This window comes from Mucilaginibacter sp. (assembly GCF_025362475.1).
Classification (GTDB): Bacteria; Bacteroidota; Bacteroidia; order Sphingobacteriales; family Sphingobacteriaceae; genus Mucilaginibacter.
Genome location: NZ_JANYGH010000008.1, coordinates 1 through 57,671 on the forward strand (window position 1 = coordinate 1; position 57,671 = coordinate 57,671).

The following is a 57,671-nucleotide window of genomic DNA, read 5'->3' on the forward strand; positions in this document are numbered from 1 at the left end:
ACGGGTATAACGGGTTATGAATTTCATTATGCCCTTTATGAGAAAGGAAGCTTTTACAAACGGCACCTGGATAATTTTAAGCAAAACGGAACAAGGACCTACTCCATGATCATGTACCTGAATAACGAGGTGGATGGTGGCGATCTCCGTATTTACCAGGGAACGGAATGGCAGGATATATCGCCCAATGCCGGTAAAAGCGTGTTCTTTAAAAGTAACGAACTGGAGCATGAAGTTTTAGTAACCCACTTGCCAAGAATGAGTATTACCGGGTGGTTAAAGGTTGCCCGATAATACTCACCCAAAAATAAGTTTACAATTTTTTATCCTGATAAGATCGGATCACAATCGGCCCTAACAAGCCCGACGGCATTAAACAGGAGTATTCCGTACACGGTCCGGCAGACTTGCCGCATTAAAAAGAAACGTGCACGTTGGTAATCTGCACGACGGTCACCAAAAATAAGCTTCCAAACAAACACCTGCACTTCGTCGATGATGGTCCGATCCTTTGCTAAATAAACATCAGTGCGCTAAACCCAGGCCAAATTGTAGACAACCATAAAGCCTAAAAACAAAAAGAGCCTTCAAGTTTGAACTTAAAGGCTCTAAAAGCTGCTCCTGAGCCTGGACTCGAACCAGGGACCCTCTGATTAACAGTCAGATGCTCTAACCAGCTGAGCTACTCAGGAATAATTTTCCGGTTTGGAGTGTGCAAAAGTATGATTTCTGATGTAATTTCCCAATATTTTTTTTAAAAAAATATAAATGGTTAAAGATGAGATTGTTTAAATTATTAATTGGGTTAATAGTTATTGTAAATAATTGGCGATATTGAAAAGTATAGTCTCAATAAATTGTCGTCTTATTATCATGTGTGGGTTAAAAATGGCATATTTGCAAAAAAAATATAAATATTTAAATGAGTTTATTAGTTATTGGTACTGTGGCATTTGACGCTATTGAAACTCCCTTTGGGAAGACAGAAAAAATCGTGGGAGGGTCTGCAACCTTCGCAAGTTTGGGCGCATCTTACTTTTTTGATGATATAAATATCGTTGCTGTGGTGGGTGATGACTTTCCGCAAAGCGAGATTGAAGACCTGAATAATCACAATATTGATACAGAAGGACTGCAAATTAAAGAAGGAGAAAAGTCTTTTTTCTGGAGCGGCAAGTATCACAATGATATGAACACCAGGGATACGCTGGTTACCGAACTTAATGTTTTGGCCGATTTTGACCCAATCATCCCCAATACATACCAGGATTGCGAATTCCTGATGTTGGGTAATCTTTCTCCCCAGGTACAGCAAAGCGTTATCAACAGGCTAACCAAGCGCCCAAAACTTATTGTAATGGATACGATGAACTTTTGGATGGACATTGCCCTTGATGAACTTTTAAAGACCATCAGCATGGTTGATGTTTTAACAATTAATGATGCCGAGGCCCGTCAGCTTTCTGGCGAGTACTCATTGGTTAAAGCTGCCCGCAAAATATTAACCATGGGCCCCAAATATCTGATCATCAAAAAAGGCGAACACGGAGCTCTGCTTTTTCATGAAGATAAAATATTCAGCGCACCTGCCTTACCACTGGCCGAAGTATTTGACCCTACAGGCGCTGGCGATACTTTTGCCGGGGGATTTATAGGCTATATGGCCAAAGTTGGCACAGTGAGCTTTAATAACATCAAAAACGGAATCATCTTTGGGTCTGCACTGGCTTCGTTTTGTGTTGAAAAGTTTGGATCTGAAAGATTGAGGAATTTAACACAGGAAGAAATAGTCGCCCGCATACAGGAATTTATAAGCCTGGCAAAATTTGAGATATAAGAAACTCAACTAAATCCTCTGGTAGAGGAGGTTGTTTACTTATTTTAAATTTAGCACAATTGAAACTTACGAAGTTTTAAAACTTCGTAAGTTTTTCTTTTTAAAACACCTGCTTAGTGAGCCGGAGAGCTTAGTCTGCCTACTTTTTCAAATTTTTCAAACACAGTTTCTGTATGCGGAGCATCCACAAGCTCGGGTGTCAGATCCTGGCCGGCCCAGTGCTCGTAATGTTTCCCGTTTCTCCAAAGGCGGCTTTCAGTCACATCATATATAATACCCTTATAGGCCACCCAGATCTGCGGCTTATCCTGCCCGTTACGAAGGGCCAGCTGTGACTTTGTATATTCAGGCAGATTTGCCATTTATTTTTCTTTTAGCTCTAAAATATTCAAAAAAACCAATATTCATCAGCAACAGGGCCATTAAATAAAAATGATCTTCTACGGGGATCGTCCCTACCCTTCTGCCCAAATTCTGGTTGTTATTATAAAGCACTATGGGTATTGCAGTTAAAAACCCATTCACTATGTAAAACGGAATAAGCGCAACCAAATAGGTTATATAAAATTGGTTAAGCCAGTTTACCTTCATGCCAAATTGCAGCACCGCCATCAATAATACTAAAAGGCCAAAAGTAACGGCAGTATAAATCCTGTTGTAATAAAACACCAGCGCCAATATGCTGATCAATACAATCAACCCGCTAATGATGGCGCTAAGCTGTAACCTCATCCTCCACTTCACATAATAGTTTAAGCAAGCATGTATAAACAGGCACGCAAAGGGCACGGTTAAAAAAAACAACATCTCCTCCAATGGCAAGCCCCAAAAAGCTATGCCAATAATGTAATGCGGGTTGAAGGACCATACGCCTTTCATGGTGAACAATACATCCCAAAACAAAAAGAAAATTCCTGTTACCAACATTCCGGGCCACATGAACTTCCAGCTTTTATAAAAATGCACCTTTTTATCAAACGATAAAACAACTGGAAAAAACACCGTGAGGATATTTATAAGCAGGTAAGTGTATTTCACTTTAATTCAACTAAATATTTATTCAGCTCATCATTTTGGGCGGGTGTGCAGCGTTTGGAATGGATCAAAAATTTAATAATGGCTACAGTAAGCTCCTTATCGGCAGTGCCATAATTTTTTTTATCTAACTGAGCTATAATATCTTCTCTATCAGCAACCAAATCTTTATTAAAACCTAAAAAACCGGGCACATTGTGCTCAATAGAGAAACGCAAAAACCTGATCTCGATATTATGCGGATCGGCATTTACGGCTGTTTGAAAAACTTTTTCCGAATTATTTAAAAACTTGACCTTCATGTATGGATTCCAGGCGTGTTTAGCTTTACAGGATAGTAAAGCCCCCATATATCCACTGATTAACCCTGTCCGGTTTTTTACGGAGGCAAGGCTCTTGTATAAGGAATCGGTGGTTTTACTGTTATCAATAGCTAATACCAATTGCTTGCGTATACTTTTTAGGTTGATGTCATCGGCCTCTACATTCTGTACTATCAGCAATAAAAAAAACGAGGCTACTATAAATACGCGATGAATCATCAAATTACATTTAGTTTTTGTTGTAATACAGCTTTAACGTACAAACCTATTTTGCAGGTATCAGAAACACGGATTCTTTTTTGCATTATAACGTTTGCCGGTGTATTCTTTATTTTTTTAAACAGTTGCAGATAGTAAGTATAGGCAATATAAACCCCTAACCGTGCACCAACTGGCAGCCGTTTTATGCCTGCAAAAGCGGCATCAAAATCACTTTGAATATTGGCCTGTATATTCAATTTAACCTGCTCTGTAAAATTATTAAAATCAACACCAGGAAAATAAGTTCTGCCACGTTCTTCAAAATCCGACCTTATATCCCGCAAAAAATTCACTTTTTGAAAAGCTGCCCCAAGGCTGCGGGCCTGCGGCAAAAGTGCATGGTAAAGATCATCATCGTTATTGGCAAAAACACGCAGGCACATCAACCCTATTGCTTCTGCCGATCCATAAATGTAGGCATTATATTCGTCCCCATCATACACTTTTTGATCAAGGTCCATTTCCATTGACCGTAAAAAGGCGTCAATGAGCTGATGATCTATACCATACCTGTTAACCACCTGCTGAAAAGAATGAATAACCGGGTTAAGACTTATACCCTCTTCAATAGCCTTAAAGGTTTCTCTTCTGAAATTGCAAATCAGCCTTACTTTATCATATTCATGAAACGTATCCACAATTTCATCGGCAAACCTTACAAAGCCATAAATAGCATAAATAGGATACCTGTAATCCGCATCAAATGCCTTTATCCCCAAACTAAAGGAGGTACTATATTTTTGAGTGATCAGCTTACTGCACTCAAAACAGGTTTCATCATACAGATTCATCTACTTTAATTCAATATTGTTCCAAAAATACATTTTTATAACCATATTGTTTTTTATTTCACCCATAAAACAATTTGCATAACTTGGGCCTAATATAAATATATGGTCAGCAACAAACATATTATTGTTATAGGAGCCGGTTTTGCAGGCTTATCAGCCGCTTGTGTTTTAGCCAAAGAGGGGCTTAAAGTGACTGTACTTGAAAAGAACGACCAACCGGGTGGCAGGGCCAGAGTTTGGGAACAGGATGGTTTTAAGTTTGATATGGGCCCAAGCTGGTATTGGATGCCGGATGTGTTTGAAAACTTTTTCGCCCTGTTTGGTAAAAAAACTGCTGATTATTATAAACTGGAACGACTGGATCCTGGTTACCGTATTTATTTTGGAAAGGCCGATACGATGGATGTGCCGGCAGGAATGCCAGAGTTGGAGGCCCTCTTTGAGGAAACAGAACCGGGCAGCAGCTTAAAATTAAGGGAATTTTTAAAACAGGCCGAATACAAATACAAAGTTGGCATGGGCGAATACGTATTTCGTCCGTCGCATTCCATAACAGAGTTTATAGATCTCAACCTGATCAAAAAAAGTTTCAGTCTGCAATTATTGGGCAGCATGAGTAAGCATGTGCGCAAGTATTTCAAAAATCCCAAACTGATAAAACTACTGGAATTCCCCGTGTTATTTCTTGGCGCTACACCTCAAAAAACACCTGCCATGTATAGCATGATGAACTATGCCGATCTTACCCTCGGAACCTGGTACCCACATGGAGGCATGAACCAGATTGTGAAAGCCATGGTAAGCCTGGCCCAGGAACTTGGCGTGGAGATAAAGCTAAATACGGAAGTTACCAGGATCAATATAGAAAACAAAACAGTAAGTAGCATCGATACCAACCAGGGAGTTTACCATGCTGATTTTGTAATTGCCGGGGCCGATTATGAGCATATTGATCAACACTTATTAGATAAGCAACATCAAAATTATACAGCCAGGTACTGGGACAGCCGTAGTATGTCGCCATCGAGCCTGTTGTTTTATATAGGCACCAACAAAAAGATAGCGGGAATAAAACACCATAATTTATTTTTTGATGAGGACTTTGAGCTTCATGCCAAAGAAATTTATACTACGCCCACCTGGCCAACAAACCCTTTATTTTATGTTTGCTGCGCCTCAAAAACAGATAGCACCGTAGCGCCGCCGGGCGGCGAAAACCTTTTCTTCCTGATGCCTGTTGCCCCGGGCTTGCATGATGATGAAAGTATCCGTGAAAAATACTTAGACTTAATGCTTGATCGCTTTAAACAGATCACAGGCCAGGATATCCGCGATTCGATAGTTGTTAAGCGGAGTTATGCCCTAAACGATTTTAAAGCCGATTACCACTCATTTAAAGGCAATGCCTACGGACTTGCCAACACCTTATCGCAAACAGCATTCTTTAAACCTGCCATGCGGGCAAAGCATATCAAAAACATGCTGTATACCGGGCAGTTAACCGTACCGGGGCCCGGTGTTCCGCCGGCTATCATTTCAGGGCAGGTGGTGGCTATGGAGGCGATAAAGAGCCTTACCTAAATAGCCGGACTTTCACAAAACGAGAAAACCCGCCTGATCAGCGGGTTTTCCTATATATATAAATATTATATTGAGTTTATGATATTAGTTCTCTGCGTAAACAGGTTTGGCAATACCGTTATCATAAGCTTTTAAGTTTTTCTTTAATAGCTTACGTGCCACGTGTATCCGGGTTTTTACCGTGCCGATAGGAATCTCTAAATGATCGGCTATCTCATGGTATTTATGACCTTCAAAATACATGGTAAATGGTATATAATAATCTCCAGGCAGTCTGTCTAAAGCTCTTTTAATATCATCCATCACAAATTTGGCTTCCCCCTGGTTTTTTGTTGAACTGAATACCAGGTTTGGCGATGAAATCTCGTCACTCTTGGTAACAAATGTGCTCATTTTAACAAAACGGCGGTAGTTATTAATAAATGTATTTTTCATGATGGTGTATAACCATCCTTTTAAATTTGTTCCTTCTTTAAACTTATTATAATAAGTTATGGCCTTCAACATTGTATCCTGAACAAGGTCGTTAGCATCGTCTGCGTCATGCGTGAAATGTAAGGCGTATGACCTTAATGATGTTGCCTGACGTAGTACTAGGGTGTTAAACTCAATCTTTGTCATTTTGTTAAAGTTTTGTGTTAACAGTTAGGCAAGCATGATGCCATTTACCAACCCATTAAAAACAAATCCTTCCAATAAATACAAAAACAGCGTGTTTACCTAATCGTGTACACATTACACTGCAATTACAATTAAAATACTAATATACAGCCGATTAAAACCACCAAAAAGCAAATAAAAACAGTCTGTAAAGGCCACAATTGTACCGTAAATATTATTTACAATTGATGAAAACAAAATGAAAAATTTAGTTGAAATTTAATTTTTTAACTAATAATATTGACCTCGCGTTGTAGCATAACGCCAAATTTAGTGTACACACTGTCTATGATTTGCGACGAAAAGCTGTACACTTCCTGTCCTGTGGCCCCCCCATGGTTCACTAATACCAGGGCTTGATTTTTCCAGGTTCCTGTGTGGCCAACTGTTTTTCCCTTCCATCCGCACTGCTCAATAAGCCATCCGGCAGCTAATTTTACCTGTTCATCGGCGGCTGGATAATTTACAACATCGGGGTACTTAGTGTGTACTGCTTCAAATTCCTGCTTGCTTATCACCGGATTTTTAAAGAAACTACCGGCATTGCCTATGGTTGAAGGATCGGGCAGTTTGGATACCCTGATATGTGATACTACCTGCGAAATATCTCTTATTGTAGGCGATGTAATGCCCCGGTTTGCCAGCTCCTGCCCTATTGCGCCATATTGCGTGTTGATGTTTGGGATAAGCGACAAATGAAACTTTACCGATACAATAATGTACTGGCCCTTTAGCTCGCTTTTAAATACACTTTCCCGGTAACCAAATTTGCAATCGGCCTTGCTAAACGTTTTAAAAGTACTGGTTGCAATTTCAAAAGCTTTGCAGCTCACAAAAGCATCTTTAAGCTCAACCCCATAAGCGCCAATATTTTGAATGGGAGATGCCCCCACCGAGCCAGGGATGAGGCTCAGGTTTTCAATCCCGGCATATTCACGGGCTACGCAAAAGTTTACCAGGTCGTTCCATACCTCGCCGCCGCCAACTTCAACAAATACATCGTTATGGCTTATGCGATGCTCAATACCGCGGATGTTCATACGGATAACCAGGCCATCAAAATTGGTAACCAATAGCAAATTGCTGCCTCCACCTATTACTAACCTTTCAGTTTGCAGCCATAACGGATCGGCAAACAATTCAACAAGGTCATCTTCATGGGCTATCTCTACAAAATACCGGGCATGGGCATCAATACCAAAAGTGTTAAAGTTTTTAAGTGATACGTTTTCCTGTATTTGCAGCATAGTATTTTGATTTCGGAATTACGGCGAATTTCGGAATTTTTATTTTGCGATGCCTCCTATCCTTACCAAAAAGAAATGATTAAGTGCAGTTAACCTTTTTGATTCGATGATGAACGGTAAGGTTATATTTTCATTAGGATAATTATCAAATGATTGAATCAATTGAAATGGCGTGTTATTTTTTTGCAGATCGGCCTTTTGCCCCTCATTAATTAATATTAGCGCGTTGCTATGCTTAAGGGCATCTGCCATATCCATAAAAGTAACTGGCTGATGGGTATAAAACTCAAAAGCATTTGGCACATTGAACGCTGATATGATTTCTTCTTTTGGATGATATTGATTGATAAACGCTGCCGCCTGTACATCCCCTTTTAAATCAACGAGTGTTGGGTACACTAAAGTTACCATGTAACTGTTAACAAAAAGGCTAACGCAGCAAGTAAATAAAAACAAAGCCCTCATCTTTGTTTCGCTATAATTATAGATATACCAGGTAATTAATGCCAAAGCAATGCCCAGCATTAAAAATACCGGCCAGCGCCCGGGTGCAAAAATGAAGTTCAACACCACAACCGCCATAATCAACAGCACACTTATGGTATACTGCGAGATACTAAAAAAAAGATTTTTATTACTGCCGATAACCTCCTTTATAAATACCGCCGTTATAATAGCAAAGAAGGGAAACAGGATATTGGTATAAAAAGGAAGCTGAAATTTGGAGATTGAAAAAACCAGTAACATGATCAGCGCGCCGCTAATGGTAATATACTCCGGCAGTACTATCTTTTTAATTATTTTATGGATAACGCGAAACAGAGCAAAATAAAACAACAATGCCCAGGGAGCAAAAGCCCAAAGCAGGGTATGCACAAAAAAGAAGACGTTACCATGCGTGTTCCTGATAAAGCTGTTATTATTGAAGCGCCCAAATTGGCTATCCCACAAAAACCAATGAATACCCGATATACCCGACTTGCCAAAAACTATCTTTTCGGGATGCGTATCGAATTGAATATATAGGGTATAAATTTCCGGAAGTACAAAGACCGCTACCAAAACAAAGGATAGTAGCCATTTCCATTGAAAAAGCCCCTTAATATCTTTCCGGAACAGGTAGTCACCTACAATTCCACTCCCGATAGGGATTAGCAGGTAGATCCCTTTCGTCATTACCGCACAGGCTGTAAACAGAGTGGCCAGTAAAATATCTGCCCATGTAAACCGGTCTTTTACTTTACAAAAATGATAAACAGCGCCCATTAACAAACCCATAATATAAGGTTCGGCGCGTACATCCGTATTTGACATCACCACGTGCTGAGCGGTAAGTAATATCAGTACAGCAATCAGCGCCGTTTCAACATCATAAAACTTTTTGGCGAGCTTGTAAGTATAGATAGCCGACAGGAAGAAAAACAGCAAAGCAGGCAATTTATAAGCTATGGTATTGATGCCCAAAATTTTGAAACTAATAGCTGTCATCCAAAACGGAAAATGCGGTTTATCCAACCAATCCTTACCATGATACATCAGATCGGTAAAGTTGAAGCTTTGAGCCATGTTACGTGCCAGTACACTGTACAAAGCAGGATCGTCTGTAAAATATTTTACACCAATGCCAGCCAGGTTTACCAATATGGCTATAACGAGTACTAATAAATATGGCTTTTTTTGCGCGTAAAGTATGGAGAAGGCAAATCTATTCACAAGAATATTTAGGGTTATGTAGCAGATTTCATCAAAAGCGTGGCAGATGTAAAGTGTCTGATTATTTCAAATGGCGCATTCCTTTCGTTTTGCAAAAATAAGCTACCGATGTTTCCTTAACTTAACGGTATTGATATATAATGGTGAAATAGTACAGCTGTTACCTATTCCAGGGCAGGTATTTTACTGTATTAGCTGCTTGTAAAGTTGGCGCTCCTGCATTCAGTTTTTCGCCATTCATAACCCGTTCATAAAGCTGCAGGTACTTTTGCGCCATTTTTTGCACGGTAAAATTTTCCATAGCATAATCATGGCATAGCTGGTTGCTAAAATCCGCAACAGATTTAAGGCCTTCTGCAAGTACCGAACTGCTATTACTGAGTATACCTACTTCGGGTGCAACCAACTCGGGCAATGACCCATAAGGCGTCCCAAACACCGGGCATCCATAATATAAGCTTTCAATAATAGCTAAGCCAAATGGCTCGTGCCAAAGCACCGGGAACAACAGCGCCTTTGAACTGTTGAGCACTACTGCCTTTTTATCATTATCAACCATCCCTTTAAACCTCACATTTAAGTTGAATGTAAACCGGAAGCCCATTGTTAAATTTAAACGAGTACCGCCCAATACAATCAGTTTATTACCGCTTTGGGTAGCTACATCAATTGCACCTTTAACGTTTTTAACCTTCCAGGCCGCCTTTGCCAAAAAATGGGTATGAATGCGCTTTTTTGACAGATCGGGTTTAGGGTAATCATCAGGGTCAAGGCCGTGATGGACAAAGGCTGTGCCCCCATACCGGGCCGCATGATTGGCCGAAACAAATACCGAATTTTGATCTAACAGATCTCCGTATGCAGGATTGTTATGTACATTAACCAGGTAGGGCTTTTTAGTAAAGTTATTTACCTGGAAATGAAAATGTACCACGTCAATATCATCAGGCACCTGCTTACTTATATCAACGGTGGGATTATAAACCAAAATTTTAGCAAAAGGACAGGAAGAACCAGCCGCTACGAGGTAAGTAATTTGATGCCCTAAACGCTGAAGCGCTGCACCCAGCCACCAGATCATTCTTTCAGTTCCGCCGTATTTTGCTGCGGGTATTTGGGTATTGTTTACTATTAAAATCTTCATTCAAAAATGTAATCGCCCGAATTTCGCAATTTAAATTGGATTGCTATAAAGGAATACCCGTGTGGCCCCCGCAATCATTCCTCTAAATTGCCTATTTTAGAATTTTCATGTCAACAATATAATTTATCAACTTTTTTAATTATTTTAGGAACTTGATTAACTTATTAACGATTTAACTAAAAGAAATGACATCAATTAGCAATCCTGTAATATCTGTACAAAAAAAATCAGCGATAAACCCTATCATTATCATAGGCGCCTTATTTTTCATCTTCGGCTTTGTAACCTGGTTAAATTCGGTATTGATACCTTATTTAAAAATTGCATGTCAGTTAAATAACTTTGAATCGTACCTGGTAACCAGCGCGTTTTATATAGCTTACCTGTTAATGGCCAAACCATCCGCCTGGGTGCTTAAACTATTTGGGTTTAAAAATGGAATGGCAGTTGGGCTAATAGTTATCGCACTTGGCGCTCTTATATTTATTCCCGCAGCACTCACCAGGGTTTATTCTGTTTTCTTAATCGGCTTATTTGTACAGGGCACAGGGTTGGCTATTTTACAGTCGGCATCAAATCCGTATATCACCATTATTGGGCCACCAGAAGGCGCCGCCAAACGCATGAGTATCATGGGTATCTTTAATAAATGCGCAGGCGTGCTGGCCCCTATAGCCCTGGGTGCATTGGTATTAAACAATATAGATGGCTTTAGCGCCAACCTGATAAAGCTTACCCCCGCAGAAAAAATAATACAGCTTAACGAGTTAGCAGCAAGGGTAATTCTTCCCTATATCATTATAGTTGTTGTCCTTTCGGTTTTAGCAGTGCTGATCTATTTTTCGGGCTTACCCGAAATTGATACCGAGCACGAGGACGAAGCTGTTGCAGCAGCCAACTCTGGCAAAAGCAGCATTTTCCAGTTCCCGCATTTAATATTAGGTGTAATCGCCTTGTTTTTTTATGTAGGTGCCGAAGTAATTGCCGGCGATTCAATCATCGGCTATGGTACGGCAAATCATATCCCGTTATCAGTTGCTAAGTATTTCGCCTCGGGTACGCTGATATGTATGGTTATTGGTTATTGTGCGGGCATCCTGTTTATTCCCCGTTACATCAGCCAGCAAAAAGCATTGGTTTATTCGGCTATATTAGGTGCTGTGTTAACCATTTTAGCATTAGTTACTCCTAAATATATCTCGATAGGATGTATAGCGCTCTTAGGCTTAGCAAACGCCTTAATGTGGCCTGCCATATGGCCATTAGCCCTATCAGGATTAGGCAGATTTACCAAAATTGGGTCATCGCTTTTGGTAATGGGTATAGCCGGCGCCGCCGTTTTCCCACCATTGTATGGCTTATTGGTTGATAAGCTATCGGCCCAGGAAGCTTATATGATACTGATCCCCATTTACCTGTTCATCTTTTATTTTGCAACCATTGGTTACAAAAAGGGGAAACATGTGATAGCGGTGTAAGCGGACACGCGGTGTTTAAATTCTCACAGGCAGCAAGATTCTAAGAAAATCAACCAAATATTCTGACGCTTTTGTGTACTTAATAAATAAAGCATCCTTTTAGTGCCCATATTAAGGCGACAAATATCCGCAACAGTATCAGATTATTATTTATATTTCGGGTATAAATTCACGTGAGTTAATGCCCGAAAATAAATTACATCCTAAAAGTAAATGGGATTCAAATTATATATTTCTAATTGTAGCTACTTGTGCGTCATTCCCTGTATTCACTTACCTTATCTATAAAAACTATGCATCTGGAAAGACACTAATACATGCAAGTTACTTTATAACGTTAGCAGGCGCCTTGTCTGAATATAAACGCGTTGTAACCTGGTCAACATTATTATTTACAGTTTTAGGATCATTCGCAATAAGTTTAATTGTATTTATACCCGCTTTTGCCGAACATTCCCGTCCCGAACAATTGGCAAATGGGTTTACAATTCTTTTCTATTGCCTTTTTATAATGATAGTAGTTTGTACAAAACTAAAAGAGCTTTCTCCTAAAATAAATGAGACTATAATTTTACTGCAAACCATAGCTATAATTTACTGGACTATGAATACTGATACATTGGATTTTAGTAGCTGGGTAGTAGATTTGATTATTCTTATAGGCTTCTTTTTGGGCCTATTTGCTTTATTCCAGGCATTCAGTTACAAGCCATATACAAAAACCGACAAACTATTATTGAGTATTTGGAGTAGTATGGTGATTTTTTTAATTGGATTTGACAATGCCAATAAAGTACTTGGAATTGGACAAATTGAGAATGCAAAAAACACCCTTCATATTACTATCCTTACGGCGCAATATTTTGTGCTTGGCATATCAAGCATATACATATGTAGTAATTTAGTGATGGTATTTTCTCTCTTTGCAGGTAGGGGCAAAATGACAACAAAAGAATATCGTAAAGGGATCAATGAATTAAAAGAGATGCACGCCTCAAGAGTTGAAACCCGCCAGCTAAAAAGAATAAACGCCTTCACTGTACTGCTATTTACAACAGCTATTTTTACAATCAATTATTACTTTAAATTACTGCCTGTCAACTTTTTAATATGGTTAGTCTTCATCCTGTTTTCTGTTATTGTTTTTTTTTACGACAAGAAGCTATATAAAGAAAATGAAGATGAAGGCCGCTCTGGTTATTACAGGAATTATAAACGATTTAGGTAATTTAGTTTGATATGACTACACTTTAAAGTCAATATTTCAAATCTCTATCGTGAATAACTCTAAAAATGCATTCGAGCATTTATTTGAAGCCTACGTTGTTGTCAGACAACTTTACCGCCTAAACCACTTCTTCCCAACAACCAGCAACCCAAACTCTTCAGCCGGATTCTTTTCCATTGATTTGTGGTGAATTTTATGCGCGCGGCGGATAGCCTTCAGATAATGATTATTACTTTTAAAAGCCTTGAACCGGTTATGGATAAACCAATCGTGAAATATGAAATAGATGGTGCCGTAAATACTGATCCCGGTACCTATCCAAAAAAGGTAATCTAAACTGAGGTGCCCTATCCACATCAGCCATAAAGCCAATGCAGCAAAGCCGATGCTGAATATATCGTTCAACTCCAAAAAGCTGTGCCTTTCCTGGTGATGGGTTTTATGAATAAACCACAGCGGCCCATGGAACAAATATTTGTGCATCACCCAGGAGATGAGTTCCATGCACATCACAGTCGCCACTATTAAAGCTATATTTATGAAGAAATTCATTGTTTAGTTGGCAGTTTTCTTTTTGCAGTTAGCATTATTTAACTAAACGGATGGCTTTAAAATAAGTTTGCAGTTTTAAGGCGTGATATTTCCGCTTAAAACTGCAAACTCAAAACTGCTTACTGAGAACTATATATGTATCGCTCTATTCTCCGTAGCTGCTAAACATGCTTCGCGCATGGCTTCAGTATAGGTTGGGTGAGCGTGGCTGATACGTGCAATATCTTCTGCACTTGCGCGGAATTCCATGGCAACTACCGCCTCGGCAATCATATCCGCAGCACGCGGACCAATCATGTGTACGCCTAAAATTTCGTCGGTAACGGCATCAGCCAATACTTTCACAAAACCATCCAAATCACCACTTGCACGGGCACGGCCGCTGGCTTTGAATGGGAACGAACCTGTTTTATATTTTACACCGGCGGCTTTCAATTGCTCTTCGGTTTGGCCAACAGCAGCAACCTCTGGCCAGGTATATACTACACCGGGGATCAGGTTATAATCAATGTGTGGTTTCTGGCCGGCAATGATCTCGGCAACTAATGTACCTTCATCTTCGGCTTTGTGGGCAAGCATAGCGCCTTTTATCACGTCGCCAATAGCGTAAACACCTTTAACGCTGGTTTCCAGGTGATCGTTAACGGTAATTTTACGGCCACGTTCTTCAACAGTGATACCTATTTTATCCAGACCTAAACCATCGGTGTAGGCAATCCTGCCAACAGCTACCAGGCAATAATCGCCTTTTAGTTCTTTCTTTTCGCCTTTAGGGGTATCAAAATTCACGGTCACTTCGTCACCGTTTACAGTAGCGCCGGTTACTTTATGACCCAGGTAAAACTCCATACCCAGTTTGGTTAATACTTTTTGCAACTCGCGGCCCAAACCCTTATCCATAGTTGGGATAATACCATCCATAAATTCAATTACAGAAACCTTGGAACCTAAACGTGCATAAACAGAACCCAGCTCCAAACCTATAACACCACCGCCAATCAATACCAGGTGCTTAGGTATTTCGGTAAGTGATAAAGCTTCTGTTGATGTGATGACGCGTTTTTTATCAATCGGCAAAAATGGCAATGCCGATGGTTTTGAGCCTGTAGCAATAATCACATTTTTACCGGTGATCTCGGTTTCGGTACCATCGGCTTTTTTAACGGTGATGGTATTTTTATCTTTAAAAGATCCTGTACCAAAATGAGTATCGATCTTGTTTTTCTTCATCAGGTAGCTAATACCGCTGGTATTGGCATCCACCACTTCCTGTTTGCGTTTTACCATCTGGCCAAAATCAACACCCAGATTATCCAGCTTAATACCATGTGTGGTAAAAGCGTGGGCAGCGTTATGGTAATGTTCGGATGAATCTAACAACGCCTTTGAAGGGATACAGCCAACGTTAAGGCAGGTACCGCCAAGGGTGTTATATTTTTCGACGATAGCGGTTTTTAAACCCAGCTGGGCACAACGTATAGCGGCAACATAGCCACCTGGGCCCGAACCGATAACGATAACATCATATTGCATAGTAGTGTTTTTTTGTGGATGGCAAAGTTAAGTAATATCAAAAGCAATAAAGATATATTTTATAGGTACAAGGTCAAAATTCGCAATACTTGTTTACCCAGGCACGGATAAGGGCCACGCGATCCTTGATAAACCTTGTACCAAAAAACAAATTCGACCAGTCATCAAAGTGTTCATGCTGAAATCCCAAATAGAAAATCCAGAACCCTACCCCAAGGTAAGGGATCGCTTTTAGCTCATCTTCGGTAACAGATCGGTTTTCACGATAACCTTTAACAAAAACAGCAAACATCCGCTCTGCTTCCGCATCGCTGAGTTTGCCGGTATAAACATGCATAAAAAAATGCACGAAGAATGACATCAGATCATTGGCAAGGTAACCCTTCCCGGCAAAATCAAAATCGAAAAAGGTTAAATTCCCAGTTTCATCAAAGTGAAAATTCTTAGGCAAAAAATCATACTGGCAATATCCGTAGCTAAATTTTGTGGCATCAAATGATGCTATTTTTTGAGCCACCTTGGCGGCAGTTTCAGTTAAATAAGCGTACTCATCCGGCAGCTCCTTAAACGCAGGCTCGAAACTTTTTAGGGGCTGGCTAAGTGTTGTTTCAACGGTATATTCTCTGCGGGGATGCTGGAGCTGGATAGCCGATGTTAAATTATGTACGGTAGCCATCTCCCTGCCAACCGTTTTTAGCTGCTCATCATTCAAATCAAGAACCGGGGCACCCTCGGCAAATGAAAACAAGATCCCATGGCGCATGCCTTCGGGGGCATTAAATTGTTGTAGCTGTTTGCCTTGTATATCCTTGATGGGATACGCTACCCTTCCGCCGCCATCTTTAAGCAGGTTTAACAACTCAATTTCGCCTTTTATCTCCTCAACCGAACGGTGCTGTTCACGGTAGATCTTTAAAACATATTTGGCATCGGTAGCCTCTATAATATAAGTATCACTCACTCCGCGTAATAAAAATTTGCAGGTTATCAGCCTTAAATTATAAGCATCTTCAATATACTTTTTTAAAGCAATGGCCGATAAGGTGGAATATTGTGCCGGGAAGTGCGTCATAGGTTTTAAAAATTAAAATGGGCCTGCAATGATACAAAATTGAATAAACTTAACACTGGGCTTATCCTTATTTTAGCCAATATTAGCCACTTATTACCACCTTAATGTAACAGTGTTGTATTAAATTATTTGTTCGCGATTATGTTGTTAAATTCGGCAGATATTTTGACTGACATTATGAATAAAACTATTTCGCTGTAAATGAAACAGGGCTTTTTATTGATCCTATTGTTTTTTTTGTGCTTAGGTACAAACTCTCAAGTATTAACGAACGGTCATCTGGTTTATTCCAACTTATCACACAACCATATCTACAGTGTGACCATCATAAAAAAGCTGAACGATCATACCCTTGCCTCAAATTCCAAATTAACTTTACTAGTATTGAATCAAGATAAAAAAATCCAACAGCGTATCAGTTTTAATACGGGGCTTTTGTTTGAAGATGCCTATACCAGCAATAAAAACGCCCGCTCCTATGTTACCGGCGTAAATAAGGATACCGAAGTTTCAGATTATGATTTTGGAGATCTTATTATTGCCGACCTTAATTTTGATGAAAAAGAAGACATCGCCATAAAATATGATTCGGGTGGCAACGGGGGCCCAGTTTATAATTTCTATTTGCAAGACAAAACAGGTAATTTTAAGTTGAGCAAATATCTTACAAATCGTGTTTGTTCGTTTCCGTTCTACATAGACAACAGACATAAAACAATTGCAACACAAATACACGCTAACGTATCCCAGGAAGGCAGAAAAACCTTTAAATATAATCCACTGACTAAAAAGTGGCGATTAGTAAAATGGGAAATGATCGGTACAAAAGAATAAAACAAATAATTTAATCTTAATTAATAAATGAAAGTCCGGATACTCGTATTCATAATTCTGTTTGGTGCTATTAAAACCCACGCTCAACTCCTGCAAGAAAAGGAAACCTTTACCCATGCCGATAGCTTGCGCGGTAACTTAACGCCATTACGCACGTGTTACGATATCAACTATTACCATCTTGATGTTAAATTTGATATCGCCCAAAAATCCATCAGCGGCAGTAACCTTTTTAAGTTTACCGCCACGCAAGATTTTACCCAGCTGCAGTTTGATTTGTTTGCTAACCTTAAAGTAGATAAGATACTTTACAAAGGCAAAATACTACCCTTTAAACGCGATGCCAACGCCGTGTTTGTGACCTTCCCTAAAGCTATTGCTAAAGGTAGTAAGGACCAGTTTACGGTATATTATTCTGGCAAACCAACCGTTGCCTTAAATGCACCTTGGGACGGCGGATTGGTATTTAAAAAAGATTCGTTAGGTAAACCATGGGTAGCTACTGCTTGCGAGGGCGTAGGTGCCAGTATCTGGTGGCCCAATAAAGATCACCTGAGCGACGAGGTTGATAGCATGCTTATCAGCATCAGTGTACCTAAGGGACTCAAAGATGTGTCTAACGGTCGCCTGCGTAAGGCAACCACATTAAAAGATGGTTACACCCGGTTCGATTGGTTTGTGGCAAACCCCATTAACAATTATGATGTAGTAGCCAACATTGGCGATTATGTTCATTTCAGCGACAGCTATATGGGCGAAAAAGGCAAGCTTACCATGGATTATTGGGTGCTGCCTGCAAGTCTTGAAAAAGCAAAAAAACATTTTAGTGCCAATGCAAAACCTATGCTTAAAGCTTTTGAACACTGGTTTGGCCCTTACCCTTTTTATGAGGATGGCTATAAACTGGTAGAAACCCCGCATTTAGGCATGGAACACCAGAGCGCTACCGCCTATGGTAACCACTTTTTAAATGGTTATATGGGCTACGATATGTCGGGCACGGGCTGGGGACTAAAATGGGATTACATCATCATTCACGAAAGCGGGCACGAATGGTTCGGCAACAACATTACCGGGAAAGATCTGGGCGATATGTGGGTCCATGAAAGCTTTACCTGCTATTCCGAATCCATGTTCATTGAAGATAACTGGGGCAAAAAAGCCGGACAGGAGTATAACTTTGGTTTAAGGGATGGTATTAATAACGACAGTCCATTGGTAGGCCCCTACAACGTGAACAAAGAAGGTTCGGGCGATATGTACCCTAAAGGTGCGGTTGTGCTCAACATGGTACGTACCATCATTAATGACGACGAAAAATGGCGGGATATTCTGCGAGGCCTAAACAAAACATTCTATCATCAAACGGTAACTTACGCGCAGGTTGTTGATTATATTAACGGGCAGTCGGGCAAAAACCTGTTACCGGTATTTGATCAATACATGCATTACAAAAACCTGCCAACGCTGGAGTTTGCTACAAAAGGCGGTAAATTTTGCAGCAGGTGGATAGCAGATGTAAAAGATTTTACCATGCCGGTTTTGGTACGGGTAAAAGGCGGCGAATATAAATTCATCACACCAACAACCCGTTTTACCCCCGTTGATTTGGAGGGCGCAGCCAAAGATAATATTGAGGTAGATACCTTTAACTTTTATATTGGGGTATTGGTTGATTAAATTGAGTGAGAGGTTGATTAAGTGAGTGGTTGACTGGAGCAAAAAAAATTAGAAACGATTTACATAAACACGAATGCAAAATAAAAACCTATACAAATGCGCACTTAGCTTATTGATGGCGGGTGCAAGCTTACTTCCGGCTAAGGCGCAACTGGGCGTTGCAAAAGAAACTTTTACACGTGCCGATACTTTACGCGGATCATTAACCACACCGCTGCGTACCTGTTATGATATTAACTACTATCACTTGGATGTGAAGTTTGATATCGATAAAAAATTCATCAGTGGTAATGTATTATTCAAGTTTACGGCTGTTAATGATTTTAATAAGTTGCAATTTGATCTTTGGAATAACCTGCAGATAGCAAAAGTGGTTTACAAAGGTCAGGAATTGAAATACACCCGTGAATTTAACGCCGTGTTTGTAACCTTCCCTAAAAACATTACTAAAGGCAGTAAGGATGAATTTACAGTGTACTACTCGGGCAATCCTACCATAGCCAAACGTGCTCCCTGGGATGGAGGCGTTGAGTACAATACCGATTCATTAGGTCATGCATGGGTATCCACCGCCTGCCAGGGCATGGGAGCCAGCGTTTGGTGGCCTACTAAAGATCAGCAGGCCGATGAAGTGGATAGCGCGCTCATCAGCATCAGCGTACCAAAAGGTTTAAAAGATGTGTCAAATGGTCGTTTACGTAAAGTTACCGATCTGAAAGATGGGTATACCCGGTTCGATTGGTTTGTAAGTAACCCCATCAATAATTATGATATTGAAGCCAACATTGGCGATTACACCCATTACGAGGGTATTTACAATGGCGAAAAAGGTAAACTTACCATGGATTTTTGGCCATTAAGCTACAACCTTGACAAAGCTAAAGCCCAATGGGGCCTTGATGCGCCGCGGATGCTGAAAGCTTTTGAAAACTGGTTTGGCCCTTATCCTTTTTATGAGGATGGCTACAAACTGGTAGAAAGTCATCACCTGGGTATGGAGCACCAGAGCGGAACGGCCTATGGTAATCATTATAAAAACGGCTACCTCGGTCGCGACCTTTCGGGTACAGGCTGGGGACTTAAATGGGATTTTATAGTTGTGCACGAAAGCGGGCACGAGTGGTTCGGCAATAACATTACCTCAAAAGACCTCGGTGATATGTGGATCCACGAAAGTTTCACCAATTATTCTGAATCGCTATTTGTAGAAACTTTTTATGGCAAACAAGCCGGCCAGGAATATGTATACGGCACCCGCGCAAGCATCGTAAACGACAGGCCTATAGTTGGTCCGTATAACGTGAACAAAGAAGGCTCGGGCGATATGTATTACAAAGGCGGCAATATGCTAAACATGATCCGCACCATTATTAACGACGATGAAAAATGGCGTAGTGTACTGCGCGGACTTAACAAAACGTTCTACCATCAAACCGTTACCTATGATCAGGTTGTGGATTATATCAACAAGCAATCGGGGATGGATCTGTCGCCGATATTTGACCAATACCTGCACTACAAAACCCTGCCTATACTGGAGCTGATGGTAAAAGATGGCAAAACCCTCGCCCGCTGGACCAGCGCAGATGCTAAAGGCTTCAATATGCCGGTAAAAGTTAGGGTTAAAGGTGGCGACTATAAATTTATTACCCCAACAACCCGCTTTAAACCTATTGAACTCGACGGCGCAACAAAGGATAATATTGAGATTGATACGTTCAATTTTTATATTGGAGTGCTGGTAGAGTAAAAGTAAGTTTGTTTTGCTAAGTGATGAATTTCGCGAAACGCTGAAGGAGAAATGACAAATCGATTTAAACCCAATGTTATGCTGAACTTGTTTCAGCACCCCACTTGCTAAGTGTACTTCATGCGGTCCACCTGTCCTGTGGGATCCTGAAACAAGTTCAGGACGACTTCAGTTTTATAACTTGTAATAGGTAGTGATGAAACTTAAGGAAACGCTGAAGGAGAAATAACAAACGGCGAAAGACTTACGAAGTTTTAAAACGGCGAAGCCCTCAACGAGGCCAAAAACAATATTATCGAGTTAAACTTCGTAAGTCTGGGATTCAACAACTTGCCATGGTTAGTAATGAGACATCTGCTTACTCAATAGAAATGACCTATTTTTAACTTTATTTCTGCCTCCGTGCAACCTCGTCAAAAAACTTGCGTCATATAGACACAAAACATACAGTTAACATGAAATTATTAAGCAAAATATTACTGGTTACCGTTTTGGTAACGGGTACTGCAGGTTATACAATAGCAAAAACTTATTCAACAGAAGTAACTCAAAATACAGAAGATCGCCATATTACCGGTTTCAGTTCGGTAAATGTTGCAGGTTCATTCGATGTAGTTATTACACAGGGATCTACCGAGTCGGTTAAGGTACAGGCCCCGTCTGATATTATTAGTCGGATCATCACCGAAGTTGAAGGCGGTGTACTTAAAATATATACTAAAAGTGATAATGACTGGCACTGGTTTAATGGAGGTCATAAAAAAATAATGATCTATGTATCGGCTAAAGAGCTTAATGGCGTCATCCTTTCAGGATCTGGCGATGTATCTTTTAAAGGGGGCATCCGCGCCAATTCCTTTAAACTGAAACTTACAGGATCTGGTGATGTAACTGGCAGATTGGATGTAAAATCACTGGACGCTGTTTTGGCCGGATCCGGAGATATTACTATAAGTGGTAGTGCCGATAACTCCAATATCAGCGTTGCCGGCTCTGGCGATTATTCTGCCAGAGACCTTGTTACAAATACGGCATCAGTACGTGTTGCAGGCTCTGGCGATGTCAGAATAAACGTTAGTCAGAAACTTGATGCATCGGTTATAGGTTCGGGCGATGTACACTACACAGGTAGTGTTAAAAACATCAACAGCTCCAAAGTGGGTAGTGGCGATATTAGCAGAATGTAAAAACCTCGCCTAAACAGCGAAGCTATTCTCCGAAAGAGGAAACATTAAGATAAAAATGAAAAAAAGCGATGAGAAACTCATCGCTTTTTTCGTTTAAACTATTTTCACGTCCTCTTCATTGAAGAGAGCCGGCTGATTCTAAAATCTGGTATAAAAAGCCAGCTGAGCCACGTGATTAAGCGTATAGCTTTCTGCTTGTTTAATGTATTGATTAAGGTAACCTGTCTCCACATCTATCATCTTGTTGATACGATACCCTACCGCAACGTAGGCCCTGTTCTGATCAAAAAAGTGCTTATTCCCCTTGTTTTTATTTTGGATGTTTACAAACACTTCGTTTTGCAAGGCAACAAACGGCCCTTTGTTAAATGCTCCCGAATCTTTTTTCAGTGGGATAACTCCTCTCGCAAAATATCTTAAGCGCTGCGCAAAATACTGATCGTTCTTATTTGCCGCGGTGTGGCCCAGGAAACGCTGCTCTAAGCGGAAACGGTGTGCTACTGCAATGTTTTTATTTACTTTGTGCGAATAGGTATACTGCTCCCATATACGGTGTTCCGGGCGGAAGGTTTGGTCGCCCGCTGTATTGCGGCCATAAGTGGCTATATATGCATATCCCAAGGCTCCTACCTTATTTTTAGCGAAGTAATAATTAGCCGATGGACGCAGCAATATGTGCTTTAGATAGCTAAGCTCATCATGTGAACGGAGCTGCCCATCAAACGAATACCCCCAGTGCTCAGATAATTTTTGGCTATGGAACAAAGCCGCCCATGCCGAAAACTGGTTATCCTGCGCAAATAGCTTCGCAGGTACTATAAACAATAAAACTATTAAAACTGCTAATTTTTGCTTCAACTTCATAGATGTATATATTATTTAATAAAATCGTACTAACCAATTTTTAATCCTTCAACCTGATTAAGGTCCTTCTGCCCAGGTCAACAGTTACCCTGAAAGCTTCCTGGTTACTTGTTTTAAAGCCAGGTGTTTGGTGAAAACTTAAAATAAACTGCCCTTTTATCCTATTGTACAGGAAAGGCGTCCATATAATATCCATACGGTTGTACGTTTTCTTTTCATAAAACGCATCACCGTACATGATATGATGTCCTTGCCCTTTATAAAATTCATCAAACAATGCAAAACGGTGATAGCCAAAATAAACATTTGCCACAAAGCCCGCTGGCTTTTGGAAACCATCAACCCCACGGGTTCGTTCAAATGACATCATACCTCCTGCTTCTATTGATAAGGAATCAAGAAAGGTTTTGTGGCCAAAATCGAGCCCTAACCTTATCTGCCCCGCCCCGTTATCTTGTATATTATCATTAGGGACCGCTATAATTGCACCGGCATCGTGCTCCAGCATAAAATTGTGCGATACATAAAACATACCTGTAACCGATGGCTTGTACCTGCCCGAAAATCCAAATAAAAACTGCTCTCTATCTGTATTGGTTTGGCGGCTTACCCAATCTATCCAGCCGGTTTCTACAAAATGATCGTTATGCACACGTGCTAAAAGCCCCTGGATATTGGGACGATAATAGCGCAAGGTATCATTAAGTATTGCCCGTGGATAATCATCAAGTAAACCCTCACGAGGGAAAGCCCCGGCATTAAAAAGCCAGCTTTTACCTGTAAAGCTATAATAGGCAATTGGGTCTACTTTTAAAAAATAAGGTTTGGCGCCAAACTCATGAATACCATTGGCACCCACAATAAAGTGATTTAAACTATCAAGGTTCCATCCCACATCAAGAGCGGTACGCACACCATTGTAGGTGCGAGATCGTAATACAAACGGCTTATACTCGCGGTTGTCCATAAAGCCCATCGCGTTAAAATGAATATCAATGGTTTGCTGTGCCAGCGCGGCAGTACCGGTAATTATTGTAAAAACTGCAAGTAAGTATATTCTTTTAAACATAGGTGTAATTATTATTTAACTGTAAAACTAATACCATCGCTGTTCCTGCCTCCCTGGAACGGCTCTGTACGCAAGGAGAAGAACAGCAGATAATTTGCCTTTTTCTCAGGAGCAGTAAGGGTAAAGGCATAGTCGGTTTGTTCGCCTGGTTTCAGAGATATATTATTAAAGTCATCTCCCGAAGCTTGTGTCTTCACTATGTCCTCACCGATTAGTATACAGGCTTCTAAGGTAAGCGGATGCGTTTGGTTTTTGTTGCTGAGGTTAATGGTATATGAATATGGATTAGTTATCCTCATATTGATTACATGCTTTTGTCCGGGTGCAAATGCAAAATTAGGAGATAAAATTTTACATTTCACTTTTTGGTAAGTGCGGGTATCCTCTACCCAGCTGCCATACCATTTCCCCCTGATGGTCATACTATCGGTAGTAACATTGGGTATCTTATCATGAGTAAGATAATAAACTCTTTTATGCTGAAATTGCTCCTCAAACGGCCACATATCAAACTGGGTGGTTCGGTAATACCGGGAATCATAGGCAAACCCTTTTAAAGAGTTGGTGTAATAAGAATATCTTGATGGATCCTGGTACTCATTTTTCATGACCAAATAGCTATCGCCAATTTTGGCATGAATAGCATCCGCCCATTTATGATGACCAAAGTATGCCTCTAACTGTTCATTCCCTTTTAAAATATCAAAGCCTGAAACTACACACAACCTAAACGCCACAAACAACGCGATATTGGTAATGCTTAAACGATACAACCATTTAGGGTTCAATCCCCTTTCCTTAAGATTAATGAGTGCAAGCATTACCAAAGGCACAAAGCCAATGAGGGCATAATGTAACTGCACAGTAGCCTTTAATGAGCTCAGGATAAAAAAGGCGAATGTGCATACCATGTTCACCTGCAGGGCCCTCATAAATTTATCCTGAATCCGGGTAGTAAAGGATGCATAAAACAAGTACCAGGATGTGAGCGCGCCACCCAAAAGCAATTGACCAAAAAAGAAATCAGATCCGGCATTGAAGTGAAAACCGCCGCCTTCCCGCTCAAACAGGCTAATATTTATAGCCGGGAAGTTATGGTGATACTGCCATAAAATATGAGGCACATACAAACCCAGAGCCAAAAACACAATAAAATAAAAAGAAGGACGCCTTAAAAGTTTAAGATTTGATAGCAGGGTAAAACTAACCACCAATATACCATGGTACTTACTGTACATAAGGCAAGCCACTACTATGCCCAATATCAGGGCCAGTTTCCAGCTGTTGTTATCAATGTATTGCTGGTAAAAACAGTAAAACAGCACTGTAAAGAAAAGCAGTGGCGCATCGGGTGTGGCGGTAAAGCCATAGATATGGAACACCCATACGCCCGACATCAGCAAAATAAACCATTTGGTACTTACTTCATACCTTTTAAGCATCAGCCAGATGATGTAGATAGAGAGCGTGCTCGATATAACCATCGCCAGCCGTGTTCCCAGTTCGTTATGCATCAGCATATCACCCATGCGGATAAATACAGCCACCATAGGCGGGTGGTAGTAGAAACCCCAATCCATCATGCGCGAGAAGATCCAGTAGTAGGCTTCATCGGCATGCACCTCTAAAGTGGAAGCCTGCAGGATGTTTAGCGCCGTCCACAGCAATAAAAAATAAATAATGGGCTTGTTGTATTTTGTTTGGGCCGGCGTATTAATTATGGCGGTATCCTGCATTAATGAACTATTGAAATTGAGTTTGTAAAGGTATAATAAAACACCAAACACATAAAACTATCCCTATCATGAATAAGTAATTTGATGAAATAATAACCTAAATCTTCCTACTTTAGCCCTCCAATAACTAAACAATTATCTATAATGCTCAAATCAATAGAACTAATCAGAGGACCAAGGGAATTGGCGCTCAACCAGGTGAAGGACCTTACGCTGGAACAGCTTAACCACGTACCTCAGGGTTTTAACAACAATATCATCTGGAATATAGCACACATGATATCGGGTCAACAGGGTATTTTTTATACCCGTGCAGGTTTACCGGTAATAGTGGACGACAAATACTATACCCCCTACCGCCCGGAAACTAAACCAACTACTTTTGTGGGGGCCGAAGATGTAGCCATCATCAAAGAACTATTCCTTTCAACTATCGATCAGCTGGAAACAGATGTTAACAACAACCTGTTTGTAAACTACCCAACCTGGAGCACCCGGTATGGCACTACTGTAAATTCTGTTGAAACCGCGCTGGCATTTTTGCCTTTTCATGAAGGTTTACACTTCGGGTACATGATGGCATTGAAAAGAGTATTATAAGGTAATATAGTGTGTTCGATTTTGCGTGTGGATTTCCGGCAAACCCTGTTGACGAAGTGTACCCGATCATCGACCCAACAACGGCCGAATAAATAATATTACTTTTCCTTTTCTATAAATTCATTTATACCCTTTTTACGCTTTTTTTTTACAAAAAAACTTCTGAATTGTACGTTATTTGGTAATATGAATCCCACTACAACTCCGATTCTCTTCTTGATTTTCAATCGTCCGAGCCATACCAAAAAAGTTTTTGATGCTATCAAGATCCAAAAACCCAAAACTCTCTTTATAGCCGCAGATGGGCCGAGAAAAGACCGACCTGGTGAATTTGAAAAATGTGAACTTGTCAAAAAAAACGTTTTGGATGCGATTGATTGGGATTGTGATGTTAAACTTTTATTTAGAACAGAAAACTTAGGTTGCGGAAAAGCAGTATATGGAGCAATAAACTGGTTTTTTGAAAACGTGGAAGAAGGAATAATATTGGAAGACGATTGTGTGCCCGGAAATAGCTTTTTTTATTTTTGTGAGGAGCTATTAAACAGGTACAGAGATACTGAACAGATTATGCATATCAATGGCACACGGTTTCAGCATACAAGCAATTTCGGAAACAAAAGCTATTATTTCAGCAACTATATACATCCTTATGGATGGGCTACCTGGCGGCGCGCATGGCAAAAATATCAGTTTGATATTCCTGTAGAAACAAGCGAAGAGTTTAAAATCATACTAAAACAAAAATTTCCGGATGTTCTTGAAAGGCATCTTTGGGAAACATCCTTTTTAGGCATGGCTCAGAATAAAATAGATACATGGGACACACAATGGAATTACAGCATTTATAAGTCTTCGGGTTTTGCAATTACGCCAGTATTAAACCTTGTTTCAAACATAGGCTTTGACGATGAAGCAACGCACACCAATGAATATACCGTGGGCATTGCAGATTTATCAATAAATACAATAGATACAATTGTGCATCCTCAAAAAATAGCTGTATCAAAGGCGGCTGACAGGCATACTTATAAAAAGCATTACGAACTTAAGATCACTCTTTTTAATAAATTAAAATTTAAAATTGGCAAGGTCCTTCCTTTTGTAAAAACCGCCTATTTAAGATTATTTTTAAAAAAGGACTTCTAAAAACAAAAACGATACCTGATCTAAAGCTTTATAAAAATTTAAAATAAGTCCACTAACTGACCTCAAGACTTTCAAATTTCAATTATTTAAAGACCGATTTTGCGGCTCGTCTATTAATTAAAATCCAGTCGTTTTTTTCTACTTTTATAGAAAAACCTGAACGCGATGATTTTTACCATCATTAGCATTTTAACATGTTTTATAAACGTAGCATCCGTCACCTACCTCATTGTCGGCCTAAAAAAAATTAAACAAATAAGCAAGCTACCTGTAATTGACGATGAACCTGCAGTAGTCATAATTATAGCTGTACGCAACGAAGAACAAGACCTTGAAAAAGCGTTGTTAAGCGTTTGCCGTATCAATTATTGTAACTACAGGATTATTGTAGTTAATGACCGATCTACCGACGGCACTGCTGAGATATTAAAGGGATTCATTACAAATTATCCAAAACTAAGTGTTACCACCATTGACAGCCTGCCTTCTGGATGGCTGGGTAAAAACAATGCATTATACCAGGGCTATAAAAGCAGTAATGAAGAATGGATGCTTTTTGCTGATGCCGATATTGTTTTTCACCCGGATGCGTTAAGTAAGGCCGTAGGCTACGCGGTAAAACAAAAGCTTGATCATTTAACCATATTGCCGCAATTGGTATCACCATCGCCTATTTTAAACAGTGTGCTGGCCACATTTAGCATCATGCTCATGATGCATATGCGGCCCTGGGATGCCAAAAACCACAAATCAAACGCGTTTGCAAGTATTGGTGCATTTAATTTGTTAAGGCGCAGTGCCTATGAAAAAGTTGGCACCCATGCCCGCATAAAATTAAGACCTGATGATGATCTGCAGCTTGGTCATATTATCAAGTCGGCAGGGTTAAACCAGGATGTATTGGCGGGCAATAACTACATCTGCCTGGAATGGTACAAAAACCTGCGCCAGTTTGGCCACGGAATATTGAAAAACTCTTTTGCCATAGCCGAATATAAACTCGGCAGAGCTCTTGTAAATGCACTTTCCATGTTGCTAAGTTTTACGTTGCCATTGCCCATCTTTTTTATTTTTGGTTCCACACAGATCCGTTTAATAGCATGCGTGATTTTGCTATTTCTGCTGATATACATGACTGTAGTATTACCCAATAAATGGTGGTATGCATTTATGGTTCCGTTTGCCGGTGCGTATATAGCCTACTTTACAATAAAATCGGCATTGATAACGCTTAAACAAGGCGGTATTTATTGGCGGGAAAGTTTTTATTCGCTGGCTATGCTTAAAGGCAAAGATTAAGCTTTACACAATGCCCATCCATTGCACAAAATGCGTACAATATTTAATTATAATTTCAATAACAACTGACTATCAGTATATTGTATAACATTTGAAAAAACACCTAACTAAACCAAATACTATTTTAACCGGGCCTATCTGCAGGACTGAACAAATCCAAGCCCTTCATTTAGGCCATGCGTTATCAACCGGGCTGTCACAACCTAAATACCTTAATCAGTACTAAATAAACCTATTGCTAACACGTATATTTTAAGTTGCATATAATAAACGATACAATTTTTTAAATCTTTAAAATTTTGGTATGCTTCCTAAACCCTATATTTTATTCCAATTTATATCCTTCTGTAGCCTTTTATCACATTTAAGCGCTGGCATTCATTATTGCTTTATTTCTTCCAGGCTTATAAAAATTCCTTTTTACATTTTAAATTTAAATGGCAAAAGCCAGCTATATAAAAATCTTAATCAAATCTGGTATACCCGGCTTGTTAGGAGAATAGTTTCGTTATCTGTACGAAGCCCGCTTAGGCTCATTACGCTCCGTTTAGTAAATTTCAATATTACTATTCCTTCCAATTCTGGTTGCGTAATAGCTATTTGCCATACACCATGGAAAAGACTATTGGTGCAATGGTGCCTTCAAAATAATTTTTCGCTGATTATAGCCGGTGGCAGATGGACCAAACAAAGAGGCACAATTCAACGGCAGGCCCTCGGAATTACAGATCTGCGCTGCATAGTAAACTATTTGAAACAGAATGGCCGGATAGTTATTACCTGCGATATTTTCAACAATTTAAACAATTGTCCTGTAAGCTTTTTAGGCAAACATCAAAATGTATCGCTACTTCCTGCGCGCCTGGCACGAATAGCCGGCGTACCTTTAATTACCGCTATACCGGTACTCAGAAAAGGGAAGATCCATTTTGACGGAGGCCCTCAATTTGATTTAAATAAGCTGAACTCCGATTCAACAGACGTAATGCAGCAAATTGTTTCGTTTTTAGAAACCGAGATAAAAAACGACCCCAGCATATGGCTCACTACCTACCACCAAAATTTTGCCTGATCAAATAACGGCCATCTCAAAGTTAGGCTACTTAAAACACAGCATTTTATCTTTACCTCATTTTTTCATAGAGCCATCGGCTCGAAGATATTGTAACAACGGATTTCAATCCGTTGACCCTAACCCAAATAAAAATGAGTGCCGTAGGCACGGCGCATCTTTTAAGCACATACCGACATTTCCATTTATTGCATGTTAATAACAGTTAACCAGCTGAGCACATGGGCCGAATCTATGGTTCTTTTTTACCTGCTGCTTCTTTTTCAACGGATTAAAATCCGTTGTTACAATATTAGCCGGGGCTACGCCACTAATTTATAACTACCTATGCAACAGACACTTTATAAAGAAAAAAAAAAGAGAATCCCATTTGCTTTAGCCAAATCACAGCCATACTAACAAACTTGTGTACACATAGTAGCCCCTTGGGAAGGGATTAAAAACCTTAATAGCCTGCACCGTTAGGTGCTACCTGTTTGTAGCAAACACAGCATATTATCTTTGCCTCGTAGAGGGCTACCCTTCAACAACAATTATTTACCTCGTTTATTGGGGTTGCACCTACGGCGTTCATAAGAATAATAAAAAGCAGGGGCCATGTGCGATTCCTCCCTCGGGGAAGGGGAGGTAGGGGTTTAATCAGGCGTACAAGTACCGCTGCAGATCGCATGTCGGCGAAACCCCTCCCTGCCATCGCGCACTTTTCAACCGCACCCCTCCCGTTGGGAGGGAACAAAAAAAACTTTAGAATACCTTTGGTGTCTCCGCAAAACGCAATTACAACACACCACTTTGTACCGCCTCGTCCTGCCACACCAACAAAACCCTGCCGCACAAAAAAAGCCTCCTTTTTCAAGGAGGCCCGGTATAAATATTTGATGAATAAGCTTAGCCAGCTAATGCTGCAGCACCGCTCACAATTTCGGTAAGCTCGGTAGTGATCGCAGCCTGGCGGGCCTGGTTGTATGAAAGTTTTAAAGCTTTCAACAAGTCGCCAGCATTTTCGGTAGCCTTATCCATAGCCGTCATACGTGCGCCATGCTCAGATGCGTTTGAATCTAATACCGCGCGGTATAACTGTATTTTAATATTTTTAGGGATCAGTTGCTCTACAATTTCCTCTTGCGATGGCTCCAGGATGTAATCAACATTAGCAGTTTTCACCGCATCCTTTTTATCGGGTTTTGGAACAGGTAATAACTGCTCGGCAACAAGGTATTGTACAGCCGCGTTTCTGAAATGGTTATACACCAGTTCAACACGGTCATACTTGCCATGAACAAAACCTTCCATAATGCTTTCAGTAATTTTTGAAGCATTTTCAAAGTTAAGGTCAAGGTACAAATCGTTATTGTTACCAATTACATTGTACTTGCGTCTTTCGTAAAACTCCTGACTTTTTTTACCGATCGCTACAATCGAAACATTACCGGCCGCTAATTGCTTGCTGTATTTTTCGGCAATAAGGTTGTTGGCCGTTTTAATTACGTTGGCGTTAAATGCACCTGCCAAACCACGGTTTGATGATACTACAACAACCAAAATACGCACGGGCTCGCGCTCCTGCAAATAAGGTGATGAGCCGTCCTCTAAACTTTGAGAAAGGTTTGCCAGCAGCTCTTTAAGCTTATTAGCATAAGGGCGCAATTGAACGATAGCATTTGTAGCGCGCTTTAACTTAGCAGCCGAAACCATTTTCATGGCCTTGGTGATCTGCTGTGTTGACGATACAGACTTTATCCTGTTTCTTACTTCTTTTAAATTAGCCATCTTTTTTGAGTATCAAGTAGTTAGTATCAAGTATCAAGACTTGTATGACCACTCGACTAATGCTATATTTTTTTGAATACAAGTAGTTAGTTTCATAATACCAGGCGCTTAAATACTTGCTACTTGATACTAACTACTTGCTACTAAAATTAATACTTTCCTGCCAGTTCTTTAGCTACTGTTTCCAGTACGCCTGTTATCTGATCATCAAACTTACCTGCTTTAAGGGCAGCTAATACTTCTGGATGACGAGCTTCTAACTGGCTTGTGTATTCCGCCTCAAACTTCCTGATATCCTTTACAGGTACAGTACGCATCAGGTTTTTTGTACCTAAGTAAATGATGGCAACTTGTTTTTCAACAGATACCGGTGAGTACTGGCCTTGTTTCAACACTTCCACGTTACGTACACCTTTATCAAGCACGTTTTTGGTTGATGCATCAAGATCAGATCCGAATTTAGAGAAAGCCTCTAATTCGCGGTATTGAGCCTGGTCAAGTTTCAAAGTACCTGCTACTTTCTTCATTGATTTAATCTGCGCGTTACCACCTACACGTGATACCGAGATACCTACGTTAATAGCCGGACGAACACCCGCGTTAAATAAGTTTGACTCAAGGAAGATCTGGCCATCGGTGATCGAAATCACGTTGGTAGGGATGTATGCAGATACGTCACCAGCCTGAGTTTCGATAATAGGCAAAGCGGTTAATGAACCACCACCCTTAACTATACCCCTGATAGACTCTGGCAAATCATTCATCGCCTGGGCGATAGAATCATTGGAGTTGATCTTGGCGGCACGCTCTAATAAACGGCTGTGCAGGTAAAATACGTCACCCGGATAAGCCTCACGGCCCGGTGGACGACGAAGTAACAATGATACTTCGCGGTAAGCAACAGCTTGTTTAGATAGATCATCATAAACGATCAACGCCGGACGGCCTGTATCACGGAAGTACTCGCCAATTGCAGCACCTGCAAAAGGAGCAAAGAACTGCATGGTAGCAGAGTCAGCAGCACTTGCAGCCACAACGATAGAGAAAGGCATAGCGCCGTTTTCTTCCAGTGTGCGTACAATGTTTGCTACTGTTGATGCTTTTTGACCGCAGGCAACATATATACAGATAACCGGTTTACCGGCATCATAAAATTCTTTTTGGTTGATAATGGTATCGATACAAACAGCAGTTTTACCTGTCTGGCGATCGCCAATAACCAACTCACGCTGGCCACGGCCAATCGGGATCATTGCGTCAATAGCTTTGATACCTGTTTGCAGAGGCTCGGTAACCGGCTGACGGTAGATAACACCTGGCGCTTTACGCTCCAATGGCATTTCGTAAGTTGTGCCAACTATCGGTCCTTTACCATCAATTGGTGTACCTAAAGTATCAACAACACGGCCAAGCATCCCTTCGCCAACGTTGATTGATGCAATACGGTTAGTACGTTTTACAGTATCACCTTCTTTAATATCGTCAGATTTACCTAACAATACCACACCCACGTTATCTTCTTCAAGGTTAAGTACGATACCTTGCAATCCTGTGCCAAATTCTACAAGCTCACCTGATTGTACTTTTGTTAATCCATAAACGCGTGCAATACCATCACCCACCTGGAGTACAGTACCCACTTCTTCTAATTCAGATTCTGACTTAAAGCCTGCCAATTGCTGACGCAAAATTGCCGATACTTCGTCTGGTCTTACCTCTACCATTGTTTAAATTTATTTAGAGTTTTGTTTTTACTATTATTGAATCACCTTCACGGCAAATTCTTTTTTCAATTTTTTCAAGCTTGCTGCAATGCTGGTATCAACCTGCCTATCGCCCACGGTTAATACAAAACCACCAATTAATGATGGATCAACCTTGGTTTCCAATACTACAGTACCACCTACCGCGCTTTGTACTTCGGCTATAATGGTTTTTTTATTAGCTGCTGACAATTCAGTAGCCGATGTAACCTTAGCCTTGGTAATATGCCTTTTGATGTTAAACAGGTTTACATACTCAAATGCTGTAGTATATAAAACCTCGCCGCGACCTTTATCAACCATCAGTTTAAAAAAACCGATAGTTGCCTTGTTCACCTTATTCAGGAAAACGGCATCAAGTATCTTGGTTTTTTTGGTGTGCGCTACAATGGGGTTGCTCAAAACAGCTTTAAGCTCCGGGCTCGCCTTCAAAGTATGTATAAACAGATCCATATCAGCTTTGATCACATCAACAATGTTTTGTTCCTGTGCAAGGTCAATAAGGGATTTTGCGTACCTGGATCCTACCGTTAATTCTGACATATTCTTTTTATTTCGGATTTCGAATTTTCGATTTCGGAATTTTTTATTTTGAAACTAGGACATTTAAACTCGGACCCCAATACGGAAAATAAATCCGAAATTGAACATCCCAAATCCGAAATCCCTATAATTTCACTTCTTTTAATAATTGGCTTACCAGCTCATCTTGTTTCTGATGATCTTCAAATTGCTTACGCAATACTTTTTCGGCAATATCTAATGAGAGGGTAGCTACCTGGTTTTTAACATCAGCCATCGCGATAGCTTTTTGATTGTTAATTTCCACGCGGGCCAGTTCAATCATACGGGCACCTTCTTTATGAGCAAGTTCTTTTGCATCAACAATCATTTGCTCTTTAACCTTGCGGGCGTCAGTAAGTATCTGATCGCGCTCGGCACGGGCTTGTTTTAATAACGATTCGTTTTCGTTAGTTAAACGGGACATTTCTTCTTTGGCAGCTTCGGCTTTCTGAAGCGAGTCTTCAATAAAACGTTCACGATCGCTCAGCGCGCCTAAGATTGGTTTCCAGGCAAATTTTCCTAATATAAACAACAGTATCCCAAATGATATCGTTGTCCAGAAAACTAAACCTAATGCGGGTGTAACTAAATCCATAATTCTGTATTGCTATTACTTGTATGTTATTCTTTTAATGGGATTAAAACAAGCCCGGAGCCAATCGCCCCGGGTTGTTCTTTTCTTTTTGCCTAAAACTAATTAGAGCAAAGCTACTACCACGGCAAACAAAGCAACACCTTCAACAAGGGCTGCAGCGATGATCATGTTAGTTTGAATTTTTGAGGCAGCTTCTGGCTGACGAGCAATACCTTCAACGGCTTTACCACCGATTTGTCCGATACCGATACCTGCGCCAATTACAGCTAAACCTGCGCCAATTGCACCAAGTTTTTGAAGACTAACAACACCAGTTGCAGCTGCTTGAGCAATTGTTCCAATCATTCCAATCATTGTTTGATAATTTAAAACGTGTATATATAATTATAATTAATTCAAGATTAATGGTGATGCTCCTCAACAGCCATCCCAATGAACAGCGATGTAAGCATCGTAAAAATGAACGCCTGCAAAAATGCTACAAGCAATTCTATCATATCCATAAATACCACAAACGGAACAGAAACTGTTGACATCCATGCGGTTTTAAAGATAAATATTAATGATATTAAACTAAGCACAATAATGTGACCTGCGGTAATGTTCGCAAACAAACGTATCATTAACGCAAAAGGTTTAGATATGATACCAATAAGCTCCACCGGAACCATGATAGGGTATAACCAAAAAGGAATATCAGGAGTAAAGATGTGTTTCCAATAATATTTATTACCGCTAAAGTTAATAACGACAAGCACAATTACCGACAACACCATGGTTACCGCTATATTACCTGTTAAATTAAAGCCTCCCGGAAAAAACGGAACCAAACCCAACAGATTGTTGATTAATATAAAGAAGAATATAGTAAGCAACAAAGGCATGTATTTAACGTGCTTGATGCCAATATTAGGAATAGCTACATCATCACGCACAAACAGGATAACAGGCTCCAATAATGCCTGAATACCTTTTGGAGCTTTACCCGCGCGTTTCTTATAGCCCGCTGTAACGGCAAAAAACACAATAAGCAAAACAATCATACCCAGCCACATACTGGCCACATTGCGGGTGATTGAAAAATCATAAACCTTGGCGGCTTTATCTACCTCCCCGGCTTCGTTTACCGCGTGTATTTTACCTTCTTCCAGTTTATAGCTATAATGTGTACCCTTATAAACCGGTTCTTCTTTTACACCTTCTTCCTTTAATAAATGGCCCGACCAGAAAGTTTCCAGCCCCTTATCGGTATAAAGTATTACCGGCAAAGAAAGAAAGTGTTCGCCCATCAACGGAATTGATACGGGCCAAAAGTGAGAATCGCCGATATGTTCAAATACCACCTCTTTTGGATCAAAGGGTTTTTCAGCGCCTTCAGCAGCTTTTTCTTGCGCAATTGATAGCTTAGGCATTACACCTAACAACAAAAAAAGCGCGGAAATCAGGAATGTGTTAAATATTTTTGAATTCAAAATCGAGCTGTTATACATCTAAATGAAGTTTTCTACCTTAATTTTTGGTTGCGCAAGTTACGTAACAAACCATAAATTTCAAAGGCCATATTTAAGAAATATACGTAAAAAAAATCGCCGGCAAAAACATACCTGTCTACGCTGTTTTTCTTAATTAAAATGAGGACGAAAAACAAGCAGGCCAATATTTTAACAGTAGTAGCAGCCAAAAAGGCTTGCGCGTACAATTCAGGGTTTATTTTCCCTATAAATACAATGGATATTACGGTTAAAAAAGTAAGTCCACTAATAAATGAAAACAGCAACCAGAACGTTGGTGTAACCAATTTGGCATAAGTTGTATAACTCAACACCACCGGTGGTAACGAAATGATAACAATAAAAATAAGGAATGATAATACAGTAGGAAATAGTTTCAACTTTTTACAGATCTGATAATAATGTACAATGAAATAAATACCCCAACGAGCGACAAGCCCGCGGTTGCCCATTTGGTTTGATGATTACCGGCCTGGTCTATTTTATAACCGGCAAAAGCAAACACACCAATAACAGCGATCATCTGGAAAGCCATGCCCGAAAACTTAGCATAGTTATTAACCTCCTTGCCACCATTGTCCTTATTATCACTTTTTTCATTTTGGGCCATGCGCAAATTTATTAAACCTATTGTATTATCTTTAGTATTTTAGCAATGCTTTTATAACATGATCATATTTTGAGGCGAGTGAGCATATTTTCCATATCCAAAACGTACAAATCTATTCTGCTCGCGCTAATGATCTTCATAGCAGGCTGCTCCCTTGAAAAGGAAAGCGGCTTAAACCGTAATCTGCAAAACCTTACTGCTCATTATAATATACTGTTTAATGCCAATGAATTACTGCGCCTTAAACAGGAAAGCTATGCCGCCGGCTTTGTTGATTCCTACAACGACCTATTGAATGTTTACCCAGATACCACTATCCAAACCAGCACTCCGGATAAAGACCTGGAGCTGGCCATCAGTAAAGCCAATAAGATCATTAATATAAAAGAGCAAAGTCATTACCTGGGCGATGCCTACCTGGTTATGGGTAAAGCGCGTTTTTTAGAAGGCAATTACTTTGATGCAGTAGAGTATTTTAACTATGTGATCCTCTCATACGGCAAACAGGCTGCTTTAAAACAGGAAGCTTTTATATGGAAAGGCCGGGCTTTGTTATACCTCAATAACACGCCTGAAGCAAAAATTGCTATTGATAGCGCTATAAACAGTATCAATCCTAAAAAAAGCATTCCTGCCGGCATTTATGCTGCCAGGCTGCAATATGATATCAATGTAGAAGATTATCCCGCCGCCGAAGAGAGCGCTAAAATAGCCCTTCAGCATTGTCATGAAACAAGTCTTAAACTCCGCTGGACATTTATTTTGGCCCAGCTACAGGAACTTAACCAAAAACCGGAGCAAGCCATTATCAATTATACCAGCATTGTTAAAAGTAACGCCTCGTTCGAGATGGCCTTTAATGCCAACCTGAACCGTATCCGCATACAGGATCATGAAAATGGCATCAAACAAAACAAAATTGAGCGTCTGCGTAAATTGCTTAAAAACCAAAACAACATCGAGTTTACCGATCAGATCTATTACCAGGTAGCCCAACAGCTGTATGCCACTGGTGATATTGAGGGCGCCCTCAAAAACTATAAATTATCAGTACGGGGCAGTGTCAAAAACCAAAATCAAAAAGGGCTCTCTTACCTGCGCATTGCCGATATCAATTTTAAGAACAAAGCCGATTACGAAAGTGCCCGTTTATATTATGATAGCACACTCACTTATCTTGCACCTACCTATCCAGGCTACCAGATCATTCGCAAGAAAGCCAATAACCTGCAAATTTTAACCGGTTTGCTGCAAACCATCTCGCGCGAGGATACTCTGCAAATGCTTGCCGGTCTGGATGAGAGTACCCGTACTGCCCGCATCGATGCGATGGTTAACCGCAAAATATTGCAGGATAAAGTAACCAAAGAAACGGTTACCAACAACAATGGCCAATTTGAAAACAGCAGGAACACTAATAATTTAAACAATCAGCAGGCCAGCAAAAGTGGTGGAAGTATATTTTACTTCTACAATCCGGCCGCGTTAAGCCTTGGGGCAAATGACTTTAAAAGGCAGTGGGGTAACCGCAAACTGGAAGATAACTGGCGCCGCAGCAAGCGCTCAAGTACCAATATAGCTGTTAACACAAACAGCGTAATGGCATCTCCGGATATCGATCCTTTCGCACCCTCAACGCAGGACCAGGCCAATATTACCCGGGGTGATATTGGAGCCTACCGGCAGGACATTATTAAAAACCTGCCTTTAACGCCCGATTTGCTTAACCGATCAAACATTCGGGTTTATAGTGCCTATATGGAAATGGCCAATTTTTACCGCGACATTCTGGGCGATAAAAAAGAAGCTATTGCTACTTATGAAACTTTGCTTACCCGTTTCACAACCAGTGCGGATAAGGCTGCTGTGTATTATAACCTGTACCGGCTGTATGCTGATATAGATGCCTCCCGGTCTGAATTGTATAAAAGCCGTATCTTAAAGGAATTTCCTGAAAGCGTATTTGCCAAAGTAATACTTGATCCCGATTACAGCAAACACCTGGATGATGCCAATGCCGAATTCAACGGATTTTACAATAAAGTATTTGACCTGTACACGCAAAAAAAGTATACCGAAGTTATTACACGGTCTGGTGAATTACTGACCAAATACCCCGATAACCGTTTCGCCGCTCAGCTATCATATTTACGCACAATAGCCGCCGGTCACCAGGAAAAGCTGGCGCCCTTTATGGCCGATCTGCAGCAAATAACTTCAAAATATCCCGATGATAAACTGGTAACCCCATTGGCCAACCAGCACCTGGCCTATATCAACGCAAATAAAGCCGAAGTAGAAACCCGTCCGGTAGTGTTAACAGGCGATGATATAAACGGAATCCCTTTCACCCCACCCGTGGCCTACCAAAAACAAACAGAATACCGGCCGGTTTACCACCCATCGGCCCAGGTACAGGTAGCACAGGTAAGGCAGGAACCGAAAGTAAGTCCGCCCCTGGCAGTGCAGGCAAAACCAACTGTACCTGTTGAGGTACCCAAGCCGGTTGAACAAAGCAAGCCAAAGGTGAGCGCGCCGGTTATTACCCCTCCTGTTGAACAAAGCAAGCCAAAGGTAGCTAAAGTGACTACGCCACCCGCTGACTCTGTTAGCAAACCGGCAGACCAATTAGCAGTAGCATCACAAAACCAACAACTCCAGCAACAAGCTACAGAAGCTCCTACCATAAAACCGCTTCCGGCTGTAACCTACATTTTCTCCACGCGTGAGAGCACCAATTACTATTTTGTGGTAAATGTGAGCAGCGGTACAACTAACCTGGCTTCATCGCGTTTTGGTATAGGGCAGTTTAACCGTACCAGGTTTTCTGGCAGTTCCATTAAGCATGATTTAAAACCTATTGGCGCAGACGACCAGCTGATATTTGTTGGTCGGTTTTATAGCCTCGAGGACGTAAAAAAATACGCAAGGGGTATAATCCCACTGATACCCGAGATTATGAAGGTGCCAAAGGATAAATACAGTTTTTTTATCATTACCAAGGAAAATCTGGATAAATTAGCCGACCAAAAAACATTGGATAGTTATATTGATTACTATCAAAAATATTATTGAAATGAAAACCTATAACAAAAAACCTGCGCTTGGCTCACAGGATATAAGACGATATAACTGGTACATATGGCGCGCTGTAATAGCAGGCTTTGTATTTGTGGTAATTATGATAACCCTTACCGTTTTTGGTGTGTTTGGTCAGTTACCTGCCTTCCGCGATCTGGAGAACCCAAAAAGCAACCTGGCATCGGAGGTGATATCATCAGATAAGCAGGTTTTAGGTACTTACTATATCCAAAACAGATCTAACGTTACTTTCGCGGGCCTTTCGCCAAACGTAATTAACGCGTTGGTAGCTACCGAAGATAAACGCTTTTACGATCACTCGGGGATTGATTTTGGCCGCAGCTTTACTATTTTCCTGCACCTGCTTGTGGGGCAAAAACAAGGTGGCAGTACCATTACCCAACAGCTGGCCAAAAACCTTTTCACCGAAAAATCAAACAATCCTTTTGTTCGTATCACCCAAAAATTACAGGAGTGGATAACGGCTGTTAAGCTGGAGCGCCATTACACCAAACAGGAAATATTGACCATGTATTTAAACACGGTTGATTTTGGCGCTTATAATACTTACGGTATCAAATCGGCAGCACACACCTATTTTAATACCACACCCGATAAATTAACACCAGACCAGGCCGCGCTATTAATAGGTATGGTAAACGGGCCGGGCATTTACTCGCCCATAAGGCACCCCCAGAATGCTATTAACCGCCGTAACCTGGTACTAAACCGCATGCAGGAACAAGGCTTTTTAAGTGATGGCCAGGTAGATGAGTATAAAAAGAAACCTTTGGGGTTAAATTTCCACCAGAATAACCATTTTGATGGACCGGCTCCATACTTCAGATCGGTATTAAAGAAAGAGATCCAAAAGATATTTAAAGAGCAAAACTTAAACCGCCCCGATGGCACTCCCTATGACCTTGACCGAGACGGTTTAAAGATATATACCACCATTGATGCCACCATGCAGCAATATGCCGAAGAAGCACAGCAGGAGTACATGCGCAACTTACAGGGGCAGTTTAATGATCACTGGCGCGGGCAAAATTTATCCAAAAGCATCCACAACTTTAAATTCCTGATTAACCAGGGTATGCTTAAAAGCGACAGGTATAAGCAATTGAAGATGCAGGGCATGAGTGACGAGGATATTAAAACTAACTTTAACACTAAAGATACCCTCAACCTGTTTACCTGGCACGGCGATATTGATACGCTGATGAAGCCTGTTGATTCTATCGTTTACTGTAAAATGCTGCTTCGGAACGCGCTTATGAGCATGGACCCCACAACCGGCTACGTTAAAGCCTGGGTTGGAGGCACCAACTTTGAGCACTTTAAGTATGATCAGGTTAAAAACGGAACAAGGCAGGTTGGCTCAACAGCAAAACCGTTTACATACGCGGTGGCTATTGATAACGGCTATTCGCCCTGTATGAAGATCAATAACGTACCGGATACGATAAGGGGCTACGGCGAACCATGGTGCCCGCGCTCGTCGCCATCAGAAACCCTGCCTGGCTTTATTACCTTGCGCCAGGCACTGGCACACTCGCAAAACTGGGTAACCGCCCACGTAATGAGCGAAGTGAAACCCGAACCGGTTGTAGAGCTGATTAAAAAAATGGGGATCACCAGCGCGGTTCCGCCCTACCCTTCTATTTGCCTGGGTACATTTGATGCTTCGGTATTTGAAATGACAGCCGCATACTCGGTATTTGCCAATCATGGTTTGTGGACCGAGCCTACTTATATATTACGTATCGAAGATAAAAACGGTAACGTGCTGTATACGCATACGCCAAAAGTGGTACAGGCTATGAACCCTCAAACAGCCTACGTAATGACTTATATGCTGAAAGGCGTTATAGAGGACGGTACGGGCTCAAGACTGAGTTACAAATACGGCCTGCGCAATCCTATAGGCGGCAAAACAGGTACAACCCAAAACAATTCTGATGGCTGGTTCATTGGTATCACCCCACAACTGGTTACCGGCTTATGGACAGGCTGTGAAGACAGGGATATTGCCTTCCAGTCTACCAGGCTTGGCGAGGGAGCCAACAGCGCATTGCCTATATTTGCCTTGTACATGAAAAAGGTATACGCCAATGCTGCGCTGGGTATCAAAAAAACAGTTGATTTTGACGCCCCTAAAACCGGCGTGAGCATCATCCTGGATTGCGGCCAGTATACCCAACAGCAGCAAGGAACTAATGAGGTTGATAAGAAGTTGGATTTTTAAGAGTATTTAACAAACGGTCGCGTCGTCCTCAAAACGACCAGATATGTCATTGCGTGGTACGAAGCAATCGCGAACGATGCAAATCGGATTTGCATCGTTCGCGATTGCCGCGCTGCGCTCGCAATGACATATCCCGCCTAATTTGGCCAAAACAATCATTGACGATTGAGCTATGAGTGAGAAATTTGATTATAAGGCAGCATTACAGAATATTCCTCATAAACCCGGTGTATATCAGTATTGGGATAGTGAGAAAGAACTGATCTACATCGGCAAAGCCAAAGATCTGCGCAACCGCGTGAGCTCCTATTTTAATAAGGATGCGCACATCAATGCCAAAACAAGGGTTTTAGTATCCAAGATCCGCAACATTACATTTACTATTGTTGATACCGAGGTTGATGCCTGGCTGCTTGAAAACAGCATGATCAAGAAGCATCAGCCGCGTTATAACGTAATGCTCAAGGATGATAAAACTTATCCCTGGATCATTATCAAGAACGAGAACTACCCGCGCATTTTCTGGACCAGGCGTATTGTTAAAGATGGATCCAAATACCTGGGGCCCTACGCATCTATCAGCATGATGCATAATATCCTTGGACTTATCAAAGAAACCTATCCCCTGCGTACCTGCAACCTGGCGCTTACCCGCGAAAATATTGATAAAGGCAAGTTTAAGGTTTGTTTGGAATATCAGCTGGGCAACTGCAAAGGGCCCTGCCAAAACTACCAGACAGAGGATGATTATGATAACAGCATCGGGGAGATAACCGATATCCTGAATGGCAAGATAGGCGCTATATTACGCCGCCTTAAAGGCGAAATGGACGCTGCTGTTGCCGAGTACAATTACGAGCTGGCTCACCGCCTTAAACGTAAGTTTGATTTGCTGGAGAATTACCAAAGCAAATCAACCATTGTAAACTCATCTATTACTGATGTGGATGTGTTCAACATCGCATCCGAAGAGAAACTGGCCTTTGTGAATTACTTAAAGGTAATGAACGGTACCATCATCCAAACCCAAACCATCGAACTTAAAAAACGGCTGGATGAAAGTGATGAAGAATTGTTAACACTGGCTATCGTTGAGTTCAGGAGCCGTTACAACAGCGATTCTAAAGAGGTAATTGTTCCTTTTGATATCGACCTGGAAGATTCATCCATTAAATTTACAGTACCCAAACTGGGCGAAAAAAAGAAACTGCTGGATCTGTCGCAAAAAAATGTTCAGTATTTTAAAAAGGAAAAGATAGATCAGTACGAAAAGCTGAACCCAGAGATCCGCACCGAACGTTTGCTAACGCAGATGATGAAGGATCTGCGCATGAATCAGCTGCCCCGCCATATAGAGTGTTTTGATAACTCCAACTTCCAGGGTAAATATCCTGTATCCGCTATCGTGGTGTTCAGGGATGGCAAGCCGTTTAAAAAGGATTACCGTCATTTCCACGTAAAAACGGTAGAAGGACCCAATGATTTTGCCACTATGGAAGAAGCCGTACACCGCCGCTACCGCCGCATGCTTGATGAAGGTACCGAACTACCCCAGCTCATCGTTATTGATGGAGGTAAAGGTCAGCTATCATCGGCTATGCATAGTTTAAAACTATTGGGTATTGATAAGCAGGTAACGGTAATAGGCATTGCCAAACGCCTGGAAGAGTTATATTACCCCAACGACCAGTACCCGATGTACCTGGATAAAAAATCGGAAACGCTGAAAGTGATCCAGCACCTGCGCGATGAGGCACACCGCTTTGGGATCACTTTTCACCGTAAAATACGCGATAAGGGCACGTTGGCTACTGAACTTGAACTGATAGAAGGCATTGGCAAAACCACTGCCGAAAAGCTGCTTAAATACTTTAAATCGGTAAAGAAGATTCGCGAAGCCAATGAAGAATTACTGCTCGAGGTAGTGAATTTAAAACAGGCAAAAGCAATACGGGGATATTTTGATCAAAGTCAAAATTAAAAAATCATTTCTCCTATAAAACTGATCAATGCGACTGGCGCTCTCCTTCGACAAGTTAACAGATGACTGTTTTTTTGAATGCACATACTTTAATAAAAACGCGTTATCGCGAGTTTTACTATCCCGGGGACACTGAGAGGAGAATGTCGTTTGAAAAGCTTGTCATCCTGAGTTGTAAAATTTCGCGAAACTCTGAAGGAGAAATGACGTTTTAAAAGGTTTGTCATCCTGAGGAACGAAGGATCTATTCGCCGACTGTACAGGGCGACGAAGCACGCTGGAGAGTAGATCCTTCACTATCGTTCAGGATGACAAAAAGTTTATTTTATGTAGTAGATTCTAAAACGGCCTGTCACCCTGAGCCTGTCGAAGGGTCGCGCGCAGAGGCCTTTGCCCACATGCTTCGACAGGCTCAGCAGGACAACCCTTTTTTAAACGTCATTTCGTTCTTCAGAGTTCCGTTATTTATTCCCACAGTGACGGATCTTTATACGTCACAGATACCCTTAAACGCAAAAAAGGTCAAAACCATAACAGTTTTGACCTTTGAATTTTAACTTTTGATTTCCTTTAGTATTGCCAAAGGTTAAGTTCCCAATCCATAAGCGTTTTCTTGACCTTTTCAGATTCGTAAAGCTTATCTATACCCTGGGCATAATCTTTAATACGTTCGTCTTTATCGTTGCTTTGTTTAACAATGTAACTGGCAAATATCCTTTTCATGAAAACATCATCAAAACTTAAACCAGATCCGTCGTTGCTTCGGCTTACCACCTCTTTAGTAGCTAATATTGGGCGGGCTTCGGGGAAGTAGATCCAGAAAGCGGGCTGATAATCAACCGCATCACCAGCAACACCTAATCCTTTTGGCTTAATAAGCGGAGCGATACCAATAATGCGCGGTTCAAATATAGAGCGTTGCTTGTCAAACACCCAATCTTCCTTAATGCGGAACTTTAAAACACTATCCGGGTTAAATTCACCGGCTACCATTGTTGATGAAATTACGTTGTTATCCTTATCCCGTTTTTCAACCACGCTGCTATCTGATGATAAACGGCCGCGGGCCTGGGCACTTGTTAAAGGCGTGCTAAAGCTATCGCCGTTCACATCATCCTTTTTACCGGGTGTTGGATCATACGCTGTTAATTCACCTGCAGCTATCGCATCCAGCAAAACATCAATCAAGCGGCGTTTTGGTGATGCCAGGTAAGTATTCATTTTATCACGAACATCAATTTCGCGCCATACCCTTTTTGCAAAGGCAACATCACTTTCGCGAAGGTTAGGGTAAGGCGTTACCCTGGCATTTAAAATATTGTTCTTTTTAAAATACCCGTCAAGTGGCCTTTCAAAAGGCTTCATTGGCTTTTTGTGAGTTGTATCAACGGGTGCTCCAGCCTGGCTTACTACGCTGTTTTGCTGTGGTTTTACCTGTTGTTGTGTAGTACCGGCTGTTTTTTTTGCCGGAGCGCGTTTAGCGCGCTTTTTTGTTTGCCCGTAAGAAGCAACACAGGCTAAACAAAGTACAACTACCAAAATTCTCTTTTTCATACGCGTTTAATTTGCGGATAATACAATTGGATCAAGTGACCGTGGTGACCTGTCTGGACCTACTGCAACAATATCCTTAAATATAACAGTAGTTCCGGGCGTTACGGTGTTTAATGCCGAACGCATAGCACCTGTAAGTTCTGCACCACTTCCTGAATATATAATGGCATCCTGGCGTGGCTTTACAACCAACAGCGTAAAATGCGTTACATTAAATTTAGCATCAAAATCAAACCCATCTAACTGGGCAAACAACCTGTCCTGGGCACGAATATTGGCCGAGCTGGTATTGCCGCCGCTTTTACCGGCAAACTGTGGTTTAGGATCGGGGATACGTTTAATACGAAACTCTGTTGCACCTAATACCATCCCTTTTTCGCCGGTAACAGTAATGTGCGCTTTGCCTATAGCGCTTACAGAAGCGGTATAATGCCCCGCTGAACCGCTTATAGAACCACCGCTCATGTTTACTCCTAAACTTGCTGTAGGTACACCTGGCGCCGATACTGAAACCGGGTTGGGTACGCCTATATATAATACGTTCATTTTATCGGGCGATACTACTGCAGATGGTTTTGCAACCATGTAAGTAGTATTTATCTGGTATGTTTTAGGCGCGCCGCCGTCAACAGACTTTACCGATAATGACCCGGTTACAGTGTGCAGGCCTTCGCCGCTTGCTGTAACCGTGTAGGTGCCCACACCATCTTTTGTTGGCACAGACGAACCGCCAATAGTAATAGTGGGGTTTGAATGTGAATCATAAGCAGTTAAATAAATATCCGCTTTGTATTGCTGGCCTGCTAAAACATAACTGCTTGGCGCAACCGCTACCGCTTTAAATGCATTAAGCGTCACCTCTGCCTGGTCTATTTTACTATATAATTTTTTAACAACTTCGTTCTCGGCATTTTTGTTATCAGCCTCTATTTTTGCTAGTGTGGTTAAAGTAGCTCCCAATGGGATACCTTCGCCAAAGTAGGCATTTTGCCAGGTTTTTGATTGAATTCCCGGGCGCTTCGGCGGAGCATCAGCGTTCAATGAAAAATTAACACCTGCGCCATCCTTACCCAGCAACTGTAATAATTTAGCCTTTGTTGCTTCAATCTTTTCTTTTAAAACATCGGCTCTTTTACCGTTGATCATCACTTCTGATGATATATCTAAATTTTCCCTTGCACTAACATCATCAATCTCAGGATTAATGCCTCCGCCTTCCTTTATCAAGGTTCTTTTTAATTCCTCGATGTAGCTGCCCAGATCATCAGTCACCTTTTTTGCCTCATTAGCTGCAGCCAGGTACTTCGCTTTATCGGGCTGAGCTTTTACTTTGGTTGCAATGGCACCGTAAGTAGCTTGCAGGCTGTTGTCAACATTTTTTGTTGACGCATCTAAACTCCTCGTAATATTTTTAAAAGCATCCAGCAGATTTTCGGGCACGTTCAGGGCAATTAAGCCTAAAAGCACCAGGTATAAAATACCTATCATCCGCTGTCTTGGGGTTTCCTTACCTCCGGCCATGTATTATAAATCTTAGCTTGTAAAAAATCTATTTATTATTAGTTAACACGTGGCTATGGTTCATAGCTGTAAGCATATTACCATAGATAGCATTTAATGCCCCAAGATTTTTAGCTAAACGGCCAACCTCATCTTTAAACTGTTTTGAATCATCCAATGATTCGTTAAAGTTGTTCATGGTTAATGACAGGTTTTGGTAAAACTTGTTCATTGATTTTAAATGCGCGCTTGAATCCTGTAACTCCAGTTCGTAAACCGCGTTTAATGAACCTAAGTTTTTAGCAAGCTTGTTAATTTGTTCATGGTAGGCTTTTGCGTCAACATTTGAATTGGCCAGCTCAGATAAATTTGCTGATGCCTTATCAAATGAAACACTTAAGTTATCATAACTTGCAGTAGCAGCTTTTATTTTAGAAGTAAAAGCAATGGTAGCTTCGCCTGCATCGGTAACCCTTGATATAGCGGCTACTTTATCACCAAATGTCCTTAATCCGTCGCCTAAGCTACGAACCAGCTCGGGGCCTATCTTGGCATCATCAAGCATTTTATCCAATGCAGCCGTACTGCTTGATCCTGCACCAATAACTGCCGGGCGTGATGATGATTTCGGCAATTCGCCCTCAAAGGTTTCACTAAGTTCGGGGTAAACACGTACCCAGTCAACCTCTTTATCCTCGCGCTGTAAACCCAGTATAAAGAAAAGCACAGCCTCGGTACCTAAACCTGCGGTAATGAATTCTGACGCGAATTTCCAGTGTTGTATTTTAAATAACAAACCGATGATAACTACCGTTGCACCAATTGAAATAATGTTTCCTATTCCGAATGGTTTTTTCTTTCCAGCTCCTGCCATAATAATCAGAAATAACTTTGTTTGAAGTTTAGTTTAAATTGTTTAGTTTATCGTTTGTCTTTGATATCCCGGCCCAGGTAGCTTGTTACACAGCGGAAACCGATATATGATTTTGCTGTATCCTGGTATTCGTAGGTACGGGTTGCATTTTGCAAAAAGTAACCGATATCTTTCCATGATCCACCGCGCACTACTTTACGTTTAAGCACTTCGGGATCAGTAGATTTTGCCTCTACGGCAAATGTTGGCGCCAGGTCATGCACAAATGTTGAGGCCGACTCATCAAAGGCTGATGATGTCCATTCCGCCACGTTACCGGCCATATTGTACAAGCCAAAATCATTAGGGAAGTATGAGCGAACATTTACTGTATAGGCACCACCATCATCTGTATAGTTACCGCGGCCCGGTTTAAAGTTGGCCAGTAAACATCCTTTAGCATTTTTTATATAAGGGCCACCCCATGGGTAATCATTGCCAATACGGCCACCGCGGGCTGCATATTCAAACTCCGCTTCGGTAGGCAATCTGTAATCGGCACGGTGTGGTAAGTGCCTCTGATCTTTATAAGCTTCGTTATAACGTGTACGCCATACGGTAAAAGCGCGCGCCTGCCTCCAGGTTACGCCAACTACCGGGTAGTTACGGAAAGCCGGATGCGAAAAATATCCCTCAACCATTGGCTCGTTGGCAGCGTATGAAAAATCGCTAAGCCAAACCAAAGTATCCGGATAAACATTTACGGTATCGCGCAAAATGAAATCAGAACGTCTTGATTTAGGATCGTTCCTGTGGTTAGCGGCATCGCGCAGAACCATTAGCGCGTAATTATATTTCAGGATACGTACATCAAGCTCATCACGATCAAACACGCGGTCTTCATTCTGGTAATACATACCCTGAAGTTTTGACTTGTTACTTGCCGCTCCTTTTTTATTGTTCCAGATGGGATTCTTTTTTACATAAGCCCAATTGATATATTTTTTACCGCTGGTGTTGGCTGCGCCTTTTATTTGCAGGTAATATTTATTATCGTTTACATAGTTGGTGATGGCGATTGAATCACGTACCCAGAATACAAATTTCTTGTATTCACTGTTGGTGATCTCGGTCTGATCCATAAAAAATGGAGCTTCTGTAACCTGTTTTGGCTGAGCTATTTGACCAAAAGTAACGTCCTGATCGGTTTGCCCCATCATAAATGAACCACCTGGAATATAAACCATGCCGTAAGGCACCTCGGCCTTAAATGACCTTTGTGGTACGCCGGTTAATTCCCCCCTGTCACCGCCGCCGCCGCAACCGCTTAATAATCCACCAGCCAAAACAACTATTAAAAAGTATATCTGCTTCATTTTAAAAATCAAAAATCAGTTATAAAAATATAACATTATGAGACCCCCGAATATATCAAATTTGCGTTACCGCTCCAAAAAACATTTAATTTAAGCAATAAAATGCCCATTAAATGCCGGTGGCATTGTTTCACTAAGATATAATTTTGTAAAAAACAATAAAACAACTAACTACAATAGTGTAAAATTAGTTGTCATTACTACGCTATTATTCCAATAAAAGTTGCAATTGAGTTAAATAAATTTCTTTTTTTATTTATTTACTTGCTTGCAATACTGCTCAATGGCCATTGTCATGGATGGAGCAGCCGGGGTTGGGGCCGGAATATCCAGGATCAAACCAGCCTCAAGCACTGCTTTATGGGTTGTTGCTCCAAACGCAGCTATGCGTGTATTATTTTGTTTAAAATCGGGAAAGTTTTTGTACAGAGATTGTATACTTGATGGACTAAAGAAGGCAATAACATCATAAAACACCTCAGCCAGATCAGAAAGATCGCTGCAAACGGTGCGGAAAAGCACAGCCGGTGTAAAGTTATACCCATTTTCGAGCAGGAATCGTTGCGTTTCTTCGGCCGCTACATCTGAGCATGGATAAAGAAATTTTTCAGCGGCATGTTTTTTCAACACCTCGGCCAAATCAGCAGCGGTTTGTTTGCCAAAGAATATTTTGCGCTTACGGTATTGAATATATTTTTGCAGGTAAAGCGCAATAGTTTCCGAAAGACAGAAATACTTCATCTCAACAGGCACTTCAAAACGCATTTCTTCGCAAATACGGAAAAAATGATCAGCAGAATTGCGGCTGGTAAAAATAACCGCGGTAAAATCAGCCAGATTAATCTTTTCTTTTCTGAAATCCTTAGCAGGCACACCTTCAACATGAATAAATGATCTGAAATCAATTTTCAGGTTTAGCTTCTTAGCCAACTCAGCGTACGGATTCTTGTCATTCTCAGGCTTTGCTAAAGTAACTAATATACTTTTAACCTTTTTTTTTCTATCTTCCAAGTCAATTATTTTAACTACCTAAATTTTAATTTCCAATGCCTTTATTAAGATTAAAATAGGGCAAATTTCGAGGGCACAAAGATACGTAAATAAATAAAACTTATGAAATCTGAAAGTAGAAATTATATTTACGCTACTTCTGAGGTATTGCCATATAAAAATCACTATGATAACAACGAGTGTAACACTCAGTAATACAGGTATATACTGCACACCAAGCAAACTAAAGCATATTACTACCGGTAAAAAGACAAATGCTATATTAAAATAAGTGAGGTGTAATATATTCAGGTACTCGCTCACCAGGCGGTTCATATCAAACACAAAGCCAAGGAACTTTAATACGATAAATTTCAAGGCAAATAAAGCGATTACGATGATAGTAAGTAACACAAAAAGCCTGCTGCCACTTACCCGGTAATACACCCCTTTGTATGCTGCCAACTGGTATAAAAACAAGCTAAAAGTTGAACAGAACAATAAAAAGAGGCCCAAAAAAGCCCATGAACTTACCAGGGCATCTTCTTTACCTGCCTGCGAAAGTACCCGCTTACTAAAAAACGAATGCAGTACAAAACCCACATCATTATTCAGGGTGATGTTGAGTATAGCTGTATACAATAACATGCCGATAATTAATGCGATAATCCAGGGATCACGTGATGTGCGGGGAATACCATCTTTTACCCTGCCCTTGTTTTGTAAATGGCTATCCAAAAAACCATACCCCTTATACAAAGCGTGTGCAAATAAGCTATCGGTAAATTCACTGCGGGTACTTGAATCGGGGATGCGGATATAACGCATGTTAATAGAATCGGCAACAAAAAGCTTACGGTTCTGCATGGCATTGGCAACAGAATCAAGCAGGGAATTACCGCCAGCCCTGATATGCCTGTATGCGGGTGCTTCGGCACTTGCCGCGGTAGTATCCTGCTGAGCGAATGCTGCAGAAAAACTCCATAAAATCAACAGAAAGCAGCCAGCAAAAAATCGCATCTAAAAAATCAATCCTTTAAATTCGCTGCAAAATTACAGTAATAATTGATTGTTTTATAATGCCAACAGATTAAAGATTAGGCTATCAAAAATTCAGCATAGGATAGCAGGCATATTTAATTAAAAATTAGCTCAAGCCCCATAACCGTTTAATTTACCACTCCGGCAGCCGCCCAAAAAACAAGAAAACCACCTTTAGCTTTTTTAATCCCAATATAATTCAATACCCTTTTAGGATCGGGGTGAATGTTTAATACATCTATATTATGATGGTTATTTTCTGTCATTACATCGTTTTTGCCCCATTTGGCCAGGTCATGCAATAGGTAACCCTGGTTAGGATCACCTGCAGCGATGTCGTTATAATAATCGGGAATTTTAAAAACCTTAACCTCGATACCATCCCAATAGCTTAATTCAACCTCCAATTCTGATGGCCCTTCGGCACTGGTGAAGCATAAATAAATATCACTGTACTTTTTACCAGGTATTTTAAAACCAAATTCCCCCTCGCCTGCAACATAGCGTGCCTGGTAATTAACACTATCCTTATTATCATAGTGCAACAAAATTGGCGGATGCATACTGGTAGCAGCAATAAGCGGATCATCGGGCAAAGCATGCGGACTTTTATCACCATGAAATATGGATGCCGACATGGTGAGATAGCCGTCACCATCGCCATTGCCGTCGATGCCTTTCGTCCAGCTTGTTAATTTGCCGTTTGTAACGGTGGTTACCGGCCGGGCGTTTAACAAGGCATCAATATTAAACTGCACTACCCTGTTGGCCTGCTGAGCATGCGCAGCAATTGAAAGCAAGACAAGGGAAACAAACAATGACGCTGGTTTAAGGTTCATACTTTTAATGGTGGATATAAATAAAGGAAAGGCAAAACCTGGAAGGCGTTTTATCCAGATCATATTTTTAGCAACTGTTATTGATCAATAAATTTATCACTAATTTTTTTTACTAACGAATATGTGCCCAAAATTCAAAACATAAAGTAACCAACTTATCCATACTTTTGTATCATTGGGTACAGAGAAATTAAAACTAAAATGCATTGATACTTCTGAGTTAGTTTTGCGGTTATAAGCCAGCAAACCTAACTCAAAACTAAAGTTTTAAAACGGCATTTTTTTTATGCCGAACCTATCAGGCAAGCCCTATCATAGTTGATTGTATAGATTTCAGTATCTTTACACAGGCAAATATGATGTATTGTAAATTACATTAACATGGCAGCAAATAATAAAATCACGGTACTTTATGTAGACGATGAAGAAAACAATCTTTTTTCGTTTAAAGCTACCTTCCGAATGAAATATGAGGTACTAACTGCAATTAGCGCTAAAGATGCTTTAACTGTTTTATCAACAAAACAAGTTCATGTTATACTTAGTGATCAGCGGATGCCGGAGATGACCGGTGTTGAATTCTTTGAGATAATATTAGAGAAATTTCCTGATCCGATGAGGATCCTGCTAACAGGCTATGCAGATATGAGCGCGGTGGTTGACGCTGTTAATAAAGGTAAAATATTTCATTACCTCGATAAACCATGGAACGAAGAGGAATTGGACCAGACAATAAACAGGGCCTATGAAAAATACCTTGAACACGTTCAATTAAAAATAATGAATGAAAAACTGGCAGACTCTAATGAACAATTGGAGTTTTTGCTAAGGCAGAAACTACTTTCGTAACCTCCGTTATTTCTATTGAAAACACTACGCTAACCGGGTAATTAACGCCTGTAAATCTGCTTTATAAAGAGGTTTCTCTATCAAACTAACAACAGTTTTATGTGCCATTATCCGGGAAATATCACTCGCATTCCGGGTACATGACAATACGCATATTTTATATTTATTTCTGATTTCAGCGGGGAGCTTTTCAAATTCTTCCACAAACTGAAAGCCATCCATCACCGGCATTTGTAAATCAAGCAAAATTATTGTCGTAAAACCTCCGCTTATACGGTTTTCACGGATGCTATCCAATCCATGTTGCGCGCTCTGAAAAACATAAACAATTAAATTCTCATCCACCTGCTGTATAACCTTTCGCGCAATGAAACAATCAAGCTCGCTTTCGTCAATAACAATGAATGCCAAATCCATATTAATTATATTGAAGGGATGGTTACTTTAAAAGTTGTTCCTTCGTGCATCACGGAGTTAACTTCTATCTGACCGTTTAATTTCAACAATGCACTTTTTACGTTATATAACCCAAAACCCGACCCAACCTCCTGGGAGTTTGCCCGGTAAAAAAGGTTAAATATCTCGCCGATATGGTTTCCTAAAATACCAATACCGGTATCCTTTATAAGAATTGTTGCTACGTTTTTATGTACATCAACAATTATTTCGACTGATTTATCTTTTTTGCTTTTATCCTGGTACTTAAACGCATTTGATAAAAGGTTGTTCAGGATAAGTTTTACCGGCACCCTGTCATTTCTAAAAACCTCGTCCTGGTTAACCGTTATTTTAAACTCTACATTATTTATTTTTGAAAGCACCATATATATGGCCTTCATTTCATCAATAATTTCGTTAAAATCAATCTCTTGTATTTTTAGTTCGCCTCTTTGTAAGCTATAATAATCATGCATACTTATGATGTAAGTATCCAATTTTTTTAATGACTTCTCCATCAGGAACAGCATCTCTTTCATCTCCTCTACATCATCAATTTCGCGTGCTAAATTAATGGCACCCAAAATTCCGGATATAGGCCCCCTGATATCGTGACTTACGCTATAAGCAAACTTATTAAGTTCATTATATGCCTTTTGCAATTCATCATTTTTAATTAATAACATTGAATTGGCCATATAAAACTTATTGGCTTCTTCAATAGCCGAAATGATATCAGCCTCGAGCCATGGCTTCTTTACATATCTAAATATATTACCCTTATTAATGGCATCAATTATGGATTCAATATCTGTATAGGCGGTTAATAAAATACGTACAGGTAAAGGGTAACTGATTCGGATTTCTTCAAAAAACTCAACCCCGCTCTTACCTGGCATCCGCTGGTCGCAAAAAACAACTTTAATATCCGGGTGGTTACTTAGATAATTTAATGCCTGTGGTATATTTACAGCGGTAAAAATCTGATATTCAAGCCTTAACGATGCTTTAAAACCTACCAGGTTTTCCTGCTCATCGTCAACATATAGCACTTTTATTTTCTCTGACATTTTCTTAGGTATTAGGTGGCAACAATTGTAATGTGATGCAACCTAAAAATAGGTTATATCATACATTACCAATCCTTTATACATATCTATTTAAAATTATGTTGACTTTAAATTAAATATTATTGGTATTTGCAAAATTAATTCGGTTCCTTCGCCCGGTTTACTGTTCACGAATATCTTCCCGTTGTGCTTTTTAACGGTATTATATGCAATAGACATCCCCAGGCCTGTGCCTTCTCCAACTTCTTTTGTTGTAAAAAATGGTTCAAACACCTTTTTTTGCGTTTCAGGCTCCATACCAATTCCATTATCCTTTATCGCTATTATTATATTATCCTTATCGTGGGTTGTTGTGATAACTATTATACCACCCTCCGCATCACCAAAACGCTTCTGCACCGCGTAAATGGCATTTGAGATAATATTTAAAAACACCTGGTTCAGCTTACCGGGGTAACATTCTATAGAAGGTAAATCACCATAAGCTTTAGTTACTACTATTTTTTTAAGCAAATTGTTTGCAATAACCATAGTTGATTCTAAACCTTCGTTAATATTCGCGCTCTTCAGTCCATCTTCATCCAGGCGTGAGAAAATTTTAAGTCCTTTAACAATTTCAGCTGTTCTGCTGGCCCCTTCATTAATCCCTCTTATCAAATGATTAATTTCAACGGTGAGGTAATCAAAATCCAACTCCTCCTTATATTCCCTGATCTGTTTTTCCTTTTCGGCCACCGACAAGTTGGATACGCCAACATTTTCAATAACGGCCAGGGCATCAAATATTAAACCTATATCCCGTTTTAAAGGCTTAATGTTTGAGGTGACAAAGTTTATGGGGTTATTAATTTCATGCGCTATGCCTGCCGTCAGCTGACCTAATGAAGCCATTTTCTCCGACTCCACCAATTGCGATTGCGCCTGTTTTAAATCTTCAAGCGTTTTGTTCAGCTCCTGGTTTGATGCACTTAACGCAACAGTGCGCTCGTTTACCTTTGTTTCCAACAGCACGTTTTGCTCCCTAACAATCCGTTCATTTTCTTTTAAGGCTATTACCGTTTCTTCCTGCGATTTTTCTTTCTCTGCTTTGAAAATATTTATTTTATCGGCAAGTGCCAGCGAAAGCAGGGTAACTTCAAAGGCCGTACCTGCCTGCATAGTATAGTTTGTGAAATTATTATAGGGCAATACTCCCAAATTACGCAGTACAAATAAGATGATGCCGGTTAAAAATAATGTCCAGGCTAACAAAAAAAACCTTGCCGGCCTATATCCATCAATAGAAAGTTTAATGATTACTATATATACACTAACCGTTAAGCACAACGCGCAAATATCAATCAACCGGTAGCTTACATGGGCATAACCAAGCAGCCTCACTACAATAGTTGTAGCATATAATATGATTATTGATTTAAGCACACGGCTCATAACAGGCAGCCTTTTCTTGATACCTAAAAACGATTCGGCAAACAACAAAAGAGATATACCCGCCATAGCCGGGAATAAAATAATGCCAATACTGAACAAGTATGGAGAATTGGCAAAAATAAACCGGTAAGTATAACCTGATAGTGAGGTTTGAGTAAGCCCTATTAACAACGTATAGGAAACGTAATATAAATAACTGATATCCCTGGTTGAGATAAATACAAAGCAATTGTAAAGCATCATCACCAATAATGTGCCTATAAGCCCTCCCCAAAGCAAATCATGAACAAGTTTTGATTCGGCTATTTTTTGTGGTGTACCAATTACTATGGGCAAAACCATCTGCTCGCCACTCTCCACCTTAAGATAAAAAGTGGCCGTACTATCTTTGGGAAGTTTGATATCGAAAAGAAAATCCTGGTGCTTATACTTTCTTTTTAAAAAGGGATTAGTATCGCTCAGCGTCTCTTTTTCAAAAACACCATTAACAGGATAATAAAATTGGCATAAATCTAATGTGGGATATTCAAGATTAAGAATAAGATCACTTTCGGGGTTTTCATTTTTAATTGTAAACCGCAGCCAAAAAGCCGAATTACTCAACTGCAGGTTAGGGACCTGGGTATGCGATTGTACAAACCCGGTGGCCGTACGTACTGATTGTATATCAAGCCGTTTAGTAGCATCTTCCAAAACAGCCACGTTTTGACCAATAACTATATTATCACCCTTAAAAAGAATCGCCTTTTGGGCAAACCCTTTTGTTAAACAAAGTATTTGAAGGAATAAAAGGCTTAAATAGATTTTTTTCATATTAACAGGTACGTGACTTACACAATCGCGCTATTGGTTTATGCAGGTTTGTATTTAATACTAAAAAACTAATGTAATACTAATCCAAAACTAATACCTGGTTTAGCGGCAATCTATAGGCCTTTAAAACAGGTTCTTCGGCTACAGCTATTTTTGTGAAAAATACCTCGGCACGGTTATTACCCAATTGAGCAATCTCATCAAACCTTTTTCTTAAGCCTGTAAGTTCCTTAATTGTTTTAGGGCTTAACCCTTCGCCGTTACCGTGTAATATTCTTGAAAATAAATAAAAAGGAGATATAACCGGGTGCACTGCCAGGTTAAGATTAGTAGCCTCCAGCCAAAAACGCTCCATTGCACGCCCACCTTCAAAAAAGTTCTTTAAATTATATTCGGGCAAAGTGATCATGCACAGTGCGGATGCTGTTTTTACTATCTTTTTGGAAAGCGAATCAAAACCGTAACCACCCTCAAGCTTGTTGATGGTGCTGATCACTTTCTCATTTCTGATGATGCTTAAAGCTGCCAGTTGCGAGTTTGTGAAACCCAGCGTTTTTACATCAATCCCATCTTTTTTGATCAGGGCTTCTTCGGATGTCCAACGCATTTCATGATTGATAAAATCATTATGACCGGCAGGATTTAAAAGACGGGCCCTATCGCAGGCGCCAATAATATCTCCCAGTTCTTTTATGACGTCCTCATCAGTAAAGTATTGAAAAGCAGCCCCGGGGATAGATTCCGTAATAGCCGACAACTGTTCAAAAACACTTGGAGCAAGTTCTGTTTTTGGCGATGGATTTCTGTTGGTATGGCGTTTAAAAATAACGGCATCAAGGTTAATCAATTCCTGATTTACCTTACAATCGGCTTTTTTGAACCGGATTGCAGCTACTAATCTTTCATTCGGCACCGGCAAAAACTCATAAAAAGCTTCTATTCCTTTAGTAAGCGCATGGATGTACAGGTTTTCATAGGCCGCGCCAAAAGAAATAAATGAGGCAGTTTTTTGAAAATCGCCGAAAGAAAATGAACGGTATTCATCATGGTAAAGAAACAACGTTTCCTGCTGATACAACCATTTCCAAGGCTGGTCGTT

The 57,671-nt window shown here is 40.5% G+C and carries 50 protein-coding genes and 1 tRNA gene (1 of these 51 running past the window's edge); 17 read left to right on the forward strand and 34 right to left on the reverse strand.

Going from position 1 to position 57,671, the window contains the following annotated elements:
- A partial coding sequence (locus Q0R88_RS03780; RefSeq protein WP_295712469.1) for a 2OG-Fe(II) oxygenase occupies positions 1–294 on the forward strand: 294 nt, incomplete at its 5' end.
- Positions 295–618: 324 nt separating this feature from the next.
- Here Q0R88_RS03780 and Q0R88_RS03785 read toward each other — a convergent pair.
- Positions 619–692 (reverse strand) — tRNA-Asn (locus Q0R88_RS03785).
- Between the two features lie 230 nt (positions 693–922).
- On the opposite strand from Q0R88_RS03785, the gene Q0R88_RS03790 reads away from it, so the two are divergent.
- Positions 923–1,837 carry a PfkB family carbohydrate kinase gene (locus Q0R88_RS03790; RefSeq protein WP_295712472.1) on the forward strand — a complete coding sequence of 305 codons (915 nt, stop codon included), beginning with the start codon at positions 923–925 and terminating at the stop codon, positions 1,835–1,837.
- 113 nt (positions 1,838–1,950) lie between these two features.
- Here the strand turns inward: Q0R88_RS03790 and Q0R88_RS03795 are convergent, their stop codons facing one another.
- Genes Q0R88_RS03795 through Q0R88_RS03810 form a run of 4 tightly spaced genes read right to left on the reverse strand, consistent with a single transcriptional unit; the run spans position 1,951 to position 4,247 of the window.
- The gene (locus tag Q0R88_RS03795) at positions 1,951–2,199 is read right to left on the reverse strand and encodes a cytochrome b5 domain-containing protein (protein WP_295712475.1); all 249 of its coding nucleotides are present in this window, start codon (positions 2,197–2,199) and stop codon (positions 1,951–1,953) included.
- Entirely contained in the window at positions 2,183–2,875 is a 693-nt protein-coding gene (locus Q0R88_RS03800) for a lycopene cyclase domain-containing protein (protein WP_295712479.1), read from the reverse strand. Before Q0R88_RS03800 ends, Q0R88_RS03795 begins: the two co-directional genes overlap by 17 nt.
- Positions 2,872–3,414, reverse strand: a complete 543-nt coding sequence (locus Q0R88_RS03805) for a hypothetical protein (protein ID WP_295712480.1) — start codon at positions 3,412–3,414, stop codon at positions 2,872–2,874. Before Q0R88_RS03805 ends, Q0R88_RS03800 begins: the two co-directional genes overlap by 4 nt.
- Positions 3,414–4,247, reverse strand: a complete 834-nt coding sequence (locus Q0R88_RS03810) for a phytoene/squalene synthase family protein (RefSeq protein ID WP_295712483.1) — start codon at positions 4,245–4,247, stop codon at positions 3,414–3,416. The genes Q0R88_RS03805 and Q0R88_RS03810 overlap by 1 nt, the downstream gene beginning before the upstream one ends.
- Positions 4,248–4,349: 102 nt before the next feature.
- Here Q0R88_RS03810 and crtI point away from each other — a divergent pair, with 102 nt between their 5' ends.
- A complete protein-coding gene (gene crtI / locus Q0R88_RS03815) occupies positions 4,350–5,828 on the forward strand; it encodes a phytoene desaturase family protein (protein WP_295712486.1) in 1,479 nt (492 codons plus the stop codon).
- 84 nt (positions 5,829–5,912) lie between these two features.
- Here the strand turns inward: crtI and Q0R88_RS03820 are convergent, their stop codons facing one another.
- The 4 genes from Q0R88_RS03820 to Q0R88_RS03835 all read right to left on the reverse strand — a co-directional run bounded on the left by Q0R88_RS03820 (position 5,913) and on the right by Q0R88_RS03835 (position 10,592).
- Entirely contained in the window at positions 5,913–6,449 is a 537-nt protein-coding gene (locus Q0R88_RS03820; protein WP_295712489.1) for a sigma-70 family RNA polymerase sigma factor, read from the reverse strand.
- Between the two features lie 266 nt (positions 6,450–6,715).
- The gene (gene murB, locus Q0R88_RS03825; protein WP_295712491.1) at positions 6,716–7,735 is read right to left on the reverse strand and encodes a UDP-N-acetylmuramate dehydrogenase; all 1,020 of its coding nucleotides are present in this window, start codon (positions 7,733–7,735) and stop codon (positions 6,716–6,718) included.
- Between the two features lie 39 nt (positions 7,736–7,774).
- On the reverse strand, positions 7,775–9,448 hold the full coding sequence (locus Q0R88_RS03830; RefSeq protein WP_295712494.1) for a glycosyltransferase family 39 protein: 1,674 nt from the start codon (positions 9,446–9,448) through the stop codon (positions 7,775–7,777).
- Positions 9,449–9,608: 160 nt separating this feature from the next.
- The gene (locus Q0R88_RS03835; protein WP_295712497.1) at positions 9,609–10,592 is read right to left on the reverse strand and encodes a glycosyltransferase; all 984 of its coding nucleotides are present in this window, start codon (positions 10,590–10,592) and stop codon (positions 9,609–9,611) included.
- 185 nt (positions 10,593–10,777) lie between these two features.
- Between Q0R88_RS03835 and Q0R88_RS03840 the strand changes: the two genes are divergently transcribed.
- Both Q0R88_RS03840 and Q0R88_RS03845 read left to right on the forward strand, forming a co-directional pair.
- Complete coding sequence (locus Q0R88_RS03840) at positions 10,778–12,070, forward strand: sugar MFS transporter (protein WP_295712500.1); 1,293 nt, start codon at positions 10,778–10,780, stop codon at positions 12,068–12,070.
- 181 nt (positions 12,071–12,251) lie between these two features.
- Entirely contained in the window at positions 12,252–13,298 is a 1,047-nt protein-coding gene (locus Q0R88_RS03845) for a hypothetical protein (protein WP_295712503.1), read from the forward strand.
- 111 nt (positions 13,299–13,409) lie between these two features.
- Here the strand turns inward: Q0R88_RS03845 and Q0R88_RS03850 are convergent, their stop codons facing one another.
- From Q0R88_RS03850 to Q0R88_RS03860, 3 genes are all read right to left on the reverse strand, one after another.
- Positions 13,410–13,850 (reverse strand): sterol desaturase family protein, encoded by a 441-nt coding sequence (locus tag Q0R88_RS03850; protein WP_295712506.1) that lies wholly within the window; start codon positions 13,848–13,850, stop codon positions 13,410–13,412.
- Positions 13,851–13,979: 129 nt separating this feature from the next.
- Entirely contained in the window at positions 13,980–15,383 is a 1,404-nt protein-coding gene (lpdA, locus tag Q0R88_RS03855; protein ID WP_295712508.1) for a dihydrolipoyl dehydrogenase, read from the reverse strand.
- A gap of 73 nt (positions 15,384–15,456) precedes the next feature.
- Positions 15,457–16,455, reverse strand: coding sequence for a phosphotransferase (locus Q0R88_RS03860; protein ID WP_295712511.1), 999 nt, complete (start codon positions 16,453–16,455; stop codon positions 15,457–15,459).
- Between the two features lie 384 nt (positions 16,456–16,839).
- On the opposite strand from Q0R88_RS03860, the gene Q0R88_RS03865 reads away from it, so the two are divergent.
- The 4 genes from Q0R88_RS03865 (at position 16,840) to Q0R88_RS03880 (ending at position 21,906) form a co-directional block, all read left to right on the forward strand.
- Positions 16,840–17,289, forward strand: a complete 450-nt coding sequence (locus tag Q0R88_RS03865) for a hypothetical protein (protein ID WP_295712514.1) — start codon at positions 16,840–16,842, stop codon at positions 17,287–17,289.
- A 27-nt stretch (positions 17,290–17,316) separates the two neighbouring features.
- The gene (locus Q0R88_RS03870) at positions 17,317–18,969 is read left to right on the forward strand and encodes a M1 family metallopeptidase (protein WP_295712517.1); all 1,653 of its coding nucleotides are present in this window, start codon (positions 17,317–17,319) and stop codon (positions 18,967–18,969) included.
- Positions 18,970–19,042: 73 nt separating this feature from the next.
- Positions 19,043–20,719, forward strand: a complete 1,677-nt coding sequence (locus tag Q0R88_RS03875; protein ID WP_295712521.1) for a M1 family metallopeptidase — start codon at positions 19,043–19,045, stop codon at positions 20,717–20,719.
- A 455-nt stretch (positions 20,720–21,174) separates the two neighbouring features.
- Positions 21,175–21,906 carry a head GIN domain-containing protein gene (locus Q0R88_RS03880; RefSeq protein WP_295712523.1) on the forward strand — a complete coding sequence of 244 codons (732 nt, stop codon included), beginning with the start codon at positions 21,175–21,177 and terminating at the stop codon, positions 21,904–21,906.
- Positions 21,907–22,044: 138 nt separating this feature from the next.
- Here Q0R88_RS03880 and Q0R88_RS03885 read toward each other — a convergent pair whose 3' ends face one another.
- From Q0R88_RS03885 to Q0R88_RS03895, 3 genes are read right to left on the reverse strand one after another with little or no spacing between them, the layout of a single operon-like run.
- Entirely contained in the window at positions 22,045–22,770 is a 726-nt protein-coding gene (locus Q0R88_RS03885) for a DUF2490 domain-containing protein (protein ID WP_295712526.1), read from the reverse strand.
- Between the two features lie 40 nt (positions 22,771–22,810).
- Complete coding sequence (locus tag Q0R88_RS03890; RefSeq protein WP_295712529.1) at positions 22,811–23,839, reverse strand: hypothetical protein; 1,029 nt, start codon at positions 23,837–23,839, stop codon at positions 22,811–22,813.
- An 11-nt stretch (positions 23,840–23,850) separates the two neighbouring features.
- The gene (locus Q0R88_RS03895; RefSeq protein ID WP_295712531.1) at positions 23,851–25,575 is read right to left on the reverse strand and encodes a glycosyltransferase family 39 protein; all 1,725 of its coding nucleotides are present in this window, start codon (positions 25,573–25,575) and stop codon (positions 23,851–23,853) included.
- A gap of 144 nt (positions 25,576–25,719) precedes the next feature.
- On the opposite strand from Q0R88_RS03895, the gene Q0R88_RS03900 reads away from it, so the two are divergent.
- From Q0R88_RS03900 to Q0R88_RS03915, 4 genes are all read left to right on the forward strand, one after another.
- A complete protein-coding gene (locus Q0R88_RS03900) occupies positions 25,720–26,175 on the forward strand; it encodes a DinB family protein (protein ID WP_295712534.1) in 456 nt (151 codons plus the stop codon).
- Between the two features lie 186 nt (positions 26,176–26,361).
- Positions 26,362–27,324, forward strand: coding sequence for a nucleotide-diphospho-sugar transferase (locus tag Q0R88_RS03905; RefSeq protein WP_295712537.1), 963 nt, complete (start codon positions 26,362–26,364; stop codon positions 27,322–27,324).
- A gap of 165 nt (positions 27,325–27,489) precedes the next feature.
- Positions 27,490–28,623: a glycosyltransferase family 2 protein gene (locus Q0R88_RS03910; protein WP_295712539.1), complete on the forward strand. Its 1,134-nt coding sequence runs from the start codon at positions 27,490–27,492 to the stop codon at positions 28,621–28,623.
- A 304-nt stretch (positions 28,624–28,927) separates the two neighbouring features.
- Positions 28,928–29,695 carry a hypothetical protein gene (locus tag Q0R88_RS03915; protein ID WP_295712541.1) on the forward strand — a complete coding sequence of 256 codons (768 nt, stop codon included), beginning with the start codon at positions 28,928–28,930 and terminating at the stop codon, positions 29,693–29,695.
- 888 nt (positions 29,696–30,583) lie between these two features.
- Here Q0R88_RS03915 and atpG read toward each other — a convergent pair.
- The 8 genes from atpG to Q0R88_RS03955 form a co-directional block, all read right to left on the reverse strand.
- Positions 30,584–31,465, reverse strand: coding sequence for an ATP synthase F1 subunit gamma (gene atpG / locus Q0R88_RS03920; RefSeq protein WP_295712543.1), 882 nt, complete (start codon positions 31,463–31,465; stop codon positions 30,584–30,586).
- 149 nt (positions 31,466–31,614) lie between these two features.
- The gene (gene atpA / locus Q0R88_RS03925) at positions 31,615–33,189 is read right to left on the reverse strand and encodes a F0F1 ATP synthase subunit alpha (protein ID WP_295712545.1); all 1,575 of its coding nucleotides are present in this window, start codon (positions 33,187–33,189) and stop codon (positions 31,615–31,617) included.
- A gap of 33 nt (positions 33,190–33,222) precedes the next feature.
- Positions 33,223–33,771 carry an ATP synthase F1 subunit delta gene (gene atpH / locus Q0R88_RS03930; protein WP_295712547.1) on the reverse strand — a complete coding sequence of 183 codons (549 nt, stop codon included), beginning with the start codon at positions 33,769–33,771 and terminating at the stop codon, positions 33,223–33,225.
- A gap of 124 nt (positions 33,772–33,895) precedes the next feature.
- Positions 33,896–34,387, reverse strand: coding sequence for a F0F1 ATP synthase subunit B (gene atpF, locus Q0R88_RS03935; RefSeq protein WP_295712549.1), 492 nt, complete (start codon positions 34,385–34,387; stop codon positions 33,896–33,898).
- A gap of 102 nt (positions 34,388–34,489) precedes the next feature.
- Positions 34,490–34,732, reverse strand: coding sequence for an ATP synthase F0 subunit C (gene atpE / locus Q0R88_RS03940; RefSeq protein ID WP_274213861.1), 243 nt, complete (start codon positions 34,730–34,732; stop codon positions 34,490–34,492).
- 56 nt (positions 34,733–34,788) lie between these two features.
- On the reverse strand, positions 34,789–35,799 hold the full coding sequence (atpB, locus tag Q0R88_RS03945; RefSeq protein ID WP_295712551.1) for a F0F1 ATP synthase subunit A: 1,011 nt from the start codon (positions 35,797–35,799) through the stop codon (positions 34,789–34,791).
- Between the two features lie 92 nt (positions 35,800–35,891).
- Complete coding sequence (locus Q0R88_RS03950) at positions 35,892–36,278, reverse strand: hypothetical protein (RefSeq protein WP_295712553.1); 387 nt, start codon at positions 36,276–36,278, stop codon at positions 35,892–35,894.
- A complete protein-coding gene (locus Q0R88_RS03955) occupies positions 36,275–36,508 on the reverse strand; it encodes an AtpZ/AtpI family protein (RefSeq protein WP_295712554.1) in 234 nt (77 codons plus the stop codon). Before Q0R88_RS03955 ends, Q0R88_RS03950 begins: the two co-directional genes overlap by 4 nt.
- Positions 36,509–36,637: 129 nt before the next feature.
- On the opposite strand from Q0R88_RS03955, the gene Q0R88_RS03960 reads away from it, so the two are divergent.
- The 3 genes from Q0R88_RS03960 to uvrC all read left to right on the forward strand — a co-directional run bounded on the left by Q0R88_RS03960 (position 36,638) and on the right by uvrC (position 43,818).
- Positions 36,638–39,583 carry a tetratricopeptide repeat protein gene (locus Q0R88_RS03960; RefSeq protein WP_295712556.1) on the forward strand — a complete coding sequence of 982 codons (2,946 nt, stop codon included), beginning with the start codon at positions 36,638–36,640 and terminating at the stop codon, positions 39,581–39,583.
- 1 nt (position 39,584) lies between these two features.
- Complete coding sequence (locus Q0R88_RS03965) at positions 39,585–41,837, forward strand: transglycosylase domain-containing protein (RefSeq protein ID WP_295712558.1); 2,253 nt, start codon at positions 39,585–39,587, stop codon at positions 41,835–41,837.
- Positions 41,838–42,009: 172 nt separating this feature from the next.
- The gene (gene uvrC / locus Q0R88_RS03970; protein ID WP_295712560.1) at positions 42,010–43,818 is read left to right on the forward strand and encodes an excinuclease ABC subunit UvrC; all 1,809 of its coding nucleotides are present in this window, start codon (positions 42,010–42,012) and stop codon (positions 43,816–43,818) included.
- A gap of 570 nt (positions 43,819–44,388) precedes the next feature.
- Here the strand turns inward: uvrC and gldN are convergent.
- The 7 genes from gldN to Q0R88_RS04005 form a co-directional block, all read right to left on the reverse strand.
- Positions 44,389–45,372 (reverse strand): gliding motility protein GldN, encoded by a 984-nt coding sequence (gene gldN, locus Q0R88_RS03975; protein WP_295712563.1) that lies wholly within the window; start codon positions 45,370–45,372, stop codon positions 44,389–44,391.
- A gap of 6 nt (positions 45,373–45,378) precedes the next feature.
- On the reverse strand, positions 45,379–46,893 hold the full coding sequence (gene gldM / locus Q0R88_RS03980) for a gliding motility protein GldM (RefSeq protein ID WP_295712566.1): 1,515 nt from the start codon (positions 46,891–46,893) through the stop codon (positions 45,379–45,381).
- A 28-nt stretch (positions 46,894–46,921) separates the two neighbouring features.
- The gene (gene gldL, locus Q0R88_RS03985; RefSeq protein WP_295712568.1) at positions 46,922–47,746 is read right to left on the reverse strand and encodes a gliding motility protein GldL; all 825 of its coding nucleotides are present in this window, start codon (positions 47,744–47,746) and stop codon (positions 46,922–46,924) included.
- Between the two features lie 47 nt (positions 47,747–47,793).
- On the reverse strand, positions 47,794–49,101 hold the full coding sequence (locus tag Q0R88_RS03990) for an SUMF1/EgtB/PvdO family nonheme iron enzyme (RefSeq protein WP_295712571.1): 1,308 nt from the start codon (positions 49,099–49,101) through the stop codon (positions 47,794–47,796).
- Between the two features lie 252 nt (positions 49,102–49,353).
- Positions 49,354–50,118 (reverse strand): uroporphyrinogen-III synthase, encoded by a 765-nt coding sequence (locus tag Q0R88_RS03995; RefSeq protein ID WP_295712777.1) that lies wholly within the window; start codon positions 50,116–50,118, stop codon positions 49,354–49,356.
- Between the two features lie 12 nt (positions 50,119–50,130).
- The gene (locus tag Q0R88_RS04000) at positions 50,131–51,111 is read right to left on the reverse strand and encodes a DUF4271 domain-containing protein (protein ID WP_295712574.1); all 981 of its coding nucleotides are present in this window, start codon (positions 51,109–51,111) and stop codon (positions 50,131–50,133) included.
- A gap of 149 nt (positions 51,112–51,260) precedes the next feature.
- Complete coding sequence (locus Q0R88_RS04005; RefSeq protein WP_295712577.1) at positions 51,261–52,034, reverse strand: hypothetical protein; 774 nt, start codon at positions 52,032–52,034, stop codon at positions 51,261–51,263.
- A 318-nt stretch (positions 52,035–52,352) separates the two neighbouring features.
- Here Q0R88_RS04005 and Q0R88_RS04010 point away from each other — a divergent pair, with 318 nt between their 5' ends.
- Positions 52,353–52,820: a response regulator gene (locus Q0R88_RS04010; RefSeq protein WP_295712580.1), complete on the forward strand. Its 468-nt coding sequence runs from the start codon at positions 52,353–52,355 to the stop codon at positions 52,818–52,820.
- 24 nt (positions 52,821–52,844) lie between these two features.
- Here Q0R88_RS04010 and Q0R88_RS04015 read toward each other — a convergent pair whose 3' ends face one another.
- From Q0R88_RS04015 to Q0R88_RS04030, 4 genes are all read right to left on the reverse strand, one after another.
- On the reverse strand, positions 52,845–53,237 hold the full coding sequence (locus Q0R88_RS04015) for a response regulator (protein ID WP_295712583.1): 393 nt from the start codon (positions 53,235–53,237) through the stop codon (positions 52,845–52,847).
- A gap of 5 nt (positions 53,238–53,242) precedes the next feature.
- Complete coding sequence (locus Q0R88_RS04020; protein WP_295712586.1) at positions 53,243–54,328, reverse strand: hybrid sensor histidine kinase/response regulator; 1,086 nt, start codon at positions 54,326–54,328, stop codon at positions 53,243–53,245.
- 96 nt (positions 54,329–54,424) lie between these two features.
- Positions 54,425–56,572 carry a 7TM diverse intracellular signaling domain-containing protein gene (locus Q0R88_RS04025; protein WP_295712589.1) on the reverse strand — a complete coding sequence of 716 codons (2,148 nt, stop codon included), beginning with the start codon at positions 56,570–56,572 and terminating at the stop codon, positions 54,425–54,427.
- 79 nt (positions 56,573–56,651) lie between these two features.
- On the reverse strand, positions 56,652–57,671 hold the end of the coding sequence (locus Q0R88_RS04030) for an Rv1355c family protein (protein ID WP_295712592.1). The gene runs 1,287 nt beyond the window's last position; only the last 1,020 of its 2,307 coding nucleotides appear in the window; its start codon lies off the right edge, out of view; its stop codon occupies positions 56,652–56,654.

Excerpts from the sequence above, each read along its gene's own strand:
- Q0R88_RS03790 (WP_295712472.1), top strand. The coding sequence starts at position 923 with ATGAGTTTATTAGTTATTGGTACTGTGGCATTTGACGCTATTGAAACT.
- Q0R88_RS03795 (WP_295712475.1), bottom strand. The coding sequence starts at position 2,199 with ATGGCAAATCTGCCTGAATATACAAAGTCACAGCTGGCCCTTCGTAAC.
- Q0R88_RS03805 (WP_295712480.1), bottom strand. The coding sequence starts at position 3,414 with ATGATTCATCGCGTATTTATAGTAGCCTCGTTTTTTTTATTGCTGATA.
- Q0R88_RS03810 (WP_295712483.1), bottom strand. The coding sequence starts at position 4,247 with ATGAATCTGTATGATGAAACCTGTTTTGAGTGCAGTAAGCTGATCACT.
- crtI (WP_295712486.1), top strand. The coding sequence starts at position 4,350 with ATGGTCAGCAACAAACATATTATTGTTATAGGAGCCGGTTTTGCAGGC.
- Q0R88_RS03820 (WP_295712489.1), bottom strand. The coding sequence starts at position 6,449 with ATGACAAAGATTGAGTTTAACACCCTAGTACTACGTCAGGCAACATCA.
- murB (WP_295712491.1), bottom strand. The coding sequence starts at position 7,735 with ATGCTGCAAATACAGGAAAACGTATCACTTAAAAACTTTAACACTTTT.
- Q0R88_RS03835 (WP_295712497.1), bottom strand. The coding sequence starts at position 10,592 with ATGAAGATTTTAATAGTAAACAATACCCAAATACCCGCAGCAAAATAC.
- Q0R88_RS03840 (WP_295712500.1), top strand. The coding sequence starts at position 10,778 with ATGACATCAATTAGCAATCCTGTAATATCTGTACAAAAAAAATCAGCG.
- Q0R88_RS03845 (WP_295712503.1), top strand. The coding sequence starts at position 12,252 with ATGCCCGAAAATAAATTACATCCTAAAAGTAAATGGGATTCAAATTAT.
- Q0R88_RS03850 (WP_295712506.1), bottom strand. The coding sequence starts at position 13,850 with ATGAATTTCTTCATAAATATAGCTTTAATAGTGGCGACTGTGATGTGC.
- lpdA (WP_295712508.1), bottom strand. The coding sequence starts at position 15,383 with ATGCAATATGATGTTATCGTTATCGGTTCGGGCCCAGGTGGCTATGTT.
- Q0R88_RS03860 (WP_295712511.1), bottom strand. The coding sequence starts at position 16,455 with ATGACGCACTTCCCGGCACAATATTCCACCTTATCGGCCATTGCTTTA.
- Q0R88_RS03870 (WP_295712517.1), top strand. The coding sequence starts at position 17,317 with ATGAAAGTCCGGATACTCGTATTCATAATTCTGTTTGGTGCTATTAAA.
- Q0R88_RS03875 (WP_295712521.1), top strand. The coding sequence starts at position 19,043 with ATGCAAAATAAAAACCTATACAAATGCGCACTTAGCTTATTGATGGCG.
- Q0R88_RS03880 (WP_295712523.1), top strand. The coding sequence starts at position 21,175 with ATGAAATTATTAAGCAAAATATTACTGGTTACCGTTTTGGTAACGGGT.
- Q0R88_RS03885 (WP_295712526.1), bottom strand. The coding sequence starts at position 22,770 with ATGAAGTTGAAGCAAAAATTAGCAGTTTTAATAGTTTTATTGTTTATA.
- Q0R88_RS03890 (WP_295712529.1), bottom strand. The coding sequence starts at position 23,839 with ATGTTTAAAAGAATATACTTACTTGCAGTTTTTACAATAATTACCGGT.
- Q0R88_RS03895 (WP_295712531.1), bottom strand. The coding sequence starts at position 25,575 with ATGCAGGATACCGCCATAATTAATACGCCGGCCCAAACAAAATACAAC.
- Q0R88_RS03900 (WP_295712534.1), top strand. The coding sequence starts at position 25,720 with ATGCTCAAATCAATAGAACTAATCAGAGGACCAAGGGAATTGGCGCTC.
- Q0R88_RS03905 (WP_295712537.1), top strand. The coding sequence starts at position 26,362 with ATGAATCCCACTACAACTCCGATTCTCTTCTTGATTTTCAATCGTCCG.
- Q0R88_RS03910 (WP_295712539.1), top strand. The coding sequence starts at position 27,490 with ATGATTTTTACCATCATTAGCATTTTAACATGTTTTATAAACGTAGCA.
- Q0R88_RS03915 (WP_295712541.1), top strand. The coding sequence starts at position 28,928 with ATGCTTCCTAAACCCTATATTTTATTCCAATTTATATCCTTCTGTAGC.
- atpG (WP_295712543.1), bottom strand. The coding sequence starts at position 31,465 with ATGGCTAATTTAAAAGAAGTAAGAAACAGGATAAAGTCTGTATCGTCA.
- atpA (WP_295712545.1), bottom strand. The coding sequence starts at position 33,189 with ATGGTAGAGGTAAGACCAGACGAAGTATCGGCAATTTTGCGTCAGCAA.
- atpH (WP_295712547.1), bottom strand. The coding sequence starts at position 33,771 with ATGTCAGAATTAACGGTAGGATCCAGGTACGCAAAATCCCTTATTGAC.
- atpF (WP_295712549.1), bottom strand. The coding sequence starts at position 34,387 with ATGGATTTAGTTACACCCGCATTAGGTTTAGTTTTCTGGACAACGATA.
- atpE (WP_274213861.1), bottom strand. The coding sequence starts at position 34,732 with ATGATTGGAACAATTGCTCAAGCAGCTGCAACTGGTGTTGTTAGTCTT.
- atpB (WP_295712551.1), bottom strand. The coding sequence starts at position 35,799 with ATGCCTAAGCTATCAATTGCGCAAGAAAAAGCTGCTGAAGGCGCTGAA.
- Q0R88_RS03955 (WP_295712554.1), bottom strand. The coding sequence starts at position 36,508 with ATGGCCCAAAATGAAAAAAGTGATAATAAGGACAATGGTGGCAAGGAG.
- Q0R88_RS03960 (WP_295712556.1), top strand. The coding sequence starts at position 36,638 with ATGATCTTCATAGCAGGCTGCTCCCTTGAAAAGGAAAGCGGCTTAAAC.
- Q0R88_RS03965 (WP_295712558.1), top strand. The coding sequence starts at position 39,585 with ATGAAAACCTATAACAAAAAACCTGCGCTTGGCTCACAGGATATAAGA.
- uvrC (WP_295712560.1), top strand. The coding sequence starts at position 42,010 with ATGAGTGAGAAATTTGATTATAAGGCAGCATTACAGAATATTCCTCAT.
- gldN (WP_295712563.1), bottom strand. The coding sequence starts at position 45,372 with ATGAAAAAGAGAATTTTGGTAGTTGTACTTTGTTTAGCCTGTGTTGCT.
- gldM (WP_295712566.1), bottom strand. The coding sequence starts at position 46,893 with ATGGCCGGAGGTAAGGAAACCCCAAGACAGCGGATGATAGGTATTTTA.
- gldL (WP_295712568.1), bottom strand. The coding sequence starts at position 47,746 with ATGGCAGGAGCTGGAAAGAAAAAACCATTCGGAATAGGAAACATTATT.
- Q0R88_RS03990 (WP_295712571.1), bottom strand. The coding sequence starts at position 49,101 with ATGAAGCAGATATACTTTTTAATAGTTGTTTTGGCTGGTGGATTATTA.
- Q0R88_RS04000 (WP_295712574.1), bottom strand. The coding sequence starts at position 51,111 with ATGCGATTTTTTGCTGGCTGCTTTCTGTTGATTTTATGGAGTTTTTCT.
- Q0R88_RS04005 (WP_295712577.1), bottom strand. The coding sequence starts at position 52,034 with ATGATCTGGATAAAACGCCTTCCAGGTTTTGCCTTTCCTTTATTTATA.
- Q0R88_RS04010 (WP_295712580.1), top strand. The coding sequence starts at position 52,353 with ATGGCAGCAAATAATAAAATCACGGTACTTTATGTAGACGATGAAGAA.
- Q0R88_RS04015 (WP_295712583.1), bottom strand. The coding sequence starts at position 53,237 with ATGGATTTGGCATTCATTGTTATTGACGAAAGCGAGCTTGATTGTTTC.
- Q0R88_RS04020 (WP_295712586.1), bottom strand. The coding sequence starts at position 54,328 with ATGTCAGAGAAAATAAAAGTGCTATATGTTGACGATGAGCAGGAAAAC.
- Q0R88_RS04025 (WP_295712589.1), bottom strand. The coding sequence starts at position 56,572 with ATGAAAAAAATCTATTTAAGCCTTTTATTCCTTCAAATACTTTGTTTA.